Annotated in this window: 41 protein-coding genes, 2 tRNA genes and 1 riboswitch (1 of these 44 cut by a window edge); of the genes, 9 read left to right on the top strand and 34 right to left on the bottom strand. The window is 72.0% G+C overall.

Annotated features, from left to right (window positions below; genetic code table 11):
- The 14 genes from AC2TEW_RS19685 to AC2TEW_RS19620 all read right to left on the bottom strand — a co-directional run.
- Positions 1-661: the beginning of a hypothetical protein gene (locus AC2TEW_RS19685; protein WP_484624655.1), read on the bottom strand. The gene continues 902 nt to the left of window position 1, outside the view; the window shows 661 of its 1,563 coding nt (coding positions 1-661); it begins with the start codon at positions 659-661; the stop codon falls past the left edge of the window.
- 147 nt (positions 662-808) lie between these two features.
- Positions 809-2,734: a TIGR03960 family B12-binding radical SAM protein gene (locus tag AC2TEW_RS19680; protein WP_484624654.1), complete on the bottom strand. Its 1,926-nt coding sequence runs from the start codon at positions 2,732-2,734 to the stop codon at positions 809-811.
- Positions 2,735-2,818: 84 nt separating this feature from the next.
- On the bottom strand, positions 2,819-5,527 hold the full coding sequence (locus AC2TEW_RS19675; protein ID WP_484624653.1) for a PKD domain-containing protein: 2,709 nt from the start codon (positions 5,525-5,527) through the stop codon (positions 2,819-2,821).
- 134 nt (positions 5,528-5,661) lie between these two features.
- Positions 5,662-6,861: a rod shape-determining protein RodA gene (gene rodA / locus AC2TEW_RS19670; protein WP_484624652.1), complete on the bottom strand. Its 1,200-nt coding sequence runs from the start codon at positions 6,859-6,861 to the stop codon at positions 5,662-5,664.
- A complete protein-coding gene (gene mrdA, locus AC2TEW_RS19665; RefSeq protein ID WP_484624651.1) occupies positions 6,858-9,101 on the bottom strand; it encodes a penicillin-binding protein 2 in 2,244 nt (747 codons plus the stop codon). The genes rodA and mrdA overlap by 4 nt, the downstream gene beginning before the upstream one ends.
- Before the next feature lie 28 nt (positions 9,102-9,129).
- On the bottom strand, positions 9,130-9,777 hold the full coding sequence (mreD, locus tag AC2TEW_RS19660) for a rod shape-determining protein MreD (protein WP_484624650.1): 648 nt from the start codon (positions 9,775-9,777) through the stop codon (positions 9,130-9,132).
- Positions 9,778-9,779: 2 nt separating this feature from the next.
- Positions 9,780-10,724 (bottom strand): rod shape-determining protein MreC, encoded by a 945-nt coding sequence (mreC, locus tag AC2TEW_RS19655; protein WP_359888254.1) that lies wholly within the window; start codon positions 10,722-10,724, stop codon positions 9,780-9,782.
- A gap of 121 nt (positions 10,725-10,845) precedes the next feature.
- Positions 10,846-11,871, bottom strand: coding sequence for a rod shape-determining protein (locus AC2TEW_RS19650; RefSeq protein ID WP_033821861.1), 1,026 nt, complete (start codon positions 11,869-11,871; stop codon positions 10,846-10,848).
- Between the two features lie 397 nt (positions 11,872-12,268).
- Positions 12,269-12,682, bottom strand: a complete 414-nt coding sequence (gene ndk / locus AC2TEW_RS19645; RefSeq protein ID WP_033821856.1) for a nucleoside-diphosphate kinase — start codon at positions 12,680-12,682, stop codon at positions 12,269-12,271.
- Positions 12,683-12,794: 112 nt separating this feature from the next.
- The gene (locus AC2TEW_RS19640) at positions 12,795-13,130 is read right to left on the bottom strand and encodes a DUF4233 domain-containing protein (RefSeq protein ID WP_033821855.1); all 336 of its coding nucleotides are present in this window, start codon (positions 13,128-13,130) and stop codon (positions 12,795-12,797) included.
- Between the two features lie 2 nt (positions 13,131-13,132).
- Complete coding sequence (folC, locus tag AC2TEW_RS19635) at positions 13,133-14,497, bottom strand: bifunctional tetrahydrofolate synthase/dihydrofolate synthase (RefSeq protein WP_484624735.1); 1,365 nt, start codon at positions 14,495-14,497, stop codon at positions 13,133-13,135.
- 331 nt (positions 14,498-14,828) lie between these two features.
- Entirely contained in the window at positions 14,829-17,621 is a 2,793-nt protein-coding gene (locus AC2TEW_RS19630) for a penicillin acylase family protein (RefSeq protein WP_484624649.1), read from the bottom strand.
- A gap of 147 nt (positions 17,622-17,768) precedes the next feature.
- Positions 17,769-18,296 carry a hypothetical protein gene (locus AC2TEW_RS19625; protein ID WP_033821853.1) on the bottom strand — a complete coding sequence of 176 codons (528 nt, stop codon included), beginning with the start codon at positions 18,294-18,296 and terminating at the stop codon, positions 17,769-17,771.
- A gap of 539 nt (positions 18,297-18,835) precedes the next feature.
- Positions 18,836-21,490, bottom strand: coding sequence for a valine--tRNA ligase (locus AC2TEW_RS19620; protein ID WP_484624648.1), 2,655 nt, complete (start codon positions 21,488-21,490; stop codon positions 18,836-18,838).
- A 194-nt stretch (positions 21,491-21,684) separates the two neighbouring features.
- Between AC2TEW_RS19620 and AC2TEW_RS19615 the strand changes: the two genes are divergently transcribed.
- Complete coding sequence (locus AC2TEW_RS19615; RefSeq protein WP_484624647.1) at positions 21,685-22,563, top strand: hypothetical protein; 879 nt, start codon at positions 21,685-21,687, stop codon at positions 22,561-22,563.
- 76 nt (positions 22,564-22,639) lie between these two features.
- Here AC2TEW_RS19615 and clpX read toward each other — a convergent pair whose 3' ends face one another.
- The 5 genes from clpX to AC2TEW_RS19590 all read right to left on the bottom strand — a co-directional run bounded on the left by clpX (position 22,640) and on the right by AC2TEW_RS19590 (position 27,621).
- A complete protein-coding gene (gene clpX / locus AC2TEW_RS19610) occupies positions 22,640-23,929 on the bottom strand; it encodes an ATP-dependent Clp protease ATP-binding subunit ClpX (RefSeq protein ID WP_033821851.1) in 1,290 nt (429 codons plus the stop codon).
- 312 nt (positions 23,930-24,241) lie between these two features.
- Complete coding sequence (locus AC2TEW_RS19605; RefSeq protein WP_033821850.1) at positions 24,242-24,901, bottom strand: ATP-dependent Clp protease proteolytic subunit; 660 nt, start codon at positions 24,899-24,901, stop codon at positions 24,242-24,244.
- A 56-nt stretch (positions 24,902-24,957) separates the two neighbouring features.
- The gene (locus AC2TEW_RS19600; protein ID WP_484624734.1) at positions 24,958-25,575 is read right to left on the bottom strand and encodes an ATP-dependent Clp protease proteolytic subunit; all 618 of its coding nucleotides are present in this window, start codon (positions 25,573-25,575) and stop codon (positions 24,958-24,960) included.
- Between the two features lie 247 nt (positions 25,576-25,822).
- Entirely contained in the window at positions 25,823-27,220 is a 1,398-nt protein-coding gene (gene tig / locus AC2TEW_RS19595; RefSeq protein WP_484624646.1) for a trigger factor, read from the bottom strand.
- Between the two features lie 327 nt (positions 27,221-27,547).
- Positions 27,548-27,621, bottom strand: a tRNA-Pro gene (locus tag AC2TEW_RS19590).
- 178 nt (positions 27,622-27,799) lie between these two features.
- On the opposite strand from AC2TEW_RS19590, the gene AC2TEW_RS19585 reads away from it, so the two are divergent.
- Positions 27,800-27,873, top strand: a tRNA-Gly gene (locus AC2TEW_RS19585).
- 63 nt (positions 27,874-27,936) lie between these two features.
- Here AC2TEW_RS19585 and AC2TEW_RS19580 read toward each other — a convergent pair.
- Both AC2TEW_RS19580 and AC2TEW_RS19575 read right to left on the bottom strand, forming a co-directional pair.
- Positions 27,937-28,590: a hypothetical protein gene (locus AC2TEW_RS19580; protein ID WP_484624645.1), complete on the bottom strand. Its 654-nt coding sequence runs from the start codon at positions 28,588-28,590 to the stop codon at positions 27,937-27,939.
- A 286-nt stretch (positions 28,591-28,876) separates the two neighbouring features.
- On the bottom strand, positions 28,877-29,821 hold the full coding sequence (locus AC2TEW_RS19575; RefSeq protein ID WP_484624644.1) for a M23 family metallopeptidase: 945 nt from the start codon (positions 29,819-29,821) through the stop codon (positions 28,877-28,879).
- 4 nt (positions 29,822-29,825) lie between these two features.
- Positions 29,826-29,989: riboswitch (cyclic di-AMP (ydaO/yuaA leader) on the bottom strand.
- Between the two features lie 492 nt (positions 29,990-30,481).
- On the opposite strand from AC2TEW_RS19575, the gene AC2TEW_RS19570 reads away from it, so the two are divergent.
- A complete protein-coding gene (locus AC2TEW_RS19570; protein WP_484624643.1) occupies positions 30,482-31,258 on the top strand; it encodes a DUF6348 family protein in 777 nt (258 codons plus the stop codon).
- A gap of 89 nt (positions 31,259-31,347) precedes the next feature.
- Here AC2TEW_RS19570 and AC2TEW_RS19565 read toward each other — a convergent pair whose 3' ends face one another.
- Positions 31,348-31,542, bottom strand: coding sequence for a hypothetical protein (locus tag AC2TEW_RS19565; RefSeq protein WP_350640734.1), 195 nt, complete (start codon positions 31,540-31,542; stop codon positions 31,348-31,350).
- Between the two features lie 451 nt (positions 31,543-31,993).
- Positions 31,994-33,136, bottom strand: a complete 1,143-nt coding sequence (locus AC2TEW_RS19560) for a PP2C family protein-serine/threonine phosphatase (RefSeq protein ID WP_484624733.1) — start codon at positions 33,134-33,136, stop codon at positions 31,994-31,996.
- Positions 33,137-33,476: 340 nt separating this feature from the next.
- On the opposite strand from AC2TEW_RS19560, the gene AC2TEW_RS19555 reads away from it, so the two are divergent.
- The gene (locus tag AC2TEW_RS19555) at positions 33,477-34,727 is read left to right on the top strand and encodes a GNAT family N-acetyltransferase (RefSeq protein WP_484624642.1); all 1,251 of its coding nucleotides are present in this window, start codon (positions 33,477-33,479) and stop codon (positions 34,725-34,727) included.
- Positions 34,728-34,775: 48 nt separating this feature from the next.
- On the opposite strand, the gene AC2TEW_RS19550 is transcribed toward AC2TEW_RS19555, so the two are convergent.
- Both AC2TEW_RS19550 and AC2TEW_RS19545 read right to left on the bottom strand, forming a co-directional pair.
- A complete protein-coding gene (locus AC2TEW_RS19550; RefSeq protein ID WP_371497041.1) occupies positions 34,776-35,261 on the bottom strand; it encodes a ribose-5-phosphate isomerase in 486 nt (161 codons plus the stop codon).
- 85 nt (positions 35,262-35,346) lie between these two features.
- Positions 35,347-35,946 carry a biotin transporter BioY gene (locus AC2TEW_RS19545; RefSeq protein ID WP_484624641.1) on the bottom strand — a complete coding sequence of 200 codons (600 nt, stop codon included), beginning with the start codon at positions 35,944-35,946 and terminating at the stop codon, positions 35,347-35,349.
- 287 nt (positions 35,947-36,233) lie between these two features.
- On the opposite strand from AC2TEW_RS19545, the gene AC2TEW_RS19540 reads away from it, so the two are divergent.
- The gene (locus AC2TEW_RS19540) at positions 36,234-37,664 is read left to right on the top strand and encodes an amino acid permease (protein ID WP_484624640.1); all 1,431 of its coding nucleotides are present in this window, start codon (positions 36,234-36,236) and stop codon (positions 37,662-37,664) included.
- Between the two features lie 112 nt (positions 37,665-37,776).
- Here the strand turns inward: AC2TEW_RS19540 and AC2TEW_RS19535 are convergent, their stop codons facing one another.
- The gene (locus AC2TEW_RS19535; protein ID WP_484624639.1) at positions 37,777-38,412 is read right to left on the bottom strand and encodes a mycothiol-dependent nitroreductase Rv2466c family protein; all 636 of its coding nucleotides are present in this window, start codon (positions 38,410-38,412) and stop codon (positions 37,777-37,779) included.
- A 168-nt stretch (positions 38,413-38,580) separates the two neighbouring features.
- Between AC2TEW_RS19535 and pepN the strand changes: the two genes are divergently transcribed.
- On the top strand, positions 38,581-41,145 hold the full coding sequence (gene pepN / locus AC2TEW_RS19530) for an aminopeptidase N (protein WP_484624638.1): 2,565 nt from the start codon (positions 38,581-38,583) through the stop codon (positions 41,143-41,145).
- A gap of 69 nt (positions 41,146-41,214) precedes the next feature.
- Here pepN and AC2TEW_RS19525 read toward each other — a convergent pair whose 3' ends face one another.
- The 5 genes from AC2TEW_RS19525 to acnA all read right to left on the bottom strand — a co-directional run bounded on the left by AC2TEW_RS19525 (position 41,215) and on the right by acnA (position 49,117).
- Positions 41,215-42,159, bottom strand: coding sequence for a carbohydrate ABC transporter permease (locus AC2TEW_RS19525; protein ID WP_484624637.1), 945 nt, complete (start codon positions 42,157-42,159; stop codon positions 41,215-41,217).
- Between the two features lie 14 nt (positions 42,160-42,173).
- Positions 42,174-43,106 (bottom strand): carbohydrate ABC transporter permease, encoded by a 933-nt coding sequence (locus AC2TEW_RS19520; protein WP_484624636.1) that lies wholly within the window; start codon positions 43,104-43,106, stop codon positions 42,174-42,176.
- Positions 43,107-43,183: 77 nt separating this feature from the next.
- Positions 43,184-44,593: an N-acetylglucosamine/diacetylchitobiose ABC transporter substrate-binding protein gene (gene ngcE, locus AC2TEW_RS19515; protein ID WP_484624635.1), complete on the bottom strand. Its 1,410-nt coding sequence runs from the start codon at positions 44,591-44,593 to the stop codon at positions 43,184-43,186.
- Positions 44,594-44,977: 384 nt separating this feature from the next.
- Complete coding sequence (locus AC2TEW_RS19510) at positions 44,978-46,297, bottom strand: glycoside hydrolase family 18 protein (RefSeq protein ID WP_484624634.1); 1,320 nt, start codon at positions 46,295-46,297, stop codon at positions 44,978-44,980.
- Between the two features lie 171 nt (positions 46,298-46,468).
- Positions 46,469-49,117, bottom strand: a complete 2,649-nt coding sequence (gene acnA / locus AC2TEW_RS19505; RefSeq protein WP_484624633.1) for an aconitate hydratase AcnA — start codon at positions 49,115-49,117, stop codon at positions 46,469-46,471.
- 310 nt (positions 49,118-49,427) lie between these two features.
- Here acnA and AC2TEW_RS19500 point away from each other — a divergent pair, with 310 nt between their 5' ends.
- Complete coding sequence (locus tag AC2TEW_RS19500; protein WP_484624632.1) at positions 49,428-49,844, top strand: type II toxin-antitoxin system VapC family toxin; 417 nt, start codon at positions 49,428-49,430, stop codon at positions 49,842-49,844.
- A 298-nt stretch (positions 49,845-50,142) separates the two neighbouring features.
- Complete coding sequence (locus AC2TEW_RS19495; protein ID WP_484624631.1) at positions 50,143-50,748, top strand: superoxide dismutase family protein; 606 nt, start codon at positions 50,143-50,145, stop codon at positions 50,746-50,748.
- A 20-nt stretch (positions 50,749-50,768) separates the two neighbouring features.
- On the opposite strand, the gene argF is transcribed toward AC2TEW_RS19495, so the two are convergent.
- The 3 genes from argF to AC2TEW_RS19480 form a co-directional block, all read right to left on the bottom strand.
- Positions 50,769-51,767, bottom strand: coding sequence for an ornithine carbamoyltransferase (gene argF / locus AC2TEW_RS19490; protein WP_484624630.1), 999 nt, complete (start codon positions 51,765-51,767; stop codon positions 50,769-50,771).
- A gap of 312 nt (positions 51,768-52,079) precedes the next feature.
- The gene (locus AC2TEW_RS19485; protein ID WP_484624629.1) at positions 52,080-54,773 is read right to left on the bottom strand and encodes a polynucleotide kinase-phosphatase; all 2,694 of its coding nucleotides are present in this window, start codon (positions 54,771-54,773) and stop codon (positions 52,080-52,082) included.
- Complete coding sequence (locus tag AC2TEW_RS19480) at positions 54,770-56,401, bottom strand: 3' terminal RNA ribose 2'-O-methyltransferase Hen1 (protein ID WP_484624628.1); 1,632 nt, start codon at positions 56,399-56,401, stop codon at positions 54,770-54,772. Before AC2TEW_RS19480 ends, AC2TEW_RS19485 begins: the two co-directional genes overlap by 4 nt.
- A 193-nt stretch (positions 56,402-56,594) precedes the next feature.
- On the opposite strand from AC2TEW_RS19480, the gene dapD reads away from it, so the two are divergent.
- Complete coding sequence (gene dapD / locus AC2TEW_RS19475) at positions 56,595-57,584, top strand: 2,3,4,5-tetrahydropyridine-2,6-dicarboxylate N-succinyltransferase (RefSeq protein WP_484624627.1); 990 nt, start codon at positions 56,595-56,597, stop codon at positions 57,582-57,584.
- Positions 57,585-57,671: the final 87 nt, after the last annotated feature.

The following is a 57,671-nucleotide window of genomic DNA, read 5'->3' as shown; positions in this document are numbered from 1 at the left end:
CCACGGCGTACCGCAGCAGCGCGCGGAAGGCCGTCAGCAGCCCACCGCCGAGCCACCTCGCGGCCCGCCGGGCCAGCCTCAGCACCGCCAGGAGGGCGCGGATCGGCGGCATCCCCGCGTACCGCCACAGCCACCGCAGGGCCTTGCCGGTGCCCGTCAGCGCCGCCGACAGCAGCCGGCCGAACGCACGAGCCACCACCGTGACTCCCGCCCCCACCGCCCTCGCCACCACACCGAGCAGCCGGCCCAGCGCACGGACCACCGCCGTGACGCCCGCCGCCACCGCCCTCGCCAGCTCACCGAGCAGCCGACCGAACGCACGGACCGCCGCCGCCACGCCCGCCGCCACCGCCCTCGCCAGCGCACCGAGCAGCCGGCCGAGCGGGCGGAGGCCGTGCCGGTACAGCCAGCCGCTCGGCCGGACCACCAGCCAGGTGGTCAGTCCGCGCAGCAGGCGGCCGAGCGGGACCAGCAGCCACCGGTACAGGGTCCGCGCCGGCCGGACCAGCAGCAGGTCGAGGGCGCCGAGGAGTACCCGGCGGGCCGCCCGTCCGGCCGCCACCAGCGCCTCCCAGGCGAACCGCACCGGCAGGACCACCACCAGCGCGACGGCCCGTGCCACCCAGGTCAGGCAGCCCGCGGGCTGCTGCTTCTCGTCCATCTGCTCCCCCGCCTGCGACCGTCCCGAGGCCGTGATCGTAGTGCAGGCCCTTCCGGGCCGGTGCCCGGCGGCGTCCGGGAACGGCGGAACCCGCCCCCGGCCTCGCGGGCCAGGGGCGGGTTCCGTCGAACGGCCGGTCGGGCGGCGCTACTTGACGACCGTCAGCGGCAGCAGCTTCTTGCCCGTGGGGCCGATCTGGATACTGGTGTCCATCTGGGGGCACACGCCGCAGTCGAAGCACGGGGTCCAGCGGCAGTCCTCGACCTCGACCTCCTCGAGGGCGTCCTGCCAGTCCTCCCAGAGCCAGTCCTTGTCGAGGCCGCTGTCCAGGTGGTCCCAGGGCAGCACCTCCTCGTAGGTGCGCTCACGGGTGGTGTACCAGGCGACGTCCACGCCGGTGCCGGCCAGGCCCTTGTCGGCGCAGGCGATCCAGCGGTCGTAGGAGAAGTGCTCGCGCCAGCCGTCGAACCGGCCGCCGTCGTCGTACACGGCGCGGATGACCGCGCCGATCCGGCGGTCGCCACGGGAGAGCAGGCCCTCGATGATGCCGGGCTTGCCGTCGTGGTAGCGGAAACCGATGTTCTTGCCGTACTTGCGGTCGCCGCGGATGGAGTCGCGCAGCTTGGCCAGCCGGGCGTCGGTGTCCTCGGCGCTCAGCTGCGGGGCCCACTGGAACGGGGTGTGCGGCTTGGGCACGAACCCGCCGATGGAGACGGTGCAGCGGATGTCGTTCTGGCCGGTGACCTCGCGGCCCTTCTGGATCACGTTCTTGGCCATCGTGCCGATCTGCAGCACGTCGTCGTCGGTCTCGGTGGGCAGGCCGCACATGAAGTACAGCTTCACCTGCCGCCAGCCGTTGCCGTACGCGGTGGCGACCGTGGTGATGAGGTCCTCCTCGGACACCATCTTGTTGATCACCTTGCGGATCCGCTCGCTGCCGCCCTCGGGGGCGAAGGTGAGCCCGGAGCGGCGGCCGTTGCGCGAGAGCTCGTTGGCGAGGTCGATGTTGAAGGCGTCGACCCGGGTGGAGGGCAGCGACAGGCCGACCTTGTCCTCGGCGTAGCGGTCGGCCAGGCCCTTGGCGATGTCACCGATCTCGGTGTGGTCCGCGGAGGACAGCGACAGCAGGCCGACCTCCTCGAAGCCGGTCGCCTTGAGCCCGCGCTCGACCATCTCGCCGATGCCGGTGATGCTTCGCTCCCGCACGGGGCGCGTGATCATGCCGGCCTGGCAGAAGCGGCAGCCGCGGGTGCAGCCGCGGAAGATCTCGACGGACATCCGCTCGTGCACCGTCTCGGCGAGCGGGACCAGCGGCTGCTTGGGGTAGGGCCACTCGTCGAGGTCCATCACGGTGTGCTTGGAGACCCGCCACGGCACGCCGGCCCGGTTGGGCACCACGCGGCCGATCCGGCCGTCCGGCAGGTACTCGACGTCGTAGAAGCGCGGGACGTAGACGGCACCGGTGCGGGCGAGCCGCAGCAGCACCTCGTCCCGGCCGCCGGGACGGCCCTCGGCCTTCCAGCCGCGGATGATCTCGGTCATGTCGAGCACGGCCTGCTCGCCGTCGCCGATCACCGCGCAGTCGATGAAGTCCGCGATCGGCTCGGGGTTGAACGCGGCGTGGCCGCCGGCCAGCACGATCGGGTCCTCGACCGTGCGGTCCTTGGACTCCATCGGGATGCCCGCGAGGTCGAGCGCGGTGAGCATGTTGGTGTAGCCGAGCTCGGTGGAGAACGACAGTCCGAAGACGTCGAAGGCCTTCACCGGGCGGTGCGCGTCGACCGTGAACTGCGGCACCGCGTGCTCGCGCATCAGCGCCTCGAGGTCCGGCCAGACGCTGTAGGTGCGCTCGGCGAGCACGCCCTCGCGCTCGTTGAGCACCTCGTAGAGGATCATGACGCCCTGGTTGGGCAGGCCGACCTCGTAGGCGTCGGGGTACATCAGGGCCCAGCGCACGTCACAGGCGTCCCAGTCCTTGACGGTCGAGTTCAGCTCGCCGCCGACGTACTGGATCGGCTTCTGGACGTGCGGGAGGAGGGCCTCCAAGCGTGGGAAGACCGACTCGACAGTCATGCGCAAGGACCTTTACGGCAGAAAACGAGGTGACCCTTCAGGGTAGCCGAGCCCGAAGGGTCACCGATTCCGTACGGGCGCCGGTCAGCTGCCGGCGGCGGTCAGCGCCCCGACGGCGGGGGCGCCGTCGGCGGTCGGGACCTGCATCCACGGGCTCCAGAAGCCGCGGTCGTAGTCCCCGTTGGCGTTGTGGATCCGGCCGCCGATCACGCCGTAGAGGTGCAGGACGTTGCCGGTGGAGGCGGCGGTGACCGCGGTGACGCTGCCGGTCTGGCCGGTGACGGAGGTGACGTTGCCCCAGCCGCTCCAGCGGCCGGCCGCGTAGTCGCCGCCGGCCTCGTGGACCTGGCCGTCGGCGAGCGCGATCACGTGGAAGGTGCTGCCCACGGCCGCGCCGCTCAGCGCGGTGACGTGGCCGGGGCCGCCGATCAGCGCGGTGAGGTCGCCGCCGCCCCAGCGGCCGCGGGTGTAGTCGCCGTCGGCGACCCGGACCCGGCCGTCCGCCCCGAGGACCGCCACGTGCAGCACGTTCCCGGTGGTCGCCGCGGCGATCGAGGTGGCGCCGCCCGGGAACCCGGTCTCGGCGGTGATGTCGCCCCACCCGGTCCAGGTGCCGTCGTGGGTGCCGGTGGCCTCGTAGACCCGGCCGCCGGCCAGCGCCACCAGGTGGGTGGTCGAGCCGATGGACGCCACCGAGACCGTGCTGACGCCCGCCAGCGGACCCGCGCCGGAGGCCCCGGTGACCTCCTTCCAGGAGTACCAGTCGCCGCGGCCGAAGGTGCCCTCGGCGCTGGTGCGGGGGCCGCTCAGGTTGCGGTCGCGGCTGAAGATCCGGCCGCCGGCGACGGCGAACACCCGCTCGTAGGAGTCGCCGGTGACGGTGGAGCCGACCGCGGTGACCGGGTCGGTGGTCAGGGCGGTCGGGCCGCCCGCGTTCATCGGCGCGACCGGGGACCACAGCCCCGCGGTGTAGTTGGCGCTGGCGGTGAGCAGGCCGCTGCCCGCGCCGATCCCGGTCACCTGGACCCGCGCGCCCGGCAGCAGCGCCGAGGCCTCGGCGGAGTACACCACCCGGACCTGCTTGGTGGTGCTCGCCGTGCGGCCGACGCCGTCGGTCGCGTTGATGGTGACGGTGTAGGTTCCCGGGTCGTAGCGGTGGTAGAGCGTGTTCGACACCCACGGCTGCTGGACCGGGGTGCCGTCGCCGAAGTCGACGGACTGGCGGGTGACCTGCCACGGCGAGTGCGAGGTCAGGGTGACGGCGGCCAGGCCCGCGCCGTCCACGGTGACCGTGCCGTCCGCGACCAGGTCGCCGGGGGCGACCACGTTGATCGTGCCGCCGTAGTCCGAGACCCGGCCGCCCTGGGCGTCGATGACCGTGGCCGTGACCAGGTAGCAGCCGGGCATGGTGTAGACGTGGGTGGCGGAGGCGTCGGAGCCGACCTGCGGGTCGGTGCCGTCACCGAAGTCGTAGACGTAGGAGAGCGGTCCCGAGGCCCAGTCCTGGGCCGCGGTGACCTTGGCGGTGACGCTCAGCGGCGTCGGCCCCTGGCTGCGGCCGTCCGCGGTGTCGTGCACGGTGAGTTCCGCGTCGTGCAGGCTGGTCCGCTCGAAGGCGCCGCGGTCGCGCAGCCCGCCCTTGGGCGCGGTGTCGGCGACCGCCGGGTCGTCCACGGGCGGGGCGCCGAGCAGGTCGGTGCCGACGCCCGGGGCGTCGGGGTCGGCGGAGTCGAAGGCCGCGGTCGCGGTGTCCGGCGGCAGGTGGAACGGCCAGGTGGCGGTCCCGTCGCTGAACTGGACGTCGAGGTCGACGTCGTGGGCGCCCTGCGTGCCGGTGGCCTTGGTGAGCGCCGCGGGCGTGGCCCGGTCGGCGCCGGCCCAGGAGTAGGCGGGCGCGTCGGTCCACGGGTGGACGACGTTGTAGTCCACCTTGCTGTCCTGCACGGACAGCGCCGACACCGAGATCTGGACGGTGTGTGCCGGGCCGGCGGGGCACGCGGTCGGGTCGACGTACCCGCCGTACCAGCTGCCGGTGGTGGCGATGTTGTTCTCCACCACGGCGCCGGGCGAGGCGCCCGCGACCGCCACCGCGCTGCCGCAGGGCTGGATGACGGTGTTGTTGGTGACCGCCGTCGCCGGGGCGTCGGTGACGCTGATCGCTGCTGCGCCGCCGACGCGGTCGAAGGCGTTGGAGGTGACCAGGGTGGACCGGGCGCCGGCGCCGACGGACACGCCCCGGCCGGCCACGAAGATGTTCCGGCTGACCGTCACCGCGCTGCTGGTACCGGTGATCCGGACGTCCGTGCCGGTGTTGTTGGTGAAGTAGTTCTGGTCGACGCCGATCCGGCTGGAGTCCGCGACCGTGAACGGTTCCTGGAGGCCGCCCAGGTAGAAGCCCCGGACGACCACGTCGTGGGCTCCCGAGACCACGAAGCCGCGCGTGGTCGCGCCGCCGATCGAGGGCTGCGGCCCGCCCTCGCGCACGTGCGGGGCGCCCAGGATGGTGATCGGGTGGTCGGCCGTCCCGGAGCGGGTCAGCCGCACCTCCTCGGGGTAGCCCTTGCCGGGCAGCACCCGGACGGTCTGCCCGGGGACGGCCACGGCGGCGGCGGCCGAGACGGTGCAGTACGGCCGGGCGGCGGTGCCGGCCCCGGCGGTGTCGGTGCAGGTGGCCGCGGAGCTGTCGACGACCAGGGTGGCGGTCGGGCCGGTCGCTGCGAAGGCGGCGACCGGCAGGCCCAGGAAGGCGGTGGCGGCAGCGACGGTCATCGCTGCGGACGCGTGAAGGCGCACGTGCGGACTCCCCCCGGAGAGCATGGATCGCCCGTGTCGCACGCGCCCGTGGCGGGCGCTCGGCAGGACGGCGGACGCGATCATACGCACACCGTCCTGCGCCCCGTACCTCCCGGGGGGGGAGAGACTGCGGGTCAGATCCCTATCGGCCGCTGGGAGCGCACCGACTGCAGCAGGCCGATGGCGATCCAGACCGCGAACATCGAGGAACCGCCGTAGGAGACGAACGGCAGCGGGATGCCCGCGACCGGCATGATGCCGAGGTTCATGCCGATGTTCTCGAAGGCCTGGAAGGCGAACCAGATCACCACGCCCGCCGCGATGACGGTGCCGTACAGGTCGGTGGCGTGGCGGGCGATCCGGCAGGCCCGCCAGAGGATCACGCCGAGCAGGCCGAGCAGGGCCATCCCGCCGATGAAGCCGAGCTCCTCGCCGGCCACGCTGAAGACGAAGTCGGTCTGCTGCTCGGGGACGAACTGGCCGGTGGTCTGGGTGCCGTGGAACAGGCCCATGCCGCTCAGTCCGCCGGAGCCGATCGCGATCCGGGCCTGGGCGGTGTTGTAGCCGACGCCGCCGGGGTCGAGGGTCGGGTCGGCGAAGGCGGCGAAGCGGTCGATCTGGTACTTGCTCAGCACGCCGAGCTTCCAGATCGCCGCCGCGCCGCCGGCACCGACCGTCAGGAGGCCGATCACCCAGCGGTTGGCGGCGCCGGAGGCGAGCAGGATGCCCATCACGATGACGGCCATCACCATCACCGAGCCGAGGTCCGGCATCAGCATGACGACGCCCATCGGGACGGCGGCCACCACCAGCGACTGGATCACGCTGCGGCTGGGCGGGAACTCCCGCTCGCCGGCGTCCACCCGGGCGGACAGCACCACGGCCATCCCCAGCACGATGCCGAGCTTGGCGAACTCGGCGGGCTGGATGGAGAAGCCGCCGCCGAACTGGATCCAGGAGTGCGCGCCGTTGATGGTCGAGCCCAGCGGGCTGAGCACGGCCAGCAGCATCAGCAGGACGGCGATGTAGACGAAGGGCACGGCGGTCCGCAGCCGCCTCGTCCCTATCACCACCACCACGCCGCACAGCACCAGGCCGATCACCAGGTTGGTGAGGTGCCGGTACAGGAAGTACTGCGGGTCGCCGTGGGTGAGCGAGTCCCGGCCGCGGGTCGCCGACCAGACCAGCAGCGAGCTGCCGAGCGACAGCGCCAGGGCGGCCAGGATCATGATCCAGTCCACCCGGCGCAGCGGCGCGTCCTTGGCCAGCGCCCGGGAGATCGAGCCGCGCTGCGGGCTGAGCCGGACCTGCCGGTACGAGCCGTAGGAGGTCATGCCCGGCTCCTTCCGCCGGTGCGGACGGGTTCGAGGGCGGCGAGCGCCACCGGGTACGGGGCGAGGCCGCCACCGACCGGCGGGGCCGGGTCCAGGAAGGTCGAGCCGGCCGGGTAGCCGGAGCCGTCCTGGAAGGACGCGGGCTTGATGATCGCGGTGCCGTCCGGGTTGAACTTGGGCAGCTCGGCCTGCGGCTTGGGCAGCAGGGCCTTGGAGTTGTCCACGTTGCCCTTGTCGTCGACGCCGTACAGCGCCTGGTAGATCCGTCGCACCGAGTCGCCGGAGCCGCCGGAGCCGGTGCCGCCTTGGCTTATCGTCATCACGACCGCGTAGTCGCCGCTGTAGGTGGTCAGCCACGAGGTGGTCTGCTTGCCGGCGACCTCGGCGGTGCCGGTCTTGGCGTGCAGCTCGATCTTGCCCTGCGGCCAGCCCGCGCCGGTGAACTTCCAGGCCGCGGTGCCGCTGGTGATGACGCCCGCGGTGGCCTGGTTGATGTAGCTGAGCAGCTTGCCGTCGGCGGGCAGCTTGCCGTCCTCGTGCGGGGCGATGTCGCGGACCAGGGTGCCGTCCGGGCTGACGATCGCCTTGCCGATGGTCGGCCGGTAGAGGGTGCCGCCGTTGGCGAGGGCCGAGTAGATCCGGGCCATCTGGACCGGGGTGACCAGGGTGTCGCCCTGGCCGATGGCGAAGTTGACGCTGTCACCGGCGCGCATCTGGTTGCCGTCGACGCAGTTCTCGCGGGCGATCTCGTCGGCGTACTCGTGGCCGCCCCTGGCCGCCTGGGCGCACCAGGCGTCCTTGTTGGCGTCGAAGAAGGACTGCTTCCACTGCCGGTCGGGGACCCGGCCGGTGACCTCGCCGGGCAGGTCGATCCCGGTCTTGGCGCCGAGGCCGAACTGGTGGGCGGTCTTGAAGAACCAGTCGGCCGGGTTCTTCGGCTTGATGCCGCCGTCCTTCATCCACTGGTCGTAGGCGAGACCGTAGAAGACGGTGTCGCAGGAGACCTCCAGCGCCTTCTCCAGCGTGATGTCGCCGAAGCTCTCGCTCTCGAAGTTCTTGAACTCGCGGCCGCCGATGGTGAGGCTGGTCGGGCAGGGGTAGTGGCCGTCGAGCGAGTAGCCGGCCTGGACGGCCGCGGTGGTGGAGATGACCTTGAAGGTCGAGCCGGGGGCGGACTGACCCTGTATGGCCCGGTTGATCAGCGGGTAGTTGGAGTCCTTGCTGTTGAGGCTCGCGTAGTCCTTGGCGGAGATGCCGCCGACCCAGAGGTTCGGGTCGAAAGTGGGCGCGCTGGCCATCGCGATGATCCGGCCGGTGTGCACGTCCATCACCACGGCGGCGCCGGAGTCGGCCTCGTAGTTCTTCTTGGTCTCCTTGTCGTACACCTTGCGGGCGTCCGTCATGGCCTGCTGGAGCTGGTCCTCGACCACCTTCTGGACCCGGGCGTCGATGCTGGTGACCAGGTTGGCGCCGGGCTGGGCGGGGGTGCGGCCGGCGCTGCCGATCACCCGGCCGAGGTTGTCGACCTCCAGCCTGTCGACGCCGGTGGTGCCGCGCAGGTCGTCGTCGTAGACGGACTCCAGGCCGGCCCGGCCGATCTGGTCGGAGGGCAGCCGGCGGTCCCGGCCGGTCTTGTCGGCGGTCCTGGTGACCTCGTCGTCGGTGACCGGCGAGAGGTAGCCGAGCACCTGGGAGGCGTTGGCGCCCTCGACGCCGGTGTAGCGGCGGACCGCGGTCGGCTGGGCGGTGACGCCGGGGAAGTCCTCGCGGCGCTCCATTATCTGCATCGCCTGCTGGGTGGTGGCCTGCTGGGTGACCGGGATCGGCTGGTACGGCGAGCCGTTCCAGCAGGGCTGCGGCGTCTTGGCGTCGCAGAGCCGGACCTTGTCCTGGACGTCCTTGGCGGGCAGGCCGAGCACCTCGGCGAGCCGGGTCAGCACGCCCTTGCCGTGGTCCTTCTGCTGCAGCAGCGAGGTGCGGCTGACCGAGACGACCAGCTTGGTCTCGTTGCCGGCCAGCACCCGGCCGGAGGCGTCCAGGATCTCGCCGCGGACCGCGGGCTCCACCACCTCGCGGATGTGGTTGCCCTCGGCCTTGGCGGCGTACTGGTCGCCGGTGCGGATCTGCAGGTACCAGAGGCGGCCGCCGAGGGTGGCGAGCAGCGACAGGACCAGGATCTGCAGCACCACAAGACGGATCGTCACCCGCTGGGTGCGGCCGGTCTCCGGGATGTTGCTCACGGGGCAGTGACTCCTATCACCGTGCGGCTCAGGGGCGCTTGGCGAGGTTCAGCGGACGCTTCTTGCGGGTGTTGACGGGCATCGGCGAGGCCTCCCGGGTGGTCCGGTAGCGGGCCAGCGAGCCGAGCCCGGAGCCGCCGCCGTCACCGCTGCCGGCCGCGACGGCGGCCGGGCCCTGGTCGTAGCGGCGGGCCACCAGCATCACGGCGGGCACCACGAACGGGGCCAGCAGCACGTCGTACAGCAGCGCGCTGAGCACCAGGCCGGTGAGGCCGACGTGCCGGGCGGCGGTGTCGCCGACCAGGGCGCCGACGGTGGCGTACAGCAGGGTGGAGACGACCGCCGCGCCGGCCACCACCAGCAGCGCGCTGAGCGCCGAGCGCTGCCGGCCGCCCTCCGGGCGCAGCAGGCCGGCGGCGTAGCCCACCAGGCAGAGCACCAGGGCGTAGCGGCCGATCGCGTGGTCGGACGGCGGGGCGAGGTCGGCGAGCAGGCCGCCGGCGAAGCCGACCAGGCAGCCGCCGGAGGGGCCGTAGACAAGGGCGAGGCCGACCACCACGAGCATCAGCAGGTCGGGGGTGGCGCCGGGCAGCTGGAGCCGGCCGAGCACGCTGACCTGGATCACCAGGGCGAGCAGCAGCAGGACGGCGGGCAGGACGATCCGGTTGGCGCGCATGGTCAGTTCCCCCCGGCGGGCTTGGTGGGCGAGGCGGCGGCGCCGGGCTGGGCCGGCGCGGCCGGGGCGGCCGCGGCGGTCGGGGCGGGCGCGGGCGGCAGGACGGCGTCGCGGGGGTCGGTGCGCGGCGGGACGACCACCACCCCGACCAGGTCGAGGCGGGTGAACTGGACGAACGGCTCGACCAGCACGGTCTTGGTGAGCTGGCCGGGGGTGGCCTCGACCTCGACCACCTTGCCGACCGGGACGCCGGGGACGAACGGGCGGCCGCTGTGCGAGCCGAAGGTGACCAGCCGGTCGCCGGCCTTGACCTGGGCCTTGCCGTTGAGCAGCTGGACCTTCATCGGGCCGGTGCCCTGGCCGGCCGCGAAGCCGATCTCCTCGCTGCTCTCGATCCGGGTGCCGGCGGTGAAGCCGGGGTCGGAGGCGAGCAGCACGGTGGCGGTGGTGGGGGCGACGGTGGTGATCCGGCCGACCAGGCCCTGGCTGTTGATCACCGTCATGTCCCGGGTCAGCCCGTCGTCGCTGCCGGCGTCGATGGTGATGGTCCAGGAGAAGCCCTGGGCCGCGCCGATCGCGATCACCTGGGCGGCCTTGACGGTGTAGCCGCCGGCCCCGGCGGTGCGGAGCATCTCGTCGAGCTGCTTGGTGCGGCCGGCGGCGGCGTCGGAGGAGGCGAGCCGCTGGCGCAGTTCGGTGTTCTCCCGGGTGATCAGGTCGAGCCGCTGCTGGTGGGTGCCGGCGTCGCGGACGGCCCGGATGTACCCGGCCACCGGGTCGACCACGCCGGCCGCGCCGCGCTCGGCCGGGCCGAGCACGCCGGCCGCGGCCCGGCGGGCGCCGCCCAGCGGGGAGGACTCGCCGCCCTTGATGTCCACGGTGATCAGTGCGAAGGCGACAGCCACCAGCAGGATGAGCAGTAGTCGGCTCTCTCGTGTGTCCCTCACGGTGCTGGAACTGCCCTTCGGTACCGGGTCCCCCTCCGGAGGGGCGGGGGAGCCATTCAGTTGACGAACTGTCCGTACGTTTTAACGACCGGCCGGGCCCGAGGTCGCGGCCGGTCCGCCGTCAGCGCCGGGGCTGGGCGTCGAGCACCTGCTGCAGCGCCTCGAACTCCTCGACGCACTTGCCGGAGCCCAGGGCGACCGAGTCCAGCGGGTTCTCCGCGATGTGGATCGGCATGCCGGTCTCCCGGCGCAGCCGCTCGTCGAGGCCGCGCAGCAGGGCTCCGCCGCCGGTGAGCACGATGCCGCGGTCCATCACGTCGCCGGCCAGCTCGGGCGGGCACTGGTCGAGGGTGGTCTTGACGGCGTCGATGATCGAGTTGACCGGCTCGTCGATCGCCTCGCGGACCTCGGCGGCCGAGATCACCACGGTCTTCGGCAGGCCGCTGACCAGGTCGCGGCCGCGGATCTCGGCGTGCTCGTCCTTCTCCCCCTCCAGCGCGAAGGCGGAGCCGATGGACATCTTGATCTGCTCGGCGCTGCGCTCACCGAGCAGGAGGCTGTACTCCTTCTTGATGTGCTGGACGATCGCGTTGTCGAGCTCGTCGCCGGCCACCCGCAGGGACTGCGCGGTGACGATCCCGCCGAGCGAGATGACCGCGACCTCGGTGGTGCCGCCGCCGATGTCGACGACCATGTTGCCGGTCGGCTCGTGCACCGGCAGGCCGGCGCCGATCGCGGCCGCCATCGGCTCCTCGATGATGTGCACCTGGCGCGCGCCGGCCTGCGAGGACGCCTCGATCACGGCGCGGCGCTCGACCCCGGTGATGCCGGAGGGCACGCAGACCACGACCCGGGGGCGGGCCAGGTAGCGGCGGCGGTGGATCTTGAGGATGAAGTACCGCAGCATCCGCTCGGTGATCTCGAAGTCGGCGATCACGCCGTCCTTGAGCGGGCGGATGGCGACGATGTTGCCGGGGGTGCGCCCGATCATCTTCTTCGCCTCGGCGCCGACGGCGAGGATGCCGCCGGTGTTGGTGTTCACCGCGACCACGGACGGCTCGTTGAGCACGATCCCCTTGCCCCTGACGTACACCAGCGTGTTGGCAGTGCCGAGGTCGATCGCCATGTCACGGCCGATGAACGACAGGTTGTTGGCCATGGGGTGTGGTGTGCCTTCCCGGGTTCGGAATGGAGGGCGGGGCGGGAGCGGGCCGACCGCGGCGCCCGCAGCAGGGCTGACATCAGCTGAGCAGCCGTACCGGGCCCGTGAGTTGTGCCCATCGTAGCGACGCCGGTCGACGCGGTCCGGCGGGCCACGGCACGGTGCCCATTCTCCGGGGGCGGGTCGGCTTCTCGCAGGATTGGGACGCCGTGTCGGGGTCCGCAGTTCCGTATTTGACGATGAAAAGGTGAGATTCGCCCGGTCGGATCAGCGACTGGAGTGCAGGTCGGAGCCGGTCCGGGCGGGGTCGGGGATACCGTACCGGCCGCCGCCCGCGCGTGTCGCGACGGACTGCGGCCGGGGTGTGGAAGCAGTGTGGAGATCAGGCGTGCGCGGGGAAGAAGATCTTGATCTCGCGCTCGGCCGACTCCGGCGAGTCGGAGGCGTGGATCAGGTTCTCGCGGGTGATCGTCGCGTAGTCGCCGCGGATGGTGCCGGCCCCCGCCTGCAGCGGGTCGGTGGCGCCGGCCAGCGCGCGGATGCCGGGGACCACGTTCTCGCCCTCGACGATCAGCGCGATCGACGGGCCGGAGGTCATGAACTCCAGCAGCGGCTCGTAGAACGGACGGCCGACGTGCTCGGCGTAGTGCTGCTCCAGCGTCGCCCGGTCGAAGGTCCGGAGCTCGACGGCGGCCAGCCGCCAGTTGGCCTTGCGCTCGATGCGGCTGATGATCTCGCCGGCCAGGCCACGCTGGACGGCGTCGGGCTTGAGCAGGACGAGAGTGCGCTGGGACACGGTGCAACTCCTGGGGATGGGGTTCGGCAGAGTGTGTGCGGCCACCGCAGACACTACCCCGTGTGAGCAGCACGTACGTGCGGCCGGGGGGTCCCCGGCCGCACGCGGGGGCTCAGGCGGCGGCTGCGGCCCGGGCGGCCTTGATCTCGTCGATCCGGCGGCCGTAGTGCACCGAGCACCACCACAGCGCGGCGAAGATCAGGCCGAGCCCGTACATGGTGGGCAGCACCAGGCCGCTGGCGATCAGGCCGAGCTGCAGTGCCCAGCCGACCGCGACCGCGCCGGGCCGGGTGATCGCACCGCAGAGCAGGACGCACAGCAGGATGGCGATGCCGCTGACGGTCCAGATCGCCGTGGTGGAGACGTCCGACAGCTGCATGGCCACCAGGCCCGCGAACATGATCAGCAGGGCCTCGCCGATCAGGGTCGAGGAGCAGAGGGTGCGCATGACTACTTCCTTCCGAGCAGCAGGCGGGCCTCGCCCACCGTGATCACCGAGCCGGTCACCAGGACTCCGGTACCGGTCAGGTCGCCGTCCTCCTCGGCCAGCGTGATGGCGGCCTCGATCGCGTCGTCCAGCCGGGGCTCGACCTGGACCCGGTCCTCGCCGAAGACCTCCACCGCCAGCGCGGCCAGCTGGTCGACCGGGGTCGCCCGGTGGGTGGTGTTCTGGGTGACCACCACCTCCGCCAGGATCGGCTCGAAGGCCGCCAGCAGGCCGGAGACGTCCTTGTCGCCGCTGGTGCCGATCACGCCGACCAGCTTGGAGAAGCCGAAGGACTCGTTGATCGCCGCCACCGAGGCCTCGGCGCCGTGCGGGTTGTGCGCGGCGTCCAGGATGACCGTGGGGCTGCGGCGGACCACCTCCAGGCGGCCCGGCGAGCTGACGCCGGAGAAGCCCTCGCGGACCTTGTCCACGTCGAGGTTGCCGCCGCGGGCGCCGCCGACGCCGAAGAAGCCCTCGACGGCGGCCAGCGCCAGCGCCGCGTTGTGCGCCTGGTGGGCGCCGTGCAGCGGGATGAAGACGTCCTCGTACTCGTAGCCGCCGAGGCCGCGCAGGGTGACCAGCTGGCCGCCGACCGCGATCTCGCGGCGGACCACGCCGAACTCCATGCCCTCGCGGGCCACCGTGGCGTCCACCTCGACCGCGCGCCGCAGGATGGCCTGCGCGGCGTCCAGCGGCTGCTGGGCGACCACGGCCAGGCCGCCCGGCTTGATGATGCCGGCCTTCTCGGTGGCGATCTCGCCGGTGGTGTTGCCGAGCCGGTCGGTGTGGTCCAGGCCGACCGGGGTGATCACCGAGACGACGGCGTCGATCACGTTGGTGGCGTCCCAGCTGCCGCCCATGCCGACCTCCACGATCGCCACGTCCACCGGGGCGTCGGCGAAGGCCGCGTAGGCCATGGCGGTGAGCACCTCGAAGAACGACAGCGCGACCGGCTGCTGCTCGTCGACCATCCGGACGTAGGGCTCGATGTCCCGGTAGGTCTCGACGAACTTCTCGACGCTGATCGGGGTGGAGTCCAGGCTGATCCGCTCGGTCACCGACTCGACGTGCGGGCTGGTGTACCGGCCGGTGCGCAGCTCGAAGGTGTTGAGCAGCCGCTCCACCATGCGGGCGGTGGAGGTCTTGCCGTTGGTGCCGGTGATGTGGATCGACGGGTAGGCCCGCTGGGGCTGGCCCAGGATGTCCATCACGGCGTTGATCCGGTCGAGCGAGGGCTCCAGCTTGTTCTCCGGCCAGCGCCGGGACAGCTCTGCCTCGATGGCGCGCAGGTCGCTGTCGTCCGCGGAGTCCGCGCCGGCGGGTCGGATGGTGTACGGGTTCTGCCCGGCTGCCTTGTCACTCACGCGCCCAGTGTAGGGAGGCGGACGGCCCGCGCGGACCACGGGGATCCGGTGTCCCCGGCGCCACGGGGGACGTGATGGCGGACACGTTCACCGTCCTGGCCGATTTGTCCCACTTGCCATGGATGGCCGACTTGGTCCCACCTTGGGCCCGGGCCGGCCCGCCCGGCCGTCCGGCGCCGGCCGGTCCGCGCCTCCCGGCGGCCCAAGCCGTCCTGCGGAAGGGCGACTTGGGCGGCGGGAACGGGGTCCGGGCCCGGCGGGTGCGCCGGACCCGGACCGCTCGCCGGGCAGCGGCTCAGCGGTGCGAGCGGAACTGGACGACCTGCTGGTAGGTCGGCCGGTTCTGCCAGGTGGTCTTGGCGTCCGTCACGCCGCCCAGCGGACGCTGGATGACCGTGTCGGCGCACCACTGGTCGCCCGCCGAGCAGTCCGCGTCCCCGGGGTAGACCTGCGCCGGGGTCTGCGCGGCCGCCTTCTTCAGGCTGTCCAGCAGGACGCCGCGGCAGGCGGCCAGGTCGCCGCCGCCGCAGTACGGCCGGGCCAGCGGGCCGGCCACCTGGTCGCCCAGGACGCCGCGCAGGTCCTTGTCCAGGTAGCTCCACCAGCCGTACTGGAAGGCCGAGCCCTTGTGCGGGATGGACTCGTTGGCGCTGGAGGTGCCGCTGGTCGGACCGGTCTGGCCGCCCGAGGGCGACTCGTTGATCTGCAGGGCGCCGGTCAGTGCGGCGAACAGCTGGTCGCCGAGGCCGGGCCGGAACACCCCGTCGGCCAGCAGCGGCCACCAGGCGTCCATGGTGCGGATCGCGTCGGCGTTGGCGTAGGCGTGGCTGCCGTTGGAGGTCTCCCGGCGCTGTCCGCCGGCCGTCAGCCAGGCCTCCAGCTTCTGCACGGCCGCCGCGGCGGCCGGGTCGGTGACCGGGGCGCTGCGGATCACCCGCAGCAGTTCGGGGAGCACGTCCTCGGCCCGCAGGTCGGCGGTGGCCGCGCTCTCCATCGCCTGCACCAGCGACACCCGGGTGACCTTGGTCCCGCTGTTCACCAGCGCCTTCACCCGGTCGTCCAGCAGGTTCCCGCGGTGCACCGAGCCGTTGCCGAAGCCGGCCGCGCCGAAGGCCTTCGCCTGCTTGTTGTTCCAGGAGATGTAGTAGTCCTGGTCGGCCGACTGCGGGTGCTCGGCCGGCGGGGTGTACCGGGCGGTGTTGGCCACCGGGTCGAAGTCCCGCCACTCGTAGGCGGCTTCGGCCTTCACCGGCAGGCCCGGGTCGACCCCGGGGGCGCGGACCGGGTTGCTGCCGGAGTTGTAGTAGGCCGTGTGGCCGGCGTCCGCGTAGAACCAGTTGAAGGTGTAGTTGATGTTCTGCGCGGCCTGCTGGAAGCTCGCGGTGTCGTGCACCGCGCCGGGGTCGTTGAGCATCTGGAAGCCGATGATGGAGTCGGCCTCGTGCCGGTAGGTGGAGCGCAGCGCGGTGAACGCGACCGGCTTACCGCCGACCGTGCCGCGCGCCGTCACCAGGCCGTAGTCGGTCCGGTACATCACCAGGGTGTAGGAGCCCGCCGCGGTGGAGTCGGCGGTGGTCGGGCTCCAGGAGTTCTTCCGCTCCAGCCGCTCCAGCGGGACGCAGCTGCCGTGCCACAGGTAGGAGGCGGAGGCGGTGGTGGCGGGCGAGCCGTCGGCGTTGCAGAGCGGCACCGCGTAGCTGTCGGTGATGTCCTGGCCGGCCGAGGTGGCGCTCCAGGCGTAGTCCTGGCCGCGGCCGAGCTGGACGTAGAAGCTGAGCCCGGCGAAGGCGGCGCCGCGGGCGCTGATGCCCGGGCCCTGCAGCTCCTCCAGCATCAGCAGCTGCGGGGCGAAGTACCCGGTCTGCGGGCCGAACACGGCCACCGGGTGGCCGTCGTCGGTGTGGCTGCCGGAGACCACCAGGGCGTTGGACATGCCGTGCTTGGCGGTGAGCAGGTTGCCGGGCAGGACGCCCTGGGCGGCGGTGGTGGCCAGGCCCGCGGAGCCGGTGGCGTCGTAGATCATGCGCTCGGGCACCACCGAGCCCGGGTCGGGCAGCGCGACGCCCTGCGGGTCGTCCGGCGGCAGCGCGTACGGGAACTGCTGCCCGTCGTGCAGGGTGAGCGCGGCCTCGGGGTCGTCCGCCTCGCGCAGCGACTTCCAGACCGCGTCGCCGGCGTCCTTGCCGTACCTGGCCTCGGCGGTCAGTTTGACCTGGGCGGAGGCGAGTTCACCGCCGCCGCCGGCCCCGAACAGCGCGCCGACCACCGAGGCCAGCGCGACCAGGTCGGTCAGCTTGAACGGCTCGATGGAGCCCGCGTTGGTGATCGGGTTGATGTGCCCGGTGAGGTCGTACTCGCCCGGGAAGTAGCGGCCGTTGTAGGACTCGGTGATGTACTGGTTGATGCCGTCCAGGTAGGCGCGGGCGTCGTCCAGCGCCTGCCGGGCCCGGTCGCCCTGGCCGGCGATGGCGTCGATCTGGCTCTGCAGTTCGGCCTCGGTGTAGGGGGCGGCCTGCCAGAAGCTCTGCTCCAGCTCGCGGTTGGCGGCCGCGCCGCCGGCGAAGCCGGACAGCTGGCCGCGGCCGACGTGCCGGAACAGGTCCATCAGCCAGAGCCGGTCCTGCCCGGCGGCGTAGCCCGCGCCGAACTCGGTGCCGTAGCGGGTGGTGCCGGTGATGTGCGGGACGCCGGTGGCCTTGTCGCGGACGATGGTGACGTCCGCGCGGGGGCGGGCGGTGCTGGCCACCTGGTCGGCGGGGACGCCGAAGGAGGCGTCGTTGAAGAAGCTGCGCAGGGTGGTGTCGGTCAGCCCCGGGTAGGCGGCGGCGAGGTTGGCGTACGGGCCGAGCTGGTCGTCGGTGTGGGCGGGGCGGGTGCCGAAGACCTTGTTGGCGAGGATGTCGGCGAGGGTGGCGTTGCCGTTCTCGCCGGGCGGCAGGATGTCGAGGCAGCGGCCGCCGCAGTAGTCGTTGGCCGCGGCCGACGCGGCGGGGGCGGGGGTGGGGGCGGCCGCCAGGGTGGCGGCGGCGAGGAGGGCCGCCGCGAGACCGGCGGCGGGGAGCCTGAGCGCGTGGGGGCGTCGTTGCATACCAGCTCCTCCGTCGAAGCTGTCCGAAGCTGAGGCACGGTTGACAGTTCCCGACGGTAGGGCGGTTACCGACCAGTTGCCTAGTGGCGTGCATGCCACTTCTGGCGCTCACTGACAGATTGTCAGCATCGCCGCAGGCCAACGGAACTACCGCTGCCGGGCCTCCGGCACCTGGGGCGGCACCCGGCCGCTGTGCCGGCGGCGCAGCTCCGCCGCGATCTCCTCGGCCTCACCGTCCGGCAGCAGCGGCAGCATCATGGCCACCGCCTGCAGCACCCCGCCGAGCAGGTACGTGGTGTCCGGGGTGCTGGCGACCAGGGCCCGGACCGTCCCCACGTCGCCCGCGGCCACCGACTCCAGCAGCAGCGCGGCGTCCACCGAGTCCTCGTCGATCACCACGGCCGAGGTGTCGGCGGGCGCCCGGCGGACCAGGCCGCGCAGCACCCGGTCGCCGACCTCCGGGGCGTACGCCTTGCGGACCGCCTCGGCGGCGATCCACACCAGCAGGGTGGCGACCTCGCGTTCGGCCTGCTCGGCGAGCAGCCGGTCGAGTTCCCGGTCGAAGGCCAGCTGGTTGCCGTGCCGGAAGGCGAGCAGCAGCACCGCCGCACGGGCCTTGGCCGCCGCCACCTCCGCCGCAGGCAGTTCGTCGGCCAACTCCGTGGTCACCGTCATGCTCGCGCCCTCCCGCCAGTCGCACCGCCCGAATGGGAACGTGGGCAACACCGTACACATCCGAACTCGGAACTTCCGTGAACCCGCGCATACCCGGCCGCGGGGACAATCCCCGTGCCATTGCCGGTGAAGCCGCCGGAGAGTTTCCGCGCCCTTGCCGCCCGTCCCGCCAAATGCCTTGAATGGAGCTGGACATCGGTCTCGGTGCAAGAACCCTTCCACCCGCGCACCGCGGTGAATCCTCCGAATTTCCAGCCCTGCCCCGGTGGCCGGAAGGCCCCACCGACACGCCGGTGGCTCCGGCGGCCCGCTCTTCCGGAAGTTCCATATCCTCCCCCGCGGCACCCGGAATACCGCCGAACGAGGGATCAAATCCCCTCCCCCGGCGGGCCGGTGCGTGAACGGCAGCGCCATTCCCGAAAGCACCGGGCGCAGTTATCGGCGCTTTGCCCCGGACGCGAAACGGCCGAGGGCCCGCCACCCCGGGACGGGATGACGGGCCCTCGGCCGCGTACGGGCGCTCGGCGCGCGCCGGACGCTCAGCCCTGCGGCAGTGCGTCCAACTGCGCGGTGATCCGGGCGATGTCGGCCTCGGCCGCCTCCTGACGGGCGCGGATCTTGGCCACCACCTCGTCCGGCGCCTTGGCCAGGAAGCCCTCGTTGCCGAGCTTCGCGGTGGTCTGCGCCTTCTCCTTCTCGGCGGCCGCGAGGTCCTTGGCGAGCCGCTTGCGCTCGGCCGGGACGTCGATGGTGCCGGAGAGGTCCAGCGCGACCGTGGCGCCCGCGACCGGCAGCGAGGCGGTGGCCGCGAAACCGGCCGCCGGCTCGGTCAGCCGCAGCAGCGAACGGATCGCCGCCTCGTGCGGGACCAGCACGGTACCGGCCAGCTCCAGCTGGGCCGGGACCCGCTGACCGGGCTTCAGGCCCTGGTCCGAGCGGAACCGGCGGACCTCGGTCACCACCTGCTGCAGCGTGGCGATCTCGGCCTCGGCGGCCGCGTCCCGGAAACCGCTGTCCGTCGGCCACTCGGCGACCACCAGCGACTCGGCGCCGGTCAGCGTGGTCCACAGGGTGTCGGTGACGAACGGGACCACCGGGTGCAGCAGCCGCAGCGTCACGTCCAGCACCTCGCCGAGCACCCGGCGCGAGGCGTCGGCCTGCGGGCCGCCCGCCGCCAGGGTGGTCTTGGAGAGCTCGACGTACCAGTCGAAGACCTCGTCCCAGGCGAAGTGGAACAGCGCGTCCGACAGCTTGGCGAACTGGTAGTCGTCGTACAGGGCGTCGGCCTCGGCGACGGTGGCGTTCAGCCGCGACAGGATCCAGCGGTCGGCCGCGGTCAGCTCCTCGGGGGCCGGCAGCGGGCCCTCGACGGTGGCGCCGTTCATCAGCGCGAAGCGGGTGGCGTTCCAGATCTTGTTGCAGAAGTTGCGCGAGCCCTGCACCCAGTCCTCGCCGATCGGCACGTCCGCACCGGGGTTGGCGCCGCGGGCCAGGGTGAAGCGGACCGCGTCGGCGCCGTAGGCGTCCATCCAGTCCAGCGGGTCCACCGCGTTGCCGAAGGACTTGGACATCTTCTTGCCGAACTGGTCACGGACCAGACCGGTCAGCGCGATGGTGTGGAACGGGGCCTGCCCGTCCATCGCGTACAGGCCGAACATCATCATCCGGGCGACCCAGAAGAAGATGATGTCGTGGCCGGTGAGCAGGACGTCGGTGGCGTAGAACTTCTCCAGGTCCGGGGTCTGCTCCGGCCAGCCCAGGGTGGAGAACGGCCACAGCCCGCTGGAGAACCAGGTGTCCAGCACGTCGGTGTCCTGGGTCCAGCCCTCGCCGGTGGGCGCCTGCTCGTCCGGTCCGACGCAGACCACCTCGCCGTTCGGGCCGTACCAGACCGGGATCCGGTGGCCCCACCAGAGCTGGCGCGAGATGCACCAGTCGTGCATGTTGTCGACCCAGCTGAAGTAGCGGCCCTCCAGCTCCTTGGGGTGGATCTGCACCCGGCCGTCGCGGACCGCGGCGCCGGCCTCGGCGGCCAGCGGCGCGACCTTGACCCACCACTGCAGCGACAGCCGCGGCTCGACCACCGTCTGGCAGCGCGAGCAGTGGCCAACCGCGTGCATGTAGGGGCGCTTCTCGGCGACGATGCGCCCCTCGGCGCGCAGCGCGCCGACCACGGCGGAGCGGGCCTCGAAGCGGTCCAGGCCGAGGAACGGGCCGTGCACGGTGATCACACCGCGCTCGTCCATCACGGTCAGGTTCTCCAGGCCGTGCCGCTGGCCGATCGCGAAGTCGTTCGGGTCGTGGGCCGGCGTCACCTTGACGGCGCCGGTGCCGAACTCCGGGTCCACGTGCTCGTCGGCGACCACCGGGATCCGGCGGTCCGTCAGCGGCAGCGCGATGGTGGTGCCGACCAGGTGCCGGTACCGCTCGTCGTCCGGGTGGACCGCGACCGCGGTGTCACCGAGCATGGTCTCGGCCCGGGTGGTGGCGACCACGATCGACTCGTCCCCGTCGCCGTAGCGGATCGAGACCAGCTCGCCCGGGACCTCCTCGTGCTCCACCTCGATGTCGGAGAGCGCGGTCAGACAGCGCGGGCACCAGTTGATGATGCGCTCGGCGCGGTAGATCAGACCGTCGTCGAAGAGCTTCTTGAAGATGGTCTGGACGGCCTGCGAGAGGCCCTCGTCCATGGTGAAGCGCTCGCGCGACCAGTCCACGCCGTCGCCGAGCCGGCGCATCTGGCCGAGGATCTTGCCGCCGTACTCCTCCTTCCACTGCCACACCTTCTCGACGAAGGCCTCCCGGCCCAGGTCGTGGCGGGACAGCCCGGAGGAGGCGAGCTGCTGCTCCACCTTGTTCTGGGTGGCGATGCCGGCGTGGTCCATGCCGGGCAGCCACAGCGCCTCGTAGCCCTGCATCCGCTTGCGGCGGGTCAGCGCGTCCATCAGCGTGTGCTGGAAGGCGTGGCCCAGGTGCAGCGAACCGGTCACGTTCGGCGGCGGGATGACGATGGTGTAGGCGGGCTTGTCGCTCTTGGCGTCGGCGGTGAAGTAACCGCGCTCCACCCAGCGCTCGTACAGCTCGCCCTCTACCTCCGCCGGGGCGTAGGTCGTCGGAAGGGTGGCTGCGTCGTCCCCGGGGACTGCGGTGAACCCCTCGGGGCTCTCGGGGCGCTGGTTCGTCGTGTCGGTCACGACGCACAGTTTACGTAAGAGGGGGCCCCCGGTACGAACCGCGTCGGCCCGGCCCGGTCGGCCGCGCGCCCCGAGCCGTGCGGTAGCGTGCCCCGGTACTCGCACGCAGATTCCGTGCGCGCGCCCATCGGGAGCACGCCCAGCGCACGCCGCAACGAGGCCGCTCCCCGGAGCGGCGGGGGAGATCGACGCCGATGTACGGCCAGGGTCAGCAGTATCCGCCGGGTCAGCCGCAGCAGCCTGCGCCGCCGTACGGCCAGCCGCCGCAGTACGGCGCCCCGCAGCCCGGTGTCCCGCAGCCCGGCTACGGGCAGCCGCAGTACGGCGCCCCCGCGCAGCAGCCGCCCGGCTACGGATACCCGCAGGCCCCGCAGCCGCAGTACGGCGCCCCGCAGGGCGGCTACCCGCAGGCGCCGCAGCAGTACGGCGGCGGCTACCCGCCGCCCGCGCCGAACAAGAGCAACACCGGCCTGGTGGTCGGCCTGGTGATCGGCGCGCTGGTGCTGGTCGGCGGCGGCCTGGTGGCCGCCACCCAGTTCGGCAAGGACGACTCCGGCAGCGGCGGCAAGGGCGGCGGCGCCTCGTCGGTGGCCGGCAAGTACAAGCTGACCGCCCCGGCCACGCTGCCCGGCGGCTACACCAAGAAGTCCGCGCAGGACGCCCCGACCGGCAACAACCCGGCGACCAAGCTCGAGGGCGCGATGTCGGCCGTCTACCAGAAGGGCCTCGGCGACCTGGTCAGCGTCGCCGGCAGCTGGGGCACCGTCGACGACCCGGGCGCGACCCTCGCCGCCAACGCCGCCGCCATGAAGATGACCTGGAAGACGCCGCTGGCCGAGGTCCCCGCCAACGACGCCAAGGACCCGGGCGGCAAGATGCAGTGCGGCGTCGCCACCAGCTCCGCCGCCGCCAGCGCCATCGAGACCCCGATCTGCATCTGGGCCGACCACTCCGCGATGGGCACGGTGGTCTTCAGCGGCATCTCGGTGACCGGCAGCGGTACCGGCATGTCGGCGGCCCAGGCGGCCGAGAAGTCCCGGCCGATCCGCGACGCGGTGCTGGTCGCGAAGTAGCGGAGCGGCACCACCCGCAGGTACGACAGCGGCCCCGCACCGTCCGGTGCGGGGCCGCGTCACGTGGCGGGGGCGGTCAGGCGCTCTTCTCGCGCCGCTCGCGCTTGATCATGTCGCGCGGGACCAGGGTCGGGATGGCGTGCTTGGAGACCACGTCCCCGGTGACGACCACCCGGGCGACGTCCTGACGCGAGGGCACCTCGTACATCACCGACATCAGCACCTCCTCCATGATGGCCCGCAGACCGCGTGCGCCGGTGCCCCGCAGGATCGCCTGGTCGGCGATGGCCTCCAGCGCGTCCCGGGTGAACTCCAGCTCCACGCCGTCGAGTTCGAAGAGCTTGCGGTACTGCTTGACCAGCGCGTTCTTCGGCTCGGTGAGGATCTGCAGCAGCGCCTCGCGGTCCAGGTTGTGCACGCTGGTGATCACCGGGAGGCGGCCGATGAACTCGGGGATCATGCCGAACTTGACCAGGTCCTCCGGCATCACCTGACGGAAGTGGTCGCTGGCGTCCTGCTCGCGCTTGGAGCGGATGTTGGCACCGAAACCGATGCCCTTGGCACCCGCCCGGCCCTCGATGATCCGCTCCAGGCCCGCGAACGCACCGCCCACGATGAACAGCACGTTGGTGGTGTCGATCTGGATGAACTCCTGGTGCGGGTGCTTGCGGCCGCCCTGCGGCGGCACCGAGGCGGTGGTGCCCTCCAGGATCTTCAGCAGCGCCTGCTGGACGCCCTCGCCCGAGACGTCGCGGGTGATCGACGGGTTCTCGCTCTTGCGGGCGACCTTGTCGATCTCGTCGATGTAGATGATCCCGGTCTCGGCCTTCTTGACGTCGTAGTCGGCCGCCTGGATCAGCTTGAGCAGGATGTTCTCGACGTCCTCGCCGACGTAGCCGGCCTCGGTCAGCGCCGTGGCGTCCGCGATGGCGAACGGCACGTTCAGCATCCGGGCCAGGGTCTGCGCCAGCAGCGTCTTGCCCGAACCGGTCGGGCCGAGCAGCAGGATGTTCGACTTGGCCAGCTCGATCGCGTCCTCGCGGCCGTTGCCGCCGGAACGGCCGTTCTCACCGGCCTGGACGCGCTTGTAGTGGTTGTAGACCGCGACCGACAGTGCCTTCTTCGCCGCTTCCTGGCCGACCACGTACTGGTCCAGGAACTCGTAGATCTCGCGGGGCTTCGGCAGCTCCTCGAAGCGCACCTCGGAGCTCTCGGCGAGCTCCTCCTCGATGATCTCGTTGCACAGGTCGATGCACTCGTCGCAGATGTACACACCTGGCCCGGCGATCAGCTTCTTCACCTGCTTCTGCGATTTGCCGCAGAACGAGCACTTGAGCAGGTCGCCGCCGTCTCCGATGCGTGCCACGAGGTGCTTCCCCTTCGCCAGGGGCCCCGCGGGGGTTCCGGGGCCTGGTGCTGTGGACCGGCTGCGCCGAACGGCGGCCGGTCTCGCTATCCGACGGTACTCTGCCGAGCCGGGAATTCCGGTGTCTTCGGCAGCTCTGCCCTACGCCCTGGGCGAATTGATACCGAACAGATGCCGTCCTGCGGGCATGGACCCGCACTCCAATTGTGCCGGGTCCGCGCCCCGACCGGAACGGCTCGGGGCGGGGCGCAAGGTCACATCCCGCACGGAGGATGCGCCCGCGACCCGCCCCGGAGCCGCCGGGTGCGACCGTCAGTCGGTCAGCGAGGTCTTGCGGGTCGAGATGATCTGGTCGATCAGCCCGTACTCCAGCGCCTCCTCGGCGGTCAGGATCTTGTCCCGCTCGATGTCGTCGCGGACCTGCTCGACCGCCTTGTTGGAGTGCTTGGCCAGCATCTCCTCCAGCTGCTCGCGCATCCGGAAGATCTCCTTGGCCTGGATCTCCAGGTCCGAGACCTGGCCGCGGCCGGTCTCGGTGTACGGCTGGTGGATCAGGATCCGGGCGTTCGGCAGCGCCATCCGCTTGCCGGGGGTGCCGGCCGCCAGCAGCACGGCCGCGGCCGAGGCCGCCTGGCCCATGCAGACCGTGGTGATGTCCGGCTTCACGTACTGCATGGTGTCGTAGATGGCCGTCAGGGCCGTGAACGAGCCGCCGGGCGAGTTGATGTACATCTGGATCTCGCGGTCCGGGTCCATCGACTCCAGGCACAGCAGCTGGGCCATGATGTCGTTGGCCGAGACGTCGTCCACCTGGGAGCCGAGGAAGATGATGCGCTCCTCGAACAGCTTGGCGTACGGGTCGTACTCGCGGATGCCCTGCGAGGTGCGCTCGACGAAGCGCGGGACGATGTAACGGCCCTCGGCGCGGGCGCCGTAGTACTCACCGCGCGGCATGTTGGGGGTGGTGTTCATGGGTTGGTCCGTCCTCCGACGAAGCGTGCGGTCTGGGGGTCTCTTACGGGCGGCGCTCAGGCGCCCGTGCCGCCGCCGCCGGGAACGTCCGCGGCGCTGTGCATGATCTGGTCGATGAGGCCGTACTCCTTGGCCTCCTCCGGGGTGAACCAGCGGTCCCGGTCGGAGTCCGCGGTCACCCGGTCGAAGGTCTGGCCGCTGTGGTGCGCGATCAGCTCCGACATCCGCTTCTTGGTGCGCAGCAGCTGCTCGGCCTGGATCTTGATGTCGGTGGCGGAGCCGCCGAGGCCGGCCGAGGGCTGGTGCATCAGGATGTTGGCGTTGGGCAGCGAGAAGCGCTTGCCCGGGGTGCCGGCCGTCAGCAGGAACTGGCCCATCGAGGCCGCCATGCCCATCGCGATCGTGACCACGTCGTTCTTGATGTACTGCATGGTGTCGTAGATCGCCATGCCGGCCGTGATCGAGCCGCCCGGGGAGTTGATGTAGAGGTAGATGTCCTTGTCGGGGTCGGCCGCCAGCAGCAGGAGCTGGGCCGTGATCTTGTTGGCGATGTCGTCGTCGACCTGCTGGCCGAGGAAGATGATCCGCTCGTTGAGCAGCCGGTTGTAGACCTGGTCGCCCAGGCCGCCGAGCACGTCACCAGCGGCGGCGTGCGGCGCCATCAGGCCAGGCATCTGCATCTGCGGGAACGTCACTTAGCCACCTGCTCAGTCGATCTGCTTGTGTGTCGCTGTCTATGGACCCTAACGCCCGGGCGGGGCCGCAGAATCCCCCACGCAGAACTGTTCGCTGTGAGCGCAGGGTCCGGTGGTGCGAACGCACAGCGAACGCCCGTGGGCCCGGACACCTCACGGCGTCCGGGCCCACGGGTCCGGTCTGTCACTGCTCGGGCCGCGGACTGCTGCCGCGGCCGGCCGGGGATCAGGCCTCGGTCGACTCCGCGGCCTCGTCGGCGGCGGCCTCGGTGCCGGCCTCGGCCGACTCCTCGGTCTCCTCGTCGTCCTCGAAGGTGACGATCTCGCCGTTGGTGTCCTTGACCTCGGCACCCTCGACCACCAGGGCCAGCGCCTTGCCGCGGGCGACCTCGCCGACCAGCAGCGGAACCTGGCCGCCCTGGACGACCTGCTGCGCGAACTGGTCCGGGGTGAGGCCGGAGCCGGCGGCGCGGCGGATCAGGTGCTCGGTGAGCTCCTCCTGGTTGACGCCGAGCTCCTCCTTGCCCACGATCTCGTCCAGCACGAACTGGGTCTTGATGCCCTTCTTGGCCTGCTCCTCGGTCTCCGCCAGGAAGGCCTCGAGGGTCTTGTCCTGGGTGGCCAGGTAGGCCTCCAGGGTCAGGCCCATCGGCTCCAGCTGGTGGTGCTCGAGGTTGTGGCGGCGGGTCTCGATCTCGTCCTTGAGGAGCTTCTCCGGGTACTCCATCTCGACCAGGCCGAGCAGCTCGTCCAGGACCTTCTCCTGCGCCTGGGTGGCCTGGTCGAACTCCTTCATGCGCTCCAGGCGCTTGCGGGAGTCGGCACGCAGCTCCTCCAGGGTGTCGAACTCGCTCGCCAGCTGGGCGAACTCGTCGTCCAGCTCGGGGAGCTCCTTCTCCTGGACGGCGGTCACGGTGACGGTGACCTCCGAGTCCTTGCCGGCCTGGGTGCCACCCTTGAGGGTGGTGGTGAAGGTCTTGGACTCACCGGCGGACAGGCCGATGACGGCCTCGTCGATGCCGTCCAGCAGGCGGCCGGAGCCGAGCTCGTAGCTCACGCCGGTCGCGGTGCCGTCCTCCGGCACCTCGCCGTCGACCTTGGCCTCGAGGTCCACGACCACGACGTCCTCGGCCGCGGCGGCGCGCTCGACGTCCTTGACCGAGGAGAAGCGCTCGCGCAGCTGCTCCAGCGACTTGTCGATGTCCTCGTCGGTGACGACGACCGGGTCGACGACCACGCTGATCGAGGAGTAGTCCGGCAGGGCGATCTCCGGGCGGACGTCGACCTCGGCGGTGAACTTGAGGTCACCACCGTCGACGAGCTTCTCGACACCCTCGATGTCCGTGATGTCGGGCTGACCGAGGACCTCGATCTTGCCCTCGTCGACGGCCTGCGTGTAGAAGCGCGGCAGCGCGTCGTTCACGGCCTCCTCGAGCACCGCGGCACGGCCGAAGCGCTGGTCGATCACCTTGTTCGGGATCTTGCCCTTACGGAAGCCCGGCACGGTGACCTGCTGGTTGATCTTCTTGTACGCCGCGTCGAGGCTGGGCTTGAGCTCCTCGAAGGGCACCTCGACGGTGAGTCGAACCCGAGTGGGGTTCAGAGTCTCGACGGCGCTCTTCACGGTTGGGTCTCCTAGGGGGCTTGCGGTCGGGTTGTCTCCGCCCGGCCCGGTACGGCCGGGGCGGCCGAGCGAGCGGGCGAGACGGGCGATGGGCGGTTGGAGCTGCATCTCCCGTGGTGGGCCGGACGGTGAGCGTGACTCCTCGCCCTCGGGCGGTTGACCTGCGAGCATGCCACAGGGACTACCGCCAGCAGCCCATCCTACCGGTACGGCGAAAGACGGACGAAAGACGGAGTCCCGGGTGCCCTCGCAGGCCCGCCGCGGGGCCGCCACCGCGCTCGACGACAACAGGGCCCCGTCCGGTGGACGAGACCCTGCCGCACACTGTCGGGGTGACCGGATTCGAACCGACGGCCTTCCGCTCCCAAAGCGGACGCGCTACCAAGCTGCGCCACACCCCGTGGTGCCGAGAGGAAGCGTACACGGCGGCCTCCCCCCGTCCGGCGCATTATCAACCCCCGCCGGAGCGGAAGCGACGTGCACTCCACCGCCCCGACCAGGTACGCTGGGCCCGACCTCGCGGCCGCACCGTCGGCCGGGCGGTCGTGTACAGTCCGACGTGCCGTCAACTGCACGCACGCGGGTGTAGCTCAATGGTAGAGCCCCAGTCTTCCAAACTGGTCACGCGGGTGCGGTTCTCGCCACCCGCCCCAACGTTTCGTCCCCGGGCCGGAAACCAACTCGCCGGCCCGGGGCCGAAGTCGTGTGAGGGCGCGTCAGCTCTCCGGGCCCACCGGGTGCCCGTCATCGTCGAGGTGCGTCCGCCGCCAGATCTCGTTCCAGCTCCACGGGGCGGCCGGCACGATCCGGTGCTCCCGCGCGCACGGGCACGGCGCCGGCGCCCACCCGCACCGGCCGCACAGCTCGACGCGGCCGCATCCGGTCGGCTGCGCCACCGGCGCCCCCTCGTCCCCGCAGGCCGGGCAGCCGGGCAGGTCGGCCCCGTCCAGCAGCGCGTTCCGCCGCCGGACGTAGTCGGGCAGCCGCAGTGGCGGGTGGCGGTTCGGATCGTCGTACCAGGCACGGGGCGAGCCGTCCTCCCTCACCCGGCCCCGCAGCCACCACGGCCGGGGCTCCGGTGAGGCCCGCCGCCCGGCCCGCTTCTGCGCCCGGCGCCGCGCCTCGAACTCCTCGGCCCGGATGCGCCACAGCTCGCGCGCCTCGTGCAGTTCCTCCACCGCCCGCACCAGCGCGGCCGGATCGTCCTCCAGCCGCCGCGGGATCCGGGCACTGAGGGTGAGGTGGTGGTACGTCGCCCGCAGCCCGTAGGGGGCGAACCGGGTGAGGCAGGTGCGCAGCGCGCTGTGCCGCCGGTGAACGGGGAGCCGGGCGTCGTGCACGTGCGTCCGGTGGGTCAGGAAGCTGGTCATGCGGTGCACCCGGGGTCCACCGGACCGGTCGCGGGTGGGGCCGGCCCCCGTACCGGCGCGGGGCCGTCGGGTGGTCGGGGGCCCGGTAGGGGTGGCAGTGGTGTCATCGGGCGATCATGCCGGGCCGGGCGGCCGGACCGCGAGGGGATTCCGGCGGTGGCGCGCTCCCGCGGAGGGCCGGGCCGGGCCAGGCGGTGGCGGACATGCCGCGGGCCCGGCCCCGGACGTGGTGTCCCGGGCCGGGCCTGCGGCAGGTACCGGCTGTGGTCGGTCGCTCCTGGGAGGATCAGACCTTGACGCCGTGGGCGGCGAGGTACGCCACCGGGTCGATGTCCGAGCCGTAGGCCGGGCCGGTGCGCACCTCGAAGTGCAGGTGCGGGCCGGTCACGTTGCCGGTGGCGCCGGAGAGGCCGATCTGCTGGCCGGCGGTGACGGTCTGGCCGACCGAGACGCCGATCGAGGACAGGTGGGCGTACTCCGAGTACTTGCCGTCGGCGTGCTTGATGACGACCTCGTTGCCGTAGGCGCCGCCGTTGCCGGCGGAGACCACGGTGCCGGCCGTGATGGCCTTCACGGAGGTGCCGGTGCCCACGACGAAGTCGACGCCGGTGTGGTAGCCGGACGACCAGTTGGAGCCGGCCTGGTGGTACGGGGTGCCGAGCGGGCCGTTGACCGGGGCGACATAACCCGAGGTCGCCGGGGTGGCGGCGGCCGGGGTCTCGGCGGTCTTCGGGGCGGCGGTCTTCGGCGCGGCCGGCTTGGCGGTCTCGGCCTTGGGCGCCGCGGCCTTCGGGGCGGCGGCCTGCGGGGCCGGGGCGACCGGGGCGCGGTGCTCGGAGCGCGAGGCCTTGGCCGGGGCCTCGGCCTGGTGGCCGCCCACGGTCAGCTTCTGGCCCGGGTAGATGAGGTTCGGGTTGTCGCCGACGACCTGGCGGTTGTCCTGGTACAGCTTCTGCCAGCCGCCGTCGACATGCTGGGCGTCGGCGATCTTGGACAGGGTGTCGCCGTGGACCACCTGGTAGCTGTGGTCGGCGGCCGGAGCGGCCTCGGCGGCGGCGGGCGCGGCCTGGTCGGCGGCCGACGCGGAGACGGTGCCGTGGGCGTCAGCAGCGGTGTGCGCCTGGGCGGCGGTGGCCGGGAGCGCGACGGCAGCGGTGACGACACCGGTGGCGACGGCGATGCGGGTCAGTCGGGACAGACGGGGACGACGGTGCTTGCCCTTGGCGGACATTGAGCGGTTCCTTCTCCGACGCCTGCGAGGTGAGCTGTCGGGTTCGGACGGGAGATCGCCCGGCCGCGAGAAGACGCGGCTTCACCCCAAGCCGTCCCGGAACACCGGAAACGGCACTTACCTTGGGTCCCCCGCTCCTGCCGTGCACGGATGAGGTGCGGTCGGCCCCGGGCAGCGGCAGGACTCGGCGTTCCGCCCGGTGGCCCCACCCGGCGTTTGCCGGGCAGGTCACGAAGCAAAGCCCATGAGGCGTATACGTAGCAAGTGATGGCCCGTAAGAAAATCAAGGCCGGATAAGATCAACCGGGCCGAAGGTCACGCTCCGCTGCGGCCCTGCGGCCCACCGCAGCCGAAGCGCTCACGACGGGCTGATTCGCGGGCGACGCAGCGTTGCCGTCGGGACGTTCTGCGCCCGCCCGGTCACCCGAGGTCACCGCACCTGCGGGTTCCTGGTGACTCCGGTCACCCCCGCACCGGCCCCCGCGGTGGCCGCACCCGGCTCCGGGCGCCCGCGCGGGCCCCTGCCGCCGCGTTCCGGCCCCCACCGGAGGGTCCGGACCCGGCCGGCCCGGCCCTCGGCGCGGTTTCCCGCGCGCGGGCGAGGGCCGATAGCCTCACACGCGTTCGATTCCGCCCCACCATTCGAGCAAGGAGCCGGCCGTGCGCCCGCAGCACCGACTGGACGTCATCCAGCGCAGTGTGATCCGCGAAATGGCGCGTCTCGGACGGCACTTCACCGTCGACGGCGAGGTGCTGCGCGGGCCCGGCACCACCGCGCTGGCGGTCCGCGAGCACCCGGGCGACGGCGGCTCCGGCCATGTCGACCTCGGCTACGTGCTGCAGCTGGGCCGGGCGGACGGGCCGGTGGTCTGGGACTGCGCGGCCGGTCTCGGGCGGACCGAGGAGGAGCAACTCGACAACGCGGTACGGATGTGGGCCACCACCACCGCCAGCGCCGTGGTCGAACTGCTGGACCGGCGGGGCGAGCACGGCGACCATTACCGCTCGCCGGAGCTGCCCGGCTGGCACGCGGTGCAGGGCCCGGCGGCCGTGTTCGGGTTCGGCTCGCGGCAGTTGGCCGACTGGCTGGCGGACCACCAGCCGCTGCCGGCGCTGGCCGAGGCGCTCCGTCCGGAGCTGACCGGGCCGCAGGTGAACGGCGTGAAGCTGTTCCTCGGCGGCCGGGCCGGGGAGGACGTCGCCGAGGTCCGGGTCAACGGGGTCGTCTCCGACCGCGCCTCGGCCGTGCTGCGCTCACTGGACTGGCCGCGTGGCGAACGCCTCTGCTGGGCCCGGCTGTTCGTGCTGCTGGTGGCCGAGGCCCCCGAGCCGCCGGCCGTCGCCGCCCGCCCCGCGTCCGCCGCCGTGACGGCCGCGCCGGGCCGCCGGACGGGGCTGCTCGGCCGCTGGCGGCGCGCCAAGCCGCAGCGCGGGTAGGACCGGTCCGGGCCCGGCGGGGGCCGGGCCGGGGCAGGACGAAGCGCCGGGCGGCCCTGGCCGACCGGCTCGACCGCCGGGGCGGAGGATCAGCCCGCGACGGAGGAGATCGTCGAGGCCAGCTGGGTGAGGAAGTCCTGGATCGGCTTGGCGGCCGTGGACTGGCTCACCATGAACCCGAACAGCGCCGCGATGATCGCGTGGCTGGTCTTCAGCTGCTTGTTGCGGATGAAGATGACGACGATGATGCCGAACAGCACCAGCGCGGAGACGGAGAAGGCCACCCGGACTCACTTCCTCATTTCATGGCGGGGATTCGGGACGGGACCGGACGGCCCCTGGCGGACAGGCCGTCCCGCCGCGACCGGAGTGCCGCGGAGCAGCCGGAGCCCCCCGATGACAGCTGCGTGGCGCACGATCCGCCCCCCATCCCCCGAGTCTCGACCAGCCCACCCGGACTCAGTGTGGTCGCTCGTGCGGACTCCGTAAAGGACTTGCCGGAAGCCGGGGACGAAGATCCCGGGATGTGGGACGAATTTCCGCCGTCCGAGACGATAGCGGAGCCCTTCTGACGGGCCGTCGGCAGGGCCCGGGCAACCGGCCCGGGACGGCGGAATCCGGCGGTCGGCCTGCGAGGAGATCCACTGCGCCCGCCCGGTGCCGGAATGGCCGAAGATCACCACTGCGTGTTGACACCACCGGCCGCCGCGCTCGCCGGCGCCGGACGGCCCCGGTTCAGCGCCGCCAGAGCAGCAGCACGGCCCGGTCGTCGTTGACGTCCTTGGCGACCGTCTCGATCAGCCGGCCGGCCGCGCCGCGGCTGCCGACGCCGAACTGGCCGCCGGCCACCAGCCGGTCGGCCTCCCCCATCAGCCGGTCCATGCCCTCGGTGAGGTCCCGGCCGGGCACCTCGACCATGCCGTCGGTGCACAGCAGCAGCACGTCGCCGTGGCCGAGCCGCCCCCGCACGCCGTCGAACTTGGCGCCGTCGTAGACCCCGAGCAGCGGGCCCTCGGCCTCCTGCACCTCCCAGCGGCCGGCCCCGGCCAGCCGCTGCATCCCGGGCAGGTGCCCGGCCGAGAGCAGCTCGTACTCACCGGTGTCCAGGTCGAGCACCAGGTGGACGGCGGTGGCGAAGCCCTCGTCCCAGTCCTGCCGGAGCAGGTAGCCGTTGGCCGCGGGCAGGAACTCGTGGGCCGGCAGCGAGCCGAGCAGCCCGCCGAACGCGCCGGACAGCAGCAGCGCCCGGGAACCGGCGTCCATGCCCTTGCCGGAGACGTCCGCCAGCACCGCCTCCAGCACCCGGCGGCCCGGACCGGTGCGGGCGGCGACCACGAAGTCCCCGGAGAAGGACTGGCCGCCGGCCGGGCGCAGCGCCATGTCGGCCTGCCAGCCGTCGGGCAGGGCCGGGAGGCGGCCCTGGACCCGGATCCGTTCGCGCAGGTCGAAGAGCATCGAGCCGCCGCCGCGCCACGGCACACCGACCCGGCTGCGGAACTGGGCGACCAGCAGGCCGGCCACCCCGACCGCGCCGACCACCAGCGCGGCGCCGGGGGTCACCCCGTAGACGTACTGCTCGGGGTGGCTGCTGCCGACCCGCTCACCGGTGTGGATCAGGGACTCGGTGGACAGGCCGAGCGCGGCGGCGCCGTAGAGCAGGACCAGGGTGCCGGGCCGCAGCAGCATGGCCCCGGCCAGGATCGGGAGCACCAGGGCGGTGGGCGGGACCCAGTCGGGGACGGCCACGTTGAGCAGGACCAGCAGCGGGATGGCGAGCAGGAAGGCCGTGAAGGCGAGCCAGTCGGCGCCGTCGCCGCGGAAGTAGTCGACCCCGGCCCGGCGGACCCGGCGGCGGGCCCGGTAGAGCCTGGCGCGCACCTGGGCCGCGGCGGGCTCGGCGGCCGCCGTCGCGGTCGGGCCCGTCGTGGGTGTCTGGGGCGGTGCGCCCGGCTCTCTGCCAGCCATGGGGTCCGACCTTATCCACCGCCCGGGGCCCCCGTCGACGGGGTGGGCCGGCCAGGCCCGGGTGTCCCGGTCGCGGTCCGGCGCGTTTCGGCCGCCGGCGGGGCCTGCCGGGCGGGGGCGCCCGCCGGGCGGCCGGGAGCGTGCGGCGGGGCCGGGGGCGCTGCCGGCGGGCCTACGGATTCGACCGGACATGTCGCAAAAGTCGGTCGCGTGCCGACCGCGGGCCTGATAGCTCTGACATATGACTGCCGACATGACCGCATCCGGGGCCCTGACCGTCCGTCCGCTGGTCGCCGGGGAGTGGGAGACCTGGTACCGGGGGCTGGAGATCGCCTTCGGCGGTGAGGAGGAGCCGCCGGAGGAGCGTGCGCTGTGGCGGGAACTGACCGAGGTCGACCGCTCGCTGGCGGTCTGTGACGGCACCGCGATCGTCGGCGGGGCCAGCGCGTTCACCTTCGCGATGGCGGTGCCCGGCGGCACGGTGCTGCCGGCGGCGGGGGTCACCATGGTCGGGGTGCTGCCGACGCACCGCCGGCGCGGGGCGCTGACCGCGCTGATGCGCCGCCAGCTGGACGACGTCCGGGCCCGCGGCGAGGCGCTGGCGGTGCTGACCGCGTCGGAGCCGGCCATCTACGGCCGGTTCGGCTACGGGCTGGGGAGCTGGCGGATGGCGGTGACGCTGCCGAGCGCCAAGGTCTCGGTACCGGCGCTGCCGGGGCCCGCGCTGCGCCTGCGGCTGGCCGACCCGGTGGTGGCCTCGGCCGCCTGCGAGGAGCTGTACGCCCGGCTGGTGCCGGGCCGGCCGGGCCTGCTGGAGCGCCGCCCGGGCTGGCAGCAGCTGCCGCTGCTGGACGCCCCCGCCGCGCGGGACGGCGCCTCGCCGCTGCAGTGCGTGCTCGTCGAGGAGCAGGACGGCGGGCGGCTGCTCGGGTACGCGCGCTACGCGGTGAAGGGCGAGTGGTCCGGGAACAACGCGGCCGGCACGGTCCGGGTGCGGGACGTCGAGGCGCTGACGCCGCAGGTGTACGCGGCACTCTGGTCGTACCTGCTGGACCTGGACCTGACCGAGCGGGTGGTCGCCCGCAACCGGCCGGTCGACGATCCGCTGCTGTACCTGGTCTCGGATCCGCGCCGGCTGGAGCCACAGCTGGAGGACTCGCTGTTCGTCCGGCTGGTGGAGGTCGGCGCCGCGCTCGGGCAGCGCGGGTACGCGCTGCCGGTGGACCTGGTGCTGGCGGTGACGGACGGCTTCTGCCCGTGGAACGCGGGGAGCTGGCGGCTGCGCTCGGAGGGCCCCGGCAAGGGGGCGGACTGCGCCCGGACCGACCGGCCGGCCGATCTGGCGCTGGACGTCCGGGCGTTGGGCTCGGCCTACCTCGGCGGGGTGACGCTCGCCGCGCTGGCGGCGGCCGGACGGGTGACCGAACTGCGCGAGGGGGCGCTGGCGGAGGCCTCGCGGGCGTTCGCCGGGGAGCTCGCACCCTGGCTGCCGCACGGGTTCTGACGCCCGTGCGGCAGGACGGGAGGGTGGGCGGGGTGGGGTGGTGCGGGATCAGCCCTGGGGGTGGTGGGCCGGGATCGGCGGGAGCTCGCCGGTGGTCTCGTACTCGCTCAGCATCTCGATCCGGCGGGTGTGCCGGGCCTCGCCGCTGTACGGGGTGTTGAGGAAGATCTCGACGAACTTGGTGGCCTCGTCGACGGTGTGCATCCGGCCGCCGACGCTGATCACGTTGGCGTTGTTGTGCTCCCGGCCGAGGGCGGCGGTCTGCTCGCTCCAGGCCAGCGCCGCACGGACGCCCTTGACCTTGTTGGCGGCGATCGCCTCACCGTTGCCGGAGCCGCCGATCACCACGCCCAGCGCCTCCGGGTCGGCCGCGGTCCGCTCGGCGGCCCGCAGGCAGAACGGCGGGTAGTCGTCCTCGGCGTCGTAGATGTGCGGGCCGCAGTCGACCGGCTCGTGGCCGGCCCCCTTCAGCCACTCCACAAGGTGGTTCTTGAGTTCGTATCCGGCATGGTCGGAGCCCAGGTACACGCGCATGGGTATGAGTGTGGCATGCGCGTGCGCCCGGGTCCGGCAGCGGGCCCGAGCGAGCCGGTGCGGCAGCGGTACGGCGCCGGTGCGGTCAGCCGCGGCGGCCGAGCAGCCTCCAGGTGAGCGGCAGCGCGCCGACGGCCAGGGCGGCCTTCAGGGCGTCGCCCACCAGGTAGGGGTAGAGGCCCAGTTCGGCGGCGCGGGCGAGCGGCAGGTGCAGCGCGAGGGCGAGGTAGGGGACGCCGACGGCGTAGATCGCGAGGTTCCCCAGCACCATCGCGGCGGCGGTGCGCAGCGGGCTGCGGTCGGCGCCGCGGCGGGCCAGCGCGCCGGTCAGGCCGGCCGCCAGGACGAAGCCGATGACGTAGCCGAGGCTGGGCATGGCCCAGCCGGAGCTGCCCTGGGCGAACCAGGGCAGGCCGGCCATGCCGGCCAGCAGGTAGAGGCCGAGCGAGGCGATGCCGCGGCGGGCGCCGAGGGCGGTGCCGACCAGCAGGGCGGCGAAGGTCTGGCCGGTGACCGGGACCGGGGAGCCGGGGACGTTGACCGAGAACTGCGCGGCCAGGCCGGTCAACGCGGCGCCACCGGCCACCAGGGCCAGGTCGCGGGCCTGGGCGCCGAGCCGGGTCGCGGCCTGCGGGAGCAGGTCGGCGAGGACGGTGGCGGAGGGTGCGGGGGTGGCGGTGGCCATGGGCGGGGACTTCCGTTCGAACACGGCGGGACAGGTGAACAGTTGTGAACCTATGCGCCGGGGGCGGCCGGGGAGGGCGTCGGCAACCGACAAACCGTCAGGGCCCCGCTTGTCGGATTCGGCCTGACTCCCACCCCGATCTGTCACATCTGCGCAGTCAGGCATGCACTTTCGGTCACATCACTGTCCGGATAGCGGCTGTTTTGCCGCAAATCTTGGCCGGTCCGGTCGCTGTACCGAATAGTGGGGCGAATCCTCCGCTATCCGAACAGTCTGGATCCGACCCGATGTCGACCCCCACCCGACCGCCCGCCCAGGACCGGTCCGACGTTCCCGTCGCCTCCTCCCCCACCACCACGGCCGCCCCCGCCGAGGGCCGGCTCTCGCACGGCCTCAAGCAGCGCCACCTGTCGATGATCGCGCTCGGCGGGGTGATCGGCGCCGGGCTGTTCGTCGGCTCCGGCGCCGGCATCGCCGCCGCCGGCCCGTCCATCGTGCTGGCCTTCGCCCTCTCCGGGCTGCTGGTCATGCTGGTGATGCGGATGCTGGGCGAGATGTCGGCGGCCCACCCGGCCAGCGGCTCGTTCTCGGTGCACGCCGAACGGGAGATCGGCCGGTGGGCCGGGCTCACCGTGGGCTGGCTGTTCTGGACCCTGCTGTGCGTCGGCGTCGCCGCGGAGGCGATCGGCGCGGCCGGGATCATGGCGCACTGGCTGCCGGGGGTGGCGTCCTGGGTCTGGGTGGCCATCTTCATGAGCTTCTTCTGCGCGGCCAACCTGTCCGCCGTGAAGAACTTCGGCGAGTTCGAGTTCTGGTTCGCCGCCGTGAAGGTCGCGGCCATCGCCGCCTTCCTGGTGATCGGCGTCCTGGCGATCACCGGGGTGCTGCCGGGCACGCCCTCCCCGGGCACCGCCAACCTGACCGGCGCGGGCGGCTTCTTCCCGCACGGCACCACCGGCCTGATCACCGGTCTGCTGGCCTCGGTGTTCGCCTACGGCGGCCTGGAGACGGTGACCATCGCGGCCGCCGAGTCGAAGGACCCCCGGCGCAGCGTCGCCACCGCCGTGCGCACCGCGATGTGGCGGATCGCCGTGTTCTACGTCGGCTCGATGGCCGTGGTGGTCACCCTGGTGCCGTGGAACGACCCGGCGGTCACCGGGTCCGGCCCGTACGTCGCGGTGCTGAACCGGATCGGCATCCCGCACTCCGGCGACCTGATGCGGGTGGTCGTGCTGATCGCCCTGCTGTCGGCGATGAACGCCAACATCTACGGCTCCTCCCGGATGGCCTACTCGCTGGTCAGCCGCGGCCAGGGCCCCAAGGCGCTGGCCAAGGTCTCCGGCGGGGTGCCGCGGATGGCGGTGCTGGCCTCCTCGGCCTTCGGCTTCCTCGCGGTGCTGCTCAGCTACTGGTGGCCGACCACCGTGTTCAGCTGGCTGCTCAACATGGTCGGCGCGGCCGTCCTGGTGGTCTGGGCCTTCATCGCCGTCGCCCAGCTGCGGATGCGCCGCCGGCTGGAGCGTGAGGCGCCCGAGCAGCTGACCGTGCGGATGTGGGCCTTCCCGTACCTGACCTGGCTGGCGCTCGGCGGCATCGTCGCGGTGCTGGCCCTGATGACGCTGGACAGCGGCAACCGGATCCAGCTGTGGTTCACGCTCGGGCTGACGGCCGTGCTGGCCGTGGTCGGCGCGGTCCGCAAGGCGCCGACCACCAGCTGAGCCGACGGCCCGGCCACGGCGGGACGACGGCCGGGAACGGCGGACGGGAACGGCCGAGGGGCCCGGTACGCACCACGCGTACCGGGCCCCTCCGTACTGCCGGGGAGAGCCGTCACTCGAAGGACGGGCCCGCCGTCCGGGTGCGCTTGATCTCGTAGAACCCGGGGGTGGAGGCGACCAGGACGGTGCCGTCCCAGAGCCGGGCGGCGGCCTCGCCGCGCGGGGTGGGGGTGACCACCGGGCCGAAGAAGGCGACCCGGTCGCCGTCCGGGCCGTCCACCGCGATCACCGGGGTGCCGACGTCCTCGCCGACCAGCGAGATGCCCTCCTGGTGGGAGGCGCGCAGCGCCTCGTCGTAGGCGTCGGTGTCGGCGGCGTCGGCCAGCTCGGCCGGCAGGCCGGCGGCGACCAGCGCGGCCTCGATGGTGGCGCGCTCGTTCGGCAGGCCCTGGTTGTGGAAGCGGGTGCCGAGCTCGGTGTAGAGCGGGCCGAGCACCTTGTCGCCGTGCAGCTGGGCGGCGGCGATCAGGACCCGGACCGGGCCCCAGCCCTTGGCCAGCAGGTCCTTGTACTGCTGCGGCAGCTCGTCGCGGTTCTCGTTGAGCACCGAGAGGCTCATCACGTGCCACTTGGTGTCCACCGGGCGCAGCTGCTCGACCTCGAGCATCCAGCGGGAGGTCATCCAGGCCCAGGGGCAGATCGGGTCGAACCAGAAGTCGGCGATCTTGCGGGAGTCTGCGGTCGTCACGGACGGTGCCCTTCGGTCAACGGGTGCGGGGTCGCTCTGACCTAGCGCTCAACACCGCGGATCGGCGGCTGATTCCGCCCGAGCTGTGCAATGGTACGTGGCGCCGAGCATGAAAGGATGCGCCCGGCACCCCAGCCCCACCGGGCTCATACGGACAGGAGTACCACCGTGCCGGGCAAGAACCTGAGCCGCGAGGAAGCCCAGAAGCGGGCCGGTCTGATCGAGGTGGAGAGCTACCGCGTCCACCTGGACCTGACCTCCGCACCGGATCCCGCGTCCGCGACCTTCCGCTCCACCACCACGCTGACGTTCCGTGCCGCCACCCCGGGCGCGGACAGCTTCGCCGACCTGCTGGCGCCGGGCGTGCGCTCGGTGACGCTGAACGGCCGGGCGCTGGATCCGGCGGAGGTCTTCGACGGCACCCGGGTGGCGCTGCCGGACCTGGCCGCGCACAACGTGCTGGTGGTGGACGCGGACTGCGCCTACAGCCGGACCGGTGAGGGTCTGCACCGCTTCACCGACCCGGTCGACGGCGAGACCTACCTGTACACCCACTTCGAGCCGGCCGACGCCCGCCGGGTGTTCGCCAACTTCGAGCAGCCCGACCTGAAGGCGCCGTTCTCCTTCACGGTCACCGCGCCGGCCGCCTGGGACGTATACGCCAACGCGGTCCACGAGGCGGTGCAGGAGGAGGGCGCGGCCCGGGTCTGGCGGTTCGCCCCCACCCGGCCGATCTCCACCTACCTGACCGCGGTGGTCGCCGGCCCGTACCACGTGGTGCGCGACCACTACCGCCGGGAGCTGCCCGACGGCACCGCCCTGGAGATCCCGCTGGCGGCGACCTGCCGCCGGTCGCTGGCCGAGCACTTCGACGCGGACGAGATCCTCACCGTCACCAAGCAGGGGCTGGACTTCTTCCACCAGGAGTTCGACTACCCGTACCCGTTCGGCAAGTACGACCAGTGCTTCGTCCCCGAGTACAACATCGGCGCGATGGAGAACCCGGGCTGCGTCACCTTCCGGGAGGAGTTCGTCTTCCGCTCGAAGGTCACCGAGGCCGCGTACGAGGGCCGGGCCAACGTCATCCTGCACGAGATGGCGCACATGTGGTTCGGCGACCTGGTCACCATGAAGTGGTGGGACGACCTGTGGCTGAAGGAGTCCTTCGCGGACTTCATGGGCTCGTTCGGCCTGATCGGGGCCGGCACCCGCTACCGGGCCGCCTGGATCACCTTCGCCAACCGCCGCAAGGCCTGGGCGTACCAGCAGGACCAGTACCCGACCACCCACCCGATCACGGCGGACATCCGGGACCTGGAGGACGCCAAGCTCAACTTCGACGGCATCACCTACGCCAAGGGCGCCTCGGTGCTCAAGCAGCTGGTGGCGTACGTCGGCCGGGACGCCTTCTTCGAGGGCGCCCGCCGCTACTTCCAGCGGCACGCCTACGGCAACACCGTCCTCGGCGACCTGCTGGGCGCCCTGGAGGAGACCAGCGGCCGCGACCTGAAGTCCTGGTCGGCCTCCTGGCTGGAGACCTCGGGCGTCAACTCGCTGACCCCGCAGGTGACCTGCGACGCCGAGGGCCGGATCACCGAGCTGGCGGTGCTGCAGGACGGCGAAACCCTGCGCCCGCACCGGGTGGCGATCGGCCTGTACGACCTGGACGGGTCCGGCGCGCTGGTGCGCACCGGCCGGGTGGAGGCCGACATCGCCGGGGCCCGGACGGTGGTGGAGGTCCCGGCGGGCCGGCCGCGGCCGGCGCTGGTGCTGGTCAACGACGAGGACCTGACGTACTGCAAGGTGCGGTTCGACGAGGTGTCACTGGCCACCCTGCGGTCGGGCCTCGGCGCGATGGCCGATCCCCTGGCCCGGGCGCTGGCGTGGTCAGCGGCCTGGAACCTGACCCGGGACGCGCTGATGCCCGCCCGCGACTACCTCGACCTGGTGCTGCGCTTCGCCGGGCAGGAGTCCGACATCGGGGTGCTGCAGTCGCTGCACCAGCAGGCCAGGGCGGCGCTCGACTACTACGCCGACCCCGCCTGGCGGGACGAGGGCGGCCGGCTGCTGGCCGAGTGCGCGCTGCGCGAGCTGCGGGCCGCCGAGCCGGGCAGCGACCACCAGTTGGCCTGGGCCCGCTTCCTGGCCACGGTCGCCGAGGGCGCGGAGCACCTGCAGCTGCTGACCGGGCTGCTGGACGGCACCGCCCGGATCGACGGCCTGGCCATCGACCAGGAGCTGCGCTGGGAGTTCTGGCTCGCGCTGGCCGCGGCCGGGTCGGCCACCGCCGGGGAGATCGAGGGCGAGCTGCGGCGGGACAACACCGCCAGCGGCAAGCAGCGGGCGGTCAAGTGCCTGGCGGCGCTGCCCACCCCGGGGGCGAAGGCGGCCGCCTGGGCAGCGGTGGTGGACTCCGACGAGCTGCCCAACGCGCTGGTGGAGGCGCAGATCGCGGGCTTCGCGCAGCCCGGTCAGCGGGAGCTGACGGCCGGCTACACCGACGCCTACTTCGAGCTGCTGGAGCAGGTCTGGGCGCAGCGCAGCATCGAGATCGCGATGCGGATCGTCGGCGGCTTCTTCCCCCGGCTGCAGACCGAGCGCCCGACGCTGGAGGCCACCGACGCCTGGCTGGACGCGCATCCGCAGGCGGCGCCCGCACTGCGCCGGCTGGTGCTGGAGTGCCGGGACAACCTGGCGCGGGCGCTGCGGGCGCAGGACCGCGACCGGGGCTGACGGGGCCGTGACGGCGGACGGCCGCCCGGGGGTTCCCGGGCGGCCGTCCGTCTGCGCGTGGGGCGCGGGCTACTTGAGGGTGGCGGAGGTGAGGCCCGCCTGGACCTGCCGCTGGAAGGACAGGTAGACCACCAGCACCGGGAGCATCGCGATGGTCATGCCGGCGAACAGGGCCGGCGCGTCGCTCTTGTACCCGGACTGCAGGGCCAGGTTGACCAGGCCCTGGGCGAGCATCGAGTGGTCGGCCTCGCCGGCCGTGGTGGGCTGCATCAGGGTGACCGGCAGGATGTACTGGTTCCACTGGCCGAGCACGTTGAAGATGGCGACGCTGACCAGGCCGGGCTTGGCCATCGGCACCATGATCTGGAAGAACGCCCGGGTGTGCGAGCAGCCGTCCAGCATCGCCGCCTCGTGCACGGCGGTGGGCAGCGTGCGGAAGAACGAGTACAGGAAGAACACGGTGAAGGGCAGCGAGTACGCCACGTACACCAGGATCAGGCCGAGGTAGCTGTTGAGGCCGAGCAGCGGGGTGATCTCGCCCAGGTTGCGGACCATGAAGAACAGCGGGACCAGGGCGAGGTAGACCGGGAACATCGAGCCGGCCACGAACAGGTAGTAGATCGCCTTGTTGCCCTTGAACTCGTAGCGGGCCAGCACGTAGGCGGCCATGCCGCCGAGCAGCATGGTGAGCGTGAGCGAACCGGCGAGCACGATCAGGGTGTTGAGGAAGAAGCCGCCGATGCCCTTGGACCAGGCTCGGGTGAAGGCGTCGAAGCCCCAGCTGGCCGGCCAGGACCAGGCGCTGCCGTTGATCTGCGCGTCGGTCTTGAAGGAGCCGAGGACGACCCAGACCAGCGGGAAGATGATCAGCAGGGCCCAGACGGCGAGGAAGCCGTGCGAGAAGACGTTGAGGACGCCGCCGCCCTCGCCGAACCGGGTGGTCCGGTCGGCCTTCGGCCGCCCCGCCGCCCGCTGGGCGGGGACGGCCGGGTTGGTGTCGGTGCTAGTGCTCATGTCGATGGCCCCGCTCAGTACTCGATCCGGTCACGCTTGGTGGCCCAGAGCGAGACGACGGACAGGATCAGCGTGAAGAAGAAGATCACCACACCCATGGCGCAGGCGTAGCCGGCCTCACCGTTGCGCAGGAAGCTGCGCATCAGGTAGGTGGAGATCAACTCGCTGTGGTGGTCAGGGCCGCCGCCGAAGTAGGCGCCGGGCGTGATGCTGGAGACCAGGGCGAAGGCGTCCATGGCGACGATCGCGAGGTACACCCAGGCGGTCTGGACGGTCTCCCACAGCAGCGGCAGGGTGATCTTGAGGAAGGTCTGGCCGCGCTTGGCGCCGTCGAGCAGGGCCGCCTCGTAGATGTCCTTCGGGATGCCCTGCATGGCGGCCGAGAAGAGCACCAGGTAGAAGCCGACGCCGGACCAGACCAGCACCGCCAGCACGCACCACATGACCATGTCCGGGTCGGACAGCCACTGCACCGGGTGGGCCGCGTCGGCCAGGCCGAGCTTGATCAGGACGCCGTTGGCCAGGCCCGCGCCGTCGGTGCGGTAGACCGCGCCCCAGAGCACCGCGAGGATCGCGATCGACAGGACCTGCGGGAAGAAGAAGACCACCTTGTAGAAGGAGGCCCCGCGCACGCCCTGGACGCCGCCGGTGCCGCCCTTGCCGCCGACGTTGAGCATGAAGGCGAAGAACAGCGCGATCAGGATGGTGACCAGCGGCAGCAGGATCAGCAGCAGCAGGTTGTGCCAGATCGCGCCGAGGAAGACCTCGTCATCGAGGAGTTTCGCGTAGTTGTCCAGGCCGACGAAGTTCATCTCCTGGCTCTGTCCCGACCAGTCGGTCAGGGAGTATCCGAAGGTCTGCGCGTAGGGCCAGAGCACCAGTCCCACGTACAGCACGATCGGAAGAAAGAGGAACCCCACGATGAAGGGGTACTTGCCGTGACGCATCGCCACTTCTCCTGTCCTCGGGCAAGAGGCACCGGGGGCGGTTCGGGGCCCCCGGTGCGCTCTGAAAACTCCGCTGGTCAGGCGGTCTTGTTCTTGGTGGCCGACTCCTTGGCCCGCTTGATCCACTCGGCGGGATCGATGCGCGCGGCCATCAGCTCACCCGAGGCGTTCTGCAGGTCCTCGTCGAACTTGCTGGCGGTGTTCGGGTACTGGAAGTTGAAGGTGTTGGCGCCGGCCGCCTTGAGGGCGACCACGGTGGACGCGGTGCCGGGCTTCAGCTTGACCTCCGGGCCGACACCGTCCTTGAGGCAGGTGAGGCTGTTGGCGGTCTGGGCGAACTTGCCCGAGGCCTCCTTGGTCAGCATCATCCGCAGGAGCTCCAGGCCGCCCGCGACGTTCTTGGCCTTGGCCGGGACGATGAACGGCTCGCCGGCGCCGGCCCGGATCGCCTCGAAGGGCAGCTTGTCGCCGGGCAGCGACGGCATCGGCAGGAACGCCATGTCGAAGTCGGCGGGGGTGGAGGCGAGCTGCTCGTTCTCCAGCCAGGAGCCGGACGGGATGAACGCGGCCTTGTACTGGTTCCACGCGGTCTGCGACTCGGTGTGGGTCATGCCGTTGGTGCCGGGGAGCAGGAAGTCCTTGGAGACGATCTGGTAGAACGCCTCGACCGCGGTCTTGACGGCCGGGTCGTCCCAGGCGGCGGCGTCCAGGCCGTCGATCCGCTTCATGAGGTCGAGGCCGCCCTGCTTGGCGATCATGTCCATCATGACGACGTTGATGTAGTACGGGTACTTGCCCTGGTGGGCGACCGGGGCGATGCCGGCGGCCTTGATCTTGCCGCAGAGGTCGATGAACTCGGCCCAGGTCTTCGGCGGGGTCCAACCGTGGTCCTTGAACAGCTTGTTGGAGTACCAGAAGCCGAACACGGTGTAGACGTAGGACAGGTTGTAGACCTTGCCCTTGATGGTGCCGGACTCGATGGTGCCCGGCATCAGCACGTCCCGGACCTTCTTCGACGGGTCGTCGATGTACGGCGCGTCCAGCAGCGGGGTGAGCTCGGTCAGCTGGTTGGAGTCGGCGAGCACGTCCAGCTTGATCTGCTTGGCGCCGGAGTCGTCGATGACGTCCGGCGGGGAGCCGGCGTTGAAGCGCGGCTGCAGCTTGCCGGTGACGTCCTTGTCGGCCTGGTGGTTGATCTTGGCGCCGGGGTAGCTCTTCGAGTAGATGGCCTCGAAGGCCTTCGCGTACTCGTTGCCGTAGCCGCCGTCGAAGATGAAGACCTCGAGGCCGTCGGCCTCCTTCACCCCGAACGGGTTCTTGGCGTCGCTCAGGTTGAAGCCGCCCGCCCCCTTGGAGCCCTTGTCACTGCTGCCGCCGGTACCACCGGCGCAGGCGGCGAGCAGCGAGCCGCCGCCGGCCGCGAGCACGGCGATGCCGGCGGCCCGCTTGAAGATGTCACGACGGTTGTACTCGGTTGCAGAGCCCATGAGTGCCCAAACCCCTCGGTGTCCAGAGAAGAAGCAGACAGGTCTGACGGAGGGTCAATTCCTGTTCGGTCAGGCGCGCCTAGCGGCAAAGGTGCCGGTCAGAGGCGGTTTTCTTCGATGCGCAAAGGTATAGTCCACTGTTCATCTGGCGGCAATAGTCCGACCGCCGGATGTGCCGGGTAACGGTCAAAGCGTTGTCGGCGGTGCAGCATGTGCAATGTGCAGGGAGCCTGCATATTGCGCTCGCGCCCCGTCGATGACCGAGAATGTAGCGCGATCATGCGCGTTTGAACATAGAAACGCGCAGCTTCGCGCATCACCGAACCAGAACTGTGATGTGGCGAAGCCGCGCGTCCAGCACGCCGGCGGGCCGGCCGCGGTGGATCAGCGCCCGCTGCCGCCGAGCCCCCGGTCCAGGGCCCTGACCAGCGTGCCCTGGGCGTCATCGTTGTCCAATGCCCACATCATCACGCCCCCAAGCCCGTTCCAGCGGGTGTACTGGGCCTTGCGGGCCAGCAGCTCGGGGGTGTCGTACGACCAGAACTCGGTGCCGTCGTACTTCCAGGTCGCACCGTGCAGCCGGTCGTAGTGCACGGTGCCGGGCAGGTCCTTGATCTGGTTGTACGGCAGGTTCCCGCCACGCGCCGGGCCGGTCGCGCTCTGGTACAGCCCGGCCTTCGGACCGGCCGGCACGCCCGTCCAGCCGTAGCCGTAGAAGGGCACCCCGAGGACGGCCTGGCGGGCCGGCAGCCCCTTGTCCAGGTAGTGCCGGACCACCCGGTCCGCGCTGTAGCCCCGGTTGTCGGCGGCCGGGTCGGCGCGGTCGGAGTAGAGGTTGGCGCTGTGGTCGGTCGGCCCCTGCGCCTCCCAGGTGCCGTGCAGGTCGTAGGTCATCAGGTTCAGCCAGTCCACCGACCTGGCGACCTGGCGGATCTCCAGCCGGTCGGCCCGCGCCTCGTTGGCGGGCACCGCGGCGGTGAGCAGGTAGTGCGTCCGGGACCTGGCGCCGAGCGCATCCAGCTGACGGCGGAACTCCTGCATCAGCAGGGTGTAGTTGTGGCCGTCCTCGGGGCGCACCACGTTGCCCGGATCGCCGCCGCCGCCCGGGTACTCCCAGTCGATGTCGATGCCGTCGAAGACCCCGGCGCCCGCACCGGCGCCGCCCTCGGCGGAACCGAGCTGCGGCAGGTCGCCCTTGAGGTAGAGGTCGAGGCAGGAGGCGACGAACTTCTTGCGGGAGGCGTCGGTGAGGGCCGCGTCGGAGAAGTACTTCGACCAGGACCAGCCGCCGAGCGAGACCACCGCCCTGAGCTGCGGGTTGGCGGCCTTGAGCTTGCGCAGCTGGTTGAAGTTGCCCTTCAGCGGCTGCTCGGCGGTGTCGGCCCGGCCGTCCACCGACTCCTCGGCGCCGACCGGGCGCTGGTAGTCGGCCCAGGCGTCGCCGACGCCCGCGGCGTTGGCCTCGAAGCAGGTGCCGTCGGCGGACACGTTGCCGAAGGCGTAGTTGAGGACGGTGAGCCGGCCGGCCTGGCCGGAGTCCTGCACCTTCCTGGCGGAGAAGCCGCCGTAGATGCCCCACTGGGTGAAGTAGCCCACCCGCTGCCCCTGCAGGCGCGGGACGCGGTCCTGGGCCAGGGCGGCGGGCGAGGCGACGGCGGCGGCCACCGTGGCGGCGGCGAGGGCGGCTGCGGTACGACTGAGCATGCGCATGTGAGAAGACCCGTGGCTTTCTCTGAATCAGCGTCAAATGGTCTGGACCAAGCTGACAAAGAGGTTTAGTCCACGAGCGGTACCCCGCACAAGGGGTGTGCCGCAACGCGGACCGGGCCGCACCCCGGTGAAGGGGTGCGGCCCGGTCGCCGTACGGGGTACGGGTCAGCCGTTGATCAGGCTGCGCAGCACGTACTGCAGGATGCCGCCGTTGCGGTAGTAGTCCGCCTCGCCGGGGGTGTCGATGCGCACGACCGCGTCGAAGGTGACGTCACCCGCGGTGACCTTGACGGTCTTCGGGGTGCGGCCCTCGTTGAGCTCGGTGACACCGGTGAAGGAGAAGGTCTCCTCGCCGGTCAGGCCCAGGGACTCGGCGTTCTGGCCGGCCGGGAACTGCAGCGGCAGCACGCCCATGCCGATCAGGTTGGAGCGGTGGATGCGCTCGTAGGACTCGGCGATGACGGCCTTGACGCCGAGCAGCGCGGTGCCCTTGGCCGCCCAGTCGCGGGACGAGCCGGAGCCGTACTCCTTGCCTGCCAGGACGACCAGCGGGACGCCGGCGGCCTGGTAGTTCTGCGAGGCGTCGTAGATGAACGACACCGGCGCGTCGGCCTGGGTGAAGTCGCGGGTGTAGCCGCCCTCGGTGCCCGGCGCGATCTGGTTGCGCAGGCGGATGTTGGCGAAGGTGCCGCGGATCATGACCTCGTGGTTGCCACGGCGCGAGCCGTAGGAGTTGAAGTCACGCTTCTCCACGCCGTGCTCGGTGAGGTACTGCGCCGCCGGGGTGCCCGGCTTGATGTTGCCGGCCGGGGAGATGTGGTCGGTGGTGACCGAGTCGCCCAGCTTGGCGAGGACGCGGGCGCCGGCGATGTCGTTCACCGGGCTCGGGGTCTTCGCCATGCCCTCGAAGTACGGGGGCTTGCGGACGTAGGTGGACTCGGCGTCCCACTCGAAGGTGTTGCCGGTCGGGACCGGGAGCGACTGCCAGCGGTGGTCACCGGCGAAGACGTCCTGGTAGCCCTTGTCGAACATGGCCTCGTCGATGGAGCCGGCGACGGTGTCGGCGACCTCCTGCTCGGAGGGCCAGATGTCGGCGAGGAAGACGTCGTTGCCGTCGGCGTCCTGGCCCAGGGCGTCCTTGGTGATGTCGATGTTCATGTTGCCGGCCAGGGCGTAGGCGACCACCAGCGGCGGGGACGCCAGGTAGTTCATCTTGACGTCCGGGTTGATCCGGCCCTCGAAGTTGCGGTTGCCGGAGAGCACCGAGACGACCGCGAGGTCGGACTCGTTGACGGCGGCCGAGACCTCCTCGGGCAGCGGGCCCGAGTTGCCGATGCAGGTGACGCAGCCGTAGCCGACCAGGTTGAAGCCCAGCTTCTCCATGTACGGGAGCAGGCCGGCCTTCTCGTAGTAGTCCATGACGACCTTGGACCCGGGGGCCAGGGTGGTCTTGACCCACGGCTTGACCGTGAGGCCCTTCTCCACGGCCTTCTTCGCCAGCAGGGCGGCGCCCAGCATGACGGAGGGGTTGGAGGTGTTGGTGCAGGAGGTGATCGAGGCGATCACGACCGCGCCGTTGTCGATCGCGTACGAGGTGCCGTCAGGGGCGGTGACGGTGGTCGGCTTCGACGCCTCGGAGGAGTACGTCGGCAGCGCCTCGGCGAACTTCTGCGCGGCCTCGGAGAGGATCACGCGGTCCTGCGGGCGCTTCGGGCCGGAGATCGACGGGACGACGGTGGAGACGTCCAGCTCCAGGTACTCGGAGAAGACCGGCTCGACCGACGGGTCGTGCCACAGGCCCTGCTCCTTGGCGTACGCCTCGACCAGGGCGAGCTGCTGCTCGTCGCGGCCGGTGAGCTTCAGGTAGTTGATGGTCTCGGCGTCGATCGGGAAGATCGCACAGGTCGAGCCGAACTCCGGCGACATGTTGCCGATGGTGGCGCGGTTCGCCAGCGGGATCGAGGTGACGCCCTCGCCGTAGAACTCGACGAACTTGCCGACCACACCGTGCTTGCGCAGCATCTCGGTGATGGTGAGCACCAGGTCGGTGGCGGTGGTGCCGGCCGGGAGCTGGCCGTTGAGCTTGAAGCCGACCACGCGCGGGATCAGCATGGAGACCGGCTGGCCGAGCATCGCGGCCTCGGCCTCGATGCCGCCGACGCCCCAGCCCAGCACGCCCAGGCCGTTGACCATGGTGGTGTGCGAGTCGGTGCCGACGCAGGTGTCGGGGTACGCCTGGCCGTTACGGACCATGACCGTGCGGGCCAGGTGCTCGATGTTGACCTGGTGGACGATGCCGGTGCCGGGCGGGACGACCTTGAACTCGTCGAACGCGGTCTGGCCCCAGCGCAGGAACTGGTAGCGCTCCTTGTTGCGGCCGTACTCGATCTCGACGTTCTGGACGAAGGCGTCCGGGGTGCCGAACTTGTCGGCGATGACGGAGTGGTCGATGACCAGCTCGGCCGGGGCCAGCGGGTTGATCTTCGCCGGGTCGCCGCCGAGGTCCTTGACGGCCTCGCGCATGGTGGCGAGGTCGACGACGCACGGAACACCGGTGAAGTCCTGCATGATCACGCGGGCCGGGGTGAACTGGATCTCCTCGGACGGCTCGGCCATCGGGTCCCAGCCGCCCAGGGCGCGGATGTGGTCGGCGGTGATGTTCGCGCCGTCCTCGGTGCGGAGCAGGTTCTCCAGCAGGACCTTGAGGCTGTAGGGCAGCCGCTCGGAACCCTCGACGGCGGAGAGCTTGAAGATCTCGTACGACTCGTCGCCCACCTGCAGCGAGCTGCGGGCGTCGAAGCTGTTCGCGGACACGACTGACTCCTTCTAGGTCCACCCAGTGGTAAGGTAAGCCTTACTTAGGCTCCGCCTCGCCACGATGGAAGGCGTGCGCCTCTCGGCAAGTATCTTGATGTCAAGATAAATCATAGCGTGTAGTTATCTCGACGTCGAGATAAACCATAGTGCATGCCCGTCGGCGGGACGAAGGCAGGCATGCCCGGGCATCCTCTCCAAACTTCACCTGCCGACCGGCCGCCGCAACCGCAGCCGCGGCCACCGACAGGGCGGTGGCCGCGCTACCGTGGACCGCGTTCGAAGATCCTTCAGGCAGGGGGCCGGCCCGGTGATAGTTGTCGACGCATCAGCCCTGGTCCTGGCCTTGGCGGACGAGGGCGAACGGGGCGACGCCGCCCGGGCCGCGCTGGCCGCCGAGACCGACTGGGCAGCGCCCGAACACGTCCTGATCGAGGTGATGCAGTCCCTGCGCGGGCTGTACCTCGCCCGGCAGGTCGACGCCGCCCGGGTCGCCGAGCTGGCGGCGGAACTCCCCCGGATCGCCATCCGCAGGGTCGAGGTCACCGCGCTGCTCGGCCGGATCTGGGAGCTCAAGGACAACCTCACGCCGGACGACGCCGCCTACGTGGCCGTCGCCGAGCAGCTCGGGGCGCCCCTCGTCACCGCGGACCTGCGGCTGATGCGGGCGAGCGGTCCGCGCTGCGAGATCCGCGGCATCGGGGCGGCGGGCGGGCCGAAGGGCTGACCGGCGGGCTGACCGGGCGGGCGGGCGGGGCGGGAGGACCGGCAGAAGGACTGGCAGGAGGACTTGGCGGGGCCGGGCGGGAGGGCGGGCCCATGGGCCGGGTCTCGTGTGCGGGTGGGCTGGGTCTCGCGTGTGCGCGGGCCGGGTCTCGCGTGTGCGCGGGCCGGGTCTCGTGAGTGCGGGTGGGCCGGTCTCGTACGGGTGAGCTTGGACGGGCGTCGGCACGGCGGCGTGCGGCGCGAGGAGTCCGGGCGCCACGGTGGGCGGTGCCCGGCCCGCCGTCCGAAAGGTCCGCCCGATGACCGTCCCGCTCGCCACCCTGGCCACCGCTCTGGCGCCGCTCGCCCTGCTGCCCGGGGTACCGCCGGCACCGGCCACCGCCGCCGGGCCGCCGACCTTCCCGCTGCAGGCCTTCCCGCTGCCGGCCGCGGCGCTGCCGACGGTGGTGGACGCCGACTTCGACCCGGCCTCGGCGTTCGTCCCGCCGGTGGCGATCAGCTACGCCCGGGACCTCGTGCCGTACGGCGCACACGCCCGGGTCACCGTCGAGCGCGGCGCGGGGCGGACAGTGGTCACGGTCGAGCTGACCGGGGTCGCCCCGGGGCGCCTCTTCCCGGCCCACGTCCACACCGGGCGGTGCAGCGCCGACCCCGCCGCCTCCGGGCCGCACTACCAGGACCGGGCCGACCCGGTGCAGCCGTCCACCGACCCCGCCTACGCCAACGACCGCAACGAGGCCCGCACCACCGTCCGCACCGACGCCGCCGGGTCCGGCAGCGCCCTGACGGCCGTGCCCTGGGCCTTCCGGACGGGCGCGGCCCACTCCCTGGTGCTGCACGCGGGCGACCCGGCCGGGGCGCACCCGGCGGCCGAGCGGGTGGCCTGCGTGAACGTCGACTTCTGAGCGCCGGGACGCTCGGGACGTCAGCCCAGGGTCGCGACCAGGACGGCCTTGATGGTGTGGAGGCGGTTCTCGGCCTGGTCGAAGACGACCGAGTGGTGCGACTCGAAGAGCTCGTCGGTGACCTCCAGTTCGGTCATCCCGGTCGCCTCGTACAGCTGCCGGCCGACCTCGGTGCCGAGGTCGTGATACGCGGGCAGGCAGTGCAGGAACCGAACCGCCGGGTTGCCGGTGGCCCGGACGGTGTCCATCGAGACCTGGTACGGCTTCAGCATTGCGACGCGGTCGGCCCAGACCTCCTTCGGCTCCCCCATCGACACCCAGACGTCGGTGTAGAGGAAGTCCGCGCCCGCCACCCCGGCCGCGACGTCCTCGGTGAGAGTGATCCGGGCACCGGTCCGCCCGGCCAGCTCCTCGGCGGCCTTGCGGACCTCCTCGGCCGGCCAGAGCTGCTGCGGGGCGACGATCCGGATGTCCATGCCGAGCAGGGCGCCGGTGACCAGCAGGGAGTTGCCGGTGTTGAAGCGGGCGTCGCCGAGGTAGACCAGCGTCACGTCGGCGAGCGGCTTGGTCGAGTGCTCCCTGATGGTGAGGACGTCGGCGAGCATCTGGGTCGGGTGCCACTCGTCGGTGAGGCCGTTCCACACCGGCACGCCCGCGTGCGCGGCCAGCTCCTCGACGATCTCCTGGCCGTAGCCGCGGTACTCGATGCCGTCGAACATCCGGCCGAGCACCCGGGCCGAGTCCTTGATCGACTCCTTGTGGCCGAGCTGCGAGCCGGCCGGGTCGAGGTAGGTGGTGGAGGCGCCCTGGTCGTGGGCGGCGACCTCGAAGGCGCACCGGGTCCGGGTGGAGGTCTTCTCGAAGATCAAGGCGATGTTCTTGCCGCGCAGCCGGGGCTGCTCGGTGCCCGCGTACTTGGCGGCCTTGAGCTGGGCGGCCAGATCCACCAGGTGCCGGAACTCCTGGGGCGTGAGGTCCAGCTCCTTGAGCAAGTGCCGGTTCCGGAGGTTGAAGGCCATGCCGGGCTCCTGGGTCGTCTGGCGGATCGGGGCTACTCGGCGGACCGAGACGGGAAGTGTATACGACTGGCAGAATTTATATGCATCCCGGGGATGGCGGCGGCCCCACGGCGCGCGGGACATCCCGGAAACTCCCGGGGTGCCCCGGCTGTTCGCCGTGGGGCCGGACGGCGGCACAGCCACCGAGTGGTGACGGTCGCCGGGTGGAGGCCGCCTGGCAGCGGCGGTCGCCGGGTGGTGGCATGGCCGATGCCGGGTGGCGGCGGCCACCGAGCGGTGACGGTCGCCGGGTGGTGAGAGCCCTGGCCCTGGCTACAGCCTCGGGTCCACCGGCTCCGACTCCAGCGCCAGCACCGCGAACACCGGCTCGTGCACCCGCCACAGCGGCTCCCCGGCCGCCAGCCGGTCCAGTGCCTCCAGGCCGAGGGCGTACTCGCGCAGGGCGAGCGAGCGCTTGTGGCCGAGGAAGCGCTGGCGCAGCTGGTCCAGGTACTGGGTGTAGTCCGGACCGTAGATGATCCGCAGGTACTCGCGGCCGCGGACCTTGACCCCCGGCTGGACCAGCCGGCCGTCCGCACCGCCCCGGACCAGCGAGGCCAGCGGCTTGACCACCATGCCCTCGCCGCCCTCCGCGGTGAGCTCCTCCCACCAGGCCACACCGGCCGCGACCGAGGCCTCGTCCGAGGTGTCCACCACCAGCCGGCCGGTGCGCCGGAGGATCGGCGCGGCCGGGTCGTCCGCGTCGACCAGCCGGTCGATCCAGCCGAGGTGCTCGTCGTGCGGGCGCACGGCGAGGTTGGCGCCCTCGGCGGCCAGCACCTGGAAGGGTGCCAGGCGGATGCCGGAGAGCCCCTCGGTCGGCCAGCAGTAGCGGCGGTAGGCGGCGGTGAACGCCTCCGCGTCCGCCGCGCGCTGCCGCTGCTGGGCCGTCAGTTCGGCGACCTCCAGGCCGCGGCCGGCGGCCAGCTCCAGCGCCGCGAGGACCTGCGGCAGTGCGGCACCGGCCGCCGCGCCGACCGCCGCGTACTGGCGCCGCAGCAGCTCGGCGGCCTTGAGCGACCAGGGCATCAGTTCGGCGTCGAGCAGCAGCCAGCCGGTCTCCAGCTCGTCGAACAGTCCGGCCCGCTCGGCGGCGGCGCGGACCCGGTCGAGAACGGCCGCGGTCAGCTCCTCGTCGCCGAGGAACGCCCGGCCCGTCCTGGTCCAGATCGCACCCGGTCCGGCCAGGTCGAACCGCTTCTCCAGGGCGGCGTCGTCGCGGGCCACCAGCACCACGGCACGCGAACCCATGTGCTTCTCCTCGCACACCACCTGCCGCACCCCGTCGTGCGCGTAGGCGAGGAACGCCTCCTCGGGGTGCTCCAGGTAGCCCTCGCGGCGCGAGGTCGCGCAGGGCGCCATGGTCGGCGGCAGGTAGCTGAGCAGCCGGGGGTCGAGCGCGAACCGGCTCATCACCTCCAGCGCCGCCGCCGCGTTCTCCTCCCGGATCGACACCCGCCCGTGGTGGGCGGTCTCCACGATCCGGCGGCCGGCCACGTCGCCGAGGTCCAGCGGGCGGCCCTCCCGGGAACCGGGGGCGTCCGTGTGCATCGGACGGACCGGGGCGTACCACTCCTGCTCGGCCGGCACGCTCACCAGCTCGCGCTCGGGGTAGCGCAGGGCGGTGAGGCTGCCGCCGAAGACGCAGCCGGTGTCCAGGCAGATGGTGTTGTTGACGAAGCTCGCGACGGGCACCGGCGTGTGGCCGTAGACCACCAGCGCCTTGCCGCGGTACTCCTCGGCCCACGGGTAGCGCACCGGCAGGCCGTACTCGTCGGTCTCGCCGGTGGTGTCGCCGTAGAGGGCGTGCGAGCGCACCCGGCCGGAGTTGCGGCCGTGGTACTTCTCGGGCAGGCCGGCGTGGCAGACCACCAGGGCGCCGCCGTCGAGGAGGTAGTGGCTGACCAGGTCGCGCATGAAGGCGCGGACCTCGGCGCGGAACTCCTCCGGCTCCGCAGCCAGCTGGTCCAGCGACTCCTGGAGGCCGTGCGAGACGGTGACCTTGCGGCCGGCCATGTGTCGGCCGAGCTTGTTCTCGTGGTTTCCGGGCACGCAGATCGCGTGGCCGGCCCGGACCATGCCCATCACCAGGCGCAGGACGCCGGGGGTGTCGGGGCCGCGGTCGACCAGGTCACCGACGAACACCGCGGTGCGGCCCTCGGGGTGCACGGCGTCGACCGGCCGGCCCTGGTCGTCCCGGGTGAGGGTGTAGCCGAGGCGCTCGAGCAGCGTCTCCAGCTCGGAGCGGCAGCCGTGGATGTCACCGACGATGTCGAACGGGCCGGTGAGGTGCCGGAGGTCGTTGTAACGCTTCTCGGTCACAATCTCGGCCGCCGCCACCTCGGCCTCGCCGCGCAGGATGTGGACCTTGCGGAAGCCCTCGCGTTCCAGGCCGCGCAGCGAACGGCGCAGCTCGCGCTGCTGGCGCGGGATGACGTGCGGCGGGAGCTGCCGGTCGGGGCGGTGCCGGTTGCGCTCGGCACAGACGGCCGGGGGGATGTCGAGCACGATGGCGATCGGCAGAACGTCGTGCGCGCGCGCCAGCGCGATGAGCTGCTTGCGGGCCTCCTGCTGCACGTTGGTGGCGTCCACGACGGTGAGCCGGCCGGCCGCGAGCCGCTTGCCGACGATGTAGTGCAGGACGTCGAAGGCGTCGGAGGAGGCCGACTGGTCGTTCTCGTCGTCGGCGACCAGGCCGCGGCAGAAGTCCGAGGAGACCACCTCGGTGGGCCTGAAGTGCTTGCGGGCGAAGCTGGACTTGCCGGCTCCGGTGGTCCCGATCAGCACCACGAGGGAGACGTCGGTGACGGGCAGGCGGCGCGGCTCGTACGCCGGGGCATCGGTGGTGGCGCCGCTGGTGGCGCTGACGTCGGCGTCGGCGGTCACAGTCTCGGGCGCCGTCTCGGGCGCGGTTTCGGCGTTGCCGGGCTGCGCGGCCTCGGCGGGCTGTGCTGCGTCGGTGGTCATCGGGTCGCGCTCCCTTCCTGCGAAGTGGTGGTGTCCGCTGCCCCGCCGATGCGGAACAGCGCGAGCTGGGTCGGCGCGCCGACCTCGTCGTCCCAGGGGCCGACCGGACGGAGGCTGACGGTGTAGCCGTACTTGCGGGCCACCTCGTCGGCCCAGGAGGCGAACTCCGCGCGGGTCCACTCGAAGCGGTGGTCCGCGTGCCGGACGTGGCCGGCCGGGAGGGTCTCCCAGCGGACGTTGTACTCGACGTTGGGTGTGGTCACGATGACGGACGCCGGGCGGGCGGCGCCGAACACCGCGTACTCCAGGGCCGGCAGCCGGGGCAGGTCGAGGTGCTCGACGACCTCGGAGAGCACGGCCGCGTCGTAGCCCTTGAGGCGCGCGTCGGTGTAGGTCAGGGCGCCCTGGACCAACTTGACCCGGGCCGACTGACGCTCGGTCATCCGGTCCAGCCGCAGCTTACGCGCGGCGGCGGCCAGGGCACGGGAGGACACGTCCACCCCGAGCACCTCGGTGAACCGGACGTCCTTGAGCAGCGCCCCGACCAGCTCGCCCTGTCCGCAGCCCAGGTCGAGCACCCGGGCGGCCCCGGTCTCGTGCAGCGCGGCGACGATCGCCTCCCGGCGCTGGACCGCGAGCGGGACGGACTTGGCCTCGGCGGGCAGCCCGACGGACGGCGCCCCGGTGGACGACTCCGCGGACGACTCCTCGCCCGGCGCCCTCTCGGCGAGCGGCGTCCCGCCCAGCGACGTCCCGGCCGGCGACGTCTCGGCGGTGCCCTCGATCTCCTGGTCCTCGGGGAGGTCGTCGACTGCGTTGTCCACCTCCTCCACCTCTCGGTCGTCGGCCTCGGCCAGCCGGGCCAGGGCAAGGCGTTCCAGCGCCAGCCGGGTGAGCGACCAGCGGCGGGCCAGGTACCGACGGGTGATCAGGGCCAGCTCGGGGTGGGTGCCCAGCCAGCCCTCGCCCGCGGCGAGCAGCTTGTCGACCTCGTCAGGTGCCACCCAGTAGTGCTTGGCCCCGTCGAGCACCGGCAGCAGGACGTACAGCTGCTGGAGCGCATCGGACAGCCGGACCGTGCCGGTCAGGGTGAGTCGGACGTAGCGGGAGGCGCCCCACTCGGGGAAGGTCTCGTCCAGCGGGAGCTGCGCCGCGTCGACCTGCCAGCCGAGCGGTTCGAACAGCCTGGTCACCAGGTCGGCTCCGCCACCGTCACCGGTGCCGTTGGCGGGCACCGCGGGAAGCGAGATCCGCAGCGGAAGCGGCTGCTCGGCGAGACCGGGACGCAGCTCGCAGACGCCCTTCATCGCTGAGCGGAAGACCGTCCGCAGCGCCACCGCGAGCAGCGAGGACGCGGCGTAGGGCCGGTCGTTGACGTACTGGGCCAACGCGAAGTCGGGCGAGCCGCCGCGACCCTTGCCCCGGCCCTGGCGGACCAGCGCGACGGGGTCGACCTCGAGGAGCAGCACTGCCGTGCACGCCGCCTCGGCCGCCTCGGGGTAGAGGACATGGGCCACGCCGTGGGACGTCGAGAACCGCTGCACCTTGTCGGGGTGCTTGTGGAGCAGAAATCCCAGGTCAGTGGCGGGCCGTTCGGCCGTGCCTGTGGTGGAGATCGAGATGAACACCTGTCCGAGTATCGCGGAGTGGCGCCTCGCCGGTCACCGGGTTTTGGCCGGTGGGCCGGTGCCCGGGCTCCGCCAGGCGGCCCGCCCGCAGGCGGGCGGCGGTGCTCCGGCAGGCCTCCGGCGGGGCCCGGCACGGCGTCCGCACGATGGGCGCTTTCGGCAACGGCGACCGGGATTGGTTAACGTGCACCGTGTGACTGCTGAAACCTCCTCCCTCGCACGCGGTGCCGTCGCCGCCGGTCTGGCCACCGTCACCGCGGACGGCACCATCCTCGACACCTGGTACCCCGCGCCGGAGCTGGCCGACGAGCCCGGCCAGGCCGGCACCGTACGGCTGACCGCCGAGGAGGCCGAGGCCGCGATCGGCCCGGGTGCCTCCGAGGCGCTGCGCGGCGACGCCCGCCGCGGCGTCGAGATCGTCGCGGTGCGCACCGTGATCTCCTCGCTGGACGACAAGCCGCTCGACGCGCACGACGCCTACCTCCGGCTCCACCTGCTCAGCCACCGCCTGGTCAAGCCGCACGGCCAGAACCTGGACGGCATCTTCGGTCTGCTGGCCAACGTCGCCTGGACCAGCATCGGGCCGGTGCCGGTGGACCGGGTCGAACAGGCCCGGCTCGCCGTCCGCTCGCAGGGCGGCCAGCTCGCCGTGTACGGCATCGACAAGTTCCCGCGGATGACGGACTACGTCGCGCCGGGCGGCGTGCGGATCGCGCACGCGGACCGGGTCCGGCTCGGCGCCCACCTGGCCGAGGGCACCACCGTGATGCACGAGGGCTTCGTGAACTTCAACGCGGGCACCCTCGGCACCTCGATGGTGGAGGGCCGGATCAGCGCGGGTGTGGTGGTCGGCGACCACAGCGACATCGGCGGCGGCGCCTCGATCATGGGCACCCTGTCCGGCGGCGGCAAGCAGGTCGTCTCGGTCGGCGAGCGCTGCCTGCTCGGCGCCAACGCCGGTATCGGTATCTCGCTCGGCAGCGACTGCGTGGTCGAGGCCGGTCTGTACGTCACCGCCGGCACCCGGGTGACCACCCCGGACGGCAAGATCGCCAAGGCGGTGGAGCTGTCCGGCCAGGACAACCTGCTGTTCCGCCGGAACTCGCAGAGCGGCGCGGTCGAGGTCATCGCCCGCTCCGGCTCCTGGGGCGGTCTCAACGCGGAGCTTCACGCGCACAACTGATCTCCTCTCCTGTTCCACCCCGGGCCTGGGGTTTCCGCTTTTTCCTCCTAAAAGAGGGGAAAAAAACACAACCGCCCGTTCCCGCCA

The organism is Kitasatospora sp. NEAU-CNBT7 (assembly GCF_057220535.1).
Note: the sequence above shows the minus strand (reverse complement) of the source record. Positions and strands in the feature narration are given on the sequence as shown.

Coding starts and splice junctions, on each gene's coding strand:
- AC2TEW_RS19600 (WP_484624734.1), bottom strand. CDS start 25,575: ATGCCTGGCCTGATGGCGCCGCACGCCGCCGCTGGTGACGTGCTCGGC.
- AC2TEW_RS19485 (WP_484624629.1), bottom strand. CDS start 54,773: ATGACCACCGACGCAGCACAGCCCGCCGAGGCCGCGCAGCCCGGCAAC.
- AC2TEW_RS19605 (WP_033821850.1), bottom strand. CDS start 24,901: ATGAACACCACCCCCAACATGCCGCGCGGTGAGTACTACGGCGCCCGC.
- AC2TEW_RS19580 (WP_484624645.1), bottom strand. CDS start 28,590: ATGACCAGCTTCCTGACCCACCGGACGCACGTGCACGACGCCCGGCTC.
- AC2TEW_RS19525 (WP_484624637.1), bottom strand. CDS start 42,159: ATGAGCACTAGCACCGACACCAACCCGGCCGTCCCCGCCCAGCGGGCG.
- AC2TEW_RS19680 (WP_484624654.1), bottom strand. CDS start 2,734: ATGACTGTCGAGTCGGTCTTCCCACGCTTGGAGGCCCTCCTCCCGCAC.
- AC2TEW_RS19625 (WP_033821853.1), bottom strand. CDS start 18,296: ATGACGGTGACCACGGAGTTGGCCGACGAACTGCCTGCGGCGGAGGTG.
- rodA (WP_484624652.1), bottom strand. CDS start 6,861: ATGACCTCCTACGGCTCGTACCGGCAGGTCCGGCTCAGCCCGCAGCGC.
- AC2TEW_RS19555 (WP_484624642.1), top strand. CDS start 33,477: ATGACCGCATCCGGGGCCCTGACCGTCCGTCCGCTGGTCGCCGGGGAG.
- AC2TEW_RS19545 (WP_484624641.1), bottom strand. CDS start 35,946: ATGGCCACCGCCACCCCCGCACCCTCCGCCACCGTCCTCGCCGACCTG.
- ngcE (WP_484624635.1), bottom strand. CDS start 44,593: ATGGGCTCTGCAACCGAGTACAACCGTCGTGACATCTTCAAGCGGGCC.
- mreD (WP_484624650.1), bottom strand. CDS start 9,777: ATGCGCGCCAACCGGATCGTCCTGCCCGCCGTCCTGCTGCTGCTCGCC.
- AC2TEW_RS19510 (WP_484624634.1), bottom strand. CDS start 46,297: ATGCTCAGTCGTACCGCAGCCGCCCTCGCCGCCGCCACGGTGGCCGCC.
- AC2TEW_RS19615 (WP_484624647.1), top strand. CDS start 21,685: ATGTACGGCCAGGGTCAGCAGTATCCGCCGGGTCAGCCGCAGCAGCCT.
- AC2TEW_RS19550 (WP_371497041.1), bottom strand. CDS start 35,261: ATGCGCGTGTACCTGGGCTCCGACCATGCCGGATACGAACTCAAGAAC.
- AC2TEW_RS19575 (WP_484624644.1), bottom strand. CDS start 29,821: ATGTCCGCCAAGGGCAAGCACCGTCGTCCCCGTCTGTCCCGACTGACC.
- AC2TEW_RS19540 (WP_484624640.1), top strand. CDS start 36,234: ATGTCGACCCCCACCCGACCGCCCGCCCAGGACCGGTCCGACGTTCCC.
- argF (WP_484624630.1), bottom strand. CDS start 51,767: ATGGCCTTCAACCTCCGGAACCGGCACTTGCTCAAGGAGCTGGACCTC.
- AC2TEW_RS19640 (WP_033821855.1), bottom strand. CDS start 13,130: ATGCGCACCCTCTGCTCCTCGACCCTGATCGGCGAGGCCCTGCTGATC.
- AC2TEW_RS19630 (WP_484624649.1), bottom strand. CDS start 17,621: ATGCAACGACGCCCCCACGCGCTCAGGCTCCCCGCCGCCGGTCTCGCG.
- AC2TEW_RS19520 (WP_484624636.1), bottom strand. CDS start 43,106: ATGCGTCACGGCAAGTACCCCTTCATCGTGGGGTTCCTCTTTCTTCCG.
- AC2TEW_RS19495 (WP_484624631.1), top strand. CDS start 50,143: ATGACCGTCCCGCTCGCCACCCTGGCCACCGCTCTGGCGCCGCTCGCC.